The following is a 57,580-nucleotide window of genomic DNA, read 5'->3' on the forward strand; positions in this document are numbered from 1 at the left end:
TTGTGGAAAGGGAAAGCGGTATAGTACGCAACATACTATACCGCAAAACCTAAATCTTAAAAACATCCTTACCAAACCCTCACATTTGCGTGCTTTGCGGGTTTTTCGGTTGTATAAAACCACAAAAACAAATTTTTAAAGTGAAATTTGTATAAAGTGCTTGACAATGGGGGAAAATGCGTGTATAATATTTAATTGTGTGATGGTATGTTTTTGTAAGCATATTTATATCACGAAAATCTATGAAAGGAGATGTATCAATGCCTACCTTTAATCAGCTGGTTCGTAAGGGAAGAGACGTTATCGAAAAGAAGTCCACAGCACCTGCACTTCAGAAGGGTTATAACTCCAAGAAGAAGATCGCTATCGATCTGAGCTCACCTCAGAAGAGAGGCGTATGCACCGCTGTAAGAACTGCTACACCTAAGAAGCCTAACTCCGCTATGAGAAAGATCGCCAGAGTAAAGCTTACCAACGGTAATGAAGTAACAGCTTACATTCCCGGTATCGGACATAACCTTCAGGAGCACTCTGTCGTACTCATCAGAGGCGGAAGAGTTAAGGACCTCCCCGGTGTTCGTTACCACATCATCAGAGGTACACTCGATGCTCAGGGTGTTGCCAAGAGAAATCAGGCTCGTTCCAAGTACGGTGCGAAGAAGCCTAAGGCCGGTGCTAAGTAATTAAAAGCGCTGCCGATCAATTATGAGACTCAATGAAACCACACAGCGATTAAATTGTGGAGTTATTCATTTTAATATAGATGATACCTCTGCATTGGACGACGTGTCGTGGAAGAAACGAGTACCTATGATATCATTATTATGAAGGAGGGAAGTATTGTGCCAAGAAGAGGTAAAATAGCTAAGCGTGAGGTTCTCTGTGATCCTGTTTACAATTCCGAGATCGTTACACGTCTTATCAACAATATCATGCTCGACGGTAAGAAGGGCGTAGCTCAGAAGATCGTTTACGGCGCATTTGAGATCGTTGCTGAAAAGACAGGAAAGGATGCTCTTGAAGCATTCAACGAGGCTATGGAAAACATCATGCCTCTCCTGGAAGTAAAGGCTCGCCGTGTAGGCGGTGCTACCTACCAGGTTCCTATGGAGGTTAGACCCGAGAGAAAGCAGACTCTTGGACTCAGATGGCTTACAACTTACGCAAGAGCAAGAAGCGAGAGAACCATGAAGGAGAGACTCGCAGCTGAGATCATGGACGCTATGAATGGTCTGGGCGGAGCTTGCAAGAAGCGTGAGGATACTCACAAGATGGCTGAGGCTAACAAGGCATTTGCTCACTACAGATGGTGATCAGGCCGCAAAGCCGAAGCAAAACGTTATAAACGTGACGGCTGCGGTTATCACAGCCGCAGCAGATTTTTGGAGGAAAAGCTATGCCAAGAGATTGTTCACTTGAAAAAACAAGAAATATTGGTATCATGGCTCACATCGATGCAGGTAAAACAACTACCACCGAGCGTATCCTTTTCTATACCGGTGTAAACCATAAGATAGGTGAAACTCACGATGGTTCTGCAACAATGGACTGGATGGCTCAGGAGCAGGAGAGAGGTATCACAATTACCTCCGCTGCTACTACTTGCCACTGGGCAGGTCATAGAATCAATATCATCGACACCCCCGGCCACGTTGACTTTACAGTAGAGGTTGAGCGTTCGCTTCGAGTTCTTGACGGTTCTGTAACTGTTTTCTGCGCAAAGGGCGGCGTTGAGCCCCAGTCTGAGACCGTATGGCGTCAGGCTGATAAATATCAGGTACCCAGAATGGCTTATGTAAATAAGATGGATATTATGGGTGCCAACTTCTTCCGTGTTGTTGAAATGATGCACGAGCGTCTCAAGTGTAACGCAGTGCCCATTCAGCTTCCTATCGGTGCGGAAGATGACTTTAAGGGTATCATTGACCTGGTTGAAATGAAGGCAGACGTGTATTACGATGACCTTGGCAAGGATGTCAGAGTAGAGGATATTCCCGCTGACATGGTTGACATGGCTAACGAATACCGTGAGAAGCTTGTTGAAGCTGCTGCTGAAATGGACGACGAGCTCATGGAAAAATACCTTGAGGGTGAAGAGCTTACCACAGAAGAACTTAAGAAGTGCATCCGTGAAGGCTGCATCGCCAATAAGTTCGTTCCCGTAACCTGCGGTACCTCTTATAAGAACAAGGGCGTTCAGAAGCTTCTTGACGCTGTTGTTGATTATATGCCCTCTCCTCTCGATATTCCTCCTATCAAGGGTGTTGACCCCGATACAGGTGAGGAGACCGAGAGAATCACATCCGATACTGAACCTTTCGCTGCACTTGCATTCAAGATTGCAACTGACCCCTTCGTTGGTAAGCTCTGCTACTTCAGAGTTTATTCGGGTACTGTTGACGCAGGTGCTACTGTGCTCAATGCAACTAAGGATAACTCTGAAAGAATGGGTCGTATCCTTCAGATGCACTCCAACCACAGAAAGGATATCGAGACCTGCTACGCCGGCGATATCGCTGCTTGCGTAGGTCTTAAGAATACAACTACCGGTGATACACTCTGCGATCCTAAGCACCCTGTAATCCTCGAGTCCATGGAATTCCCCGAGCCTGTTATCCAGCTCGCTATCGAGCCTAAGACTAAGGCCGGTCAGGAAAAGATGGGCATCGGCCTTGCAAAGCTTGCTGAAGAGGATCCTACCTTCAGAACATGGACTGACGAAGAAACAGGTCAGACCATTATCGCAGGTATGGGTGAGCTTCACCTGGATATCATCGTTGACCGTCTCCTCAGAGAGTTCAAGGTTGAGGCTAACGTAGGTGCACCTCAGGTTGCTTACAAGGAAACAATCAAGAAGCTTGCTGATGTTGACCACAAGTATGCTCGTCAGTCCGGTGGTAAGGGTCAGTACGGTCACGTTAAGATCAAGGTTGAACCCAACGAGTCCGGTAAGGGTTACGAGTTTATTAATGCCGTTGTCGGCGGTGCTATTCCTAAGGAATACATCCCCGCTGTTGACAAGGGTATTCAGGGCGCTATGAAGGCAGGCGTTCTCGCCGGTTATCAGGTTGTTGACGTTAAGGTTACTCTTTACGACGGCTCCTACCACGAGGTCGACTCCTCCGAAATGGCATTCTCCATCGCCGGTTCTATGGCTTTCAAGGAAGCTATGAAGAAGGCTGATCCCTGCATTCTCGAGCCTATCATGAAGGTTTCCGTATTTGTTCCCGAGGACTTCATGGGTACCGTTATCGGTGACCTTAACTCCCGTCGTGGACAGATCCTCGGCCAGGAGATCAACAACGGCACAGCTCAGGTTGATGCACTTGTTCCTCTTTCCGAGATGTTTGGTTACTCCAACGACCTCCGTTCCAAGACTCAGGGCCGTGGTAACTACACAATGGAGCCCGACAGCTATACAGAGGTTCCTCGTTCCGTTGCAGAGAAGATCATGTCTGCAAGAAACAAGGCAAACGGCTGATAATTTTAGCTGAAAATTTACAAAAAACGCTTGCAATCCGCTTAATAATCTGTTAAAATGGTTGCATAGGCTTATAACTTTACTAATTAAAGGAGGAAATTTCCAATGGCAAAGGCACATTTCGAAAGAACCAAACCCCACGTAAACATTGGTACTATCGGTCACGTTGACCATGGTAAGACCACTCTTACCGCTGCTATCACCAAGTATCTTTCCCTTAAGGGTCAGGCTCAGTTTGAGGGCTATGCTGATATCGATAAGGCTCCCGAGGAGAGAGAAAGAGGTATTACAATCAATACCGCTCACGTTGAGTACGAGACTGACAAGCGTCACTATGCTCACGTTGACTGCCCGGGCCACGCTGACTATGTTAAGAACATGATCACCGGTGCTGCTCAGATGGACGGTGCTATCCTCGTAGTTGCTGCTACTGATGGACCTATGGCTCAGACCAAGGAGCACCTTCTTCTCGCTCGTCAGGTTGGCGTTCCTTACATCGTTGTATTCATGAACAAGGCTGACCAGGTTGACGATCCTGAGCTTCTCGAGCTTGTTGAGATGGATATCCGTGAGACCCTCGATAAGTACGATTTCCCCGGCGACGATACTCCTATCATCATCGGTTCTGCTTACCAGGCTCTTAACTCCACTTCTACCGACCCTAACGCTCCTGAGTACAAGTGCATTCAGGAACTCATGGACGCTGTTGACGAGTACATTCCTACTCCCGACAGAAAGGCAGACCAGCCCTTCCTTATGCCTGTTGAGGACGTATTCACCATTACCGGTCGTGGTACTGTTGCTACAGGTAGAGTTGAAAGAGGTCAGCTCAGAACTGGTGACGAAGTTGAGATCATCGGTCTTACTACCGAGAGAGCTAAGACTGTTGTTACCGGTATCGAAATGTTCAGAAAGATCCTTGACTACGCTGAGGCAGGCGATAACATCGGTGCTCTTCTCCGTGGTATCCAGAGAACTGACATCGAAAGAGGCCAGGTTCTTTGCAAGCCCGGTTCTATTCACCCCCACACCAAGTTCAGCGGTCAGGTTTACGTACTGAAGAAGGAAGAGGGCGGACGTCATACTCCTTTCTTCAACAACTACAGACCTCAGTTCTACTTCAGAACAACTGACGTTACCGGCGTTATCACACTTCCTGCTGATAAGGAAATGTGCATGCCCGGCGATAACGTTGAGATCGCAGTTGAGCTCATCACTCCTATCGCTATTGAAGAGGGACTTCGTTTCGCTATCCGTGAGGGTGGACGTACCGTTGGTTCCGGCGTTGTTACTAAGATCAACGAATAATCTCAATACGAACTTGAATTTCCGAAAAGACCTTTTCCTTGCGAAAAGGTCTTTTCTTTTATCAGCTTACTTAATAAATTGTTTACAAATAAATGCCATAAAGTTGTTCCAATTCAGACGTATATACATATGAAAACGGTCAGACGGGGTGAAAATAATGACTGAAAGCAATTTTACAAGCTGTATGACGATGCTTGCGGGCGGAGATATGCAGGGACTTAAACAGGTCTATGAGGAGTACGGGCGAATGATATATTCTTCCGTACTTAGCCTGTGCAGAAGTCCGCATCTTGCGGAGGATATTACCTCAGAATTTTTCCTGAGGCTCAGAAAGGCTGCTCATATTTACAGGGCAGGCACGGGGCACAGGAAATGGCTGCTTGTTTCAGCCAGAAATCTTGCGCTGGATATTATCCGCAGGCAAAGCAGAGAGGTTCCGTCCACATCATCAGCCGATGATGACGACAGCAGTACGCTTTCCGATGTGGCTGATACAGCCGATACTGAGGAAAACGTATCGTCAGACATGGCAGTGCAGCAGATGCTTGATGCCCTGAGTGCCGACCAGCGGGAGATCGTCCATCTGAAAATTTACTGCGAGCTTACGTTTGCGGAAATTTCGGACGTGCTGCAAATTCCCATCGGTACCGCTGCCTGGCGGTATCAGTCGGCAGTGAAAAAACTCAGAAAGCTTTACGGGGAGGTGTTATGATGAAAAAATTTGAACAGGACTACATAAAACATATTGATTCATCTGCACCCGATATGGATAAGCTTTGGGAGAAGATCGCAGGCGCTCCTGACGAGGAAAAGGATATCACCCCTTTCGTTTCAGCGTCAAGGCAGTGTGCGCATAAATCAGGCAAAACAGTCAGGATTTTCGTCTCCGCCGCAGCCGTTTTAGCGGCAGTTTTCTGCGCAGGCAGGCTCATTATAAGCGACAGTGAGATATCAAACGAAACATCTCAGGCGGATATGACTCCCGAAATAAGCGGCGAATATGCCGCAGATGATGCGGAAATACCGTCAGTTGCCGCAGAAATGGGCTGGGATTATTCCACGGAAACTCAGTCAGCCGACAATTATTATACCCTTGACCTTGCCGAGACCGACAGCGGCATCTACAATGCCCTTTCCCACAGCGAGGCGGAGCAGGAGTATTTTGTGGAGGCTCAGGTGCTTTCTAAGACGGACTTTTTCATCGACGGCAAGGTGCTGTATTCCGACAATGAGGGCGATATGACCGCATACACCCTTGAAGTGGTGCATCTTATCTCCGACAGCGAGGCTTCTCTCCCCGAAAAAGTCACCGTTTATTCCGACTCGCCTTATGCTCTCCGTGACAACCGTGAGTATCTGCTGCCGATCAGCGCCTGTGACGGAATGTACAGAGTTGTTTTCGACAATGCCCCTCAGATAGAGATAACCCTTGACAGGGAAGTGGTCTATCACAACGGCTGGCAGTCCCTTGCAGCGGACGGCAGCACCATTACCTACCCACAGGTCTATAAGGACGACTATTTTTACGACCGTATGAACATCACCGCCGAATGCTCGCTTGAAAAGCTTTTTGAAAGCTGGGAAAAACTGCGTGCATGACAATATCTGAAAGGAACGATTTTATGAACACAAAAATGAACTCAATGAGAAAGCTTGCTGCGGTTATGGCAGTCGTATCATCAGTAACATCACTGACCGCCTGCGGTGCCGCAAGTACAGACGAGGCAGACAGCTACACAAGGGGTCAGAACAATGTGCAGTACAATAGCACCGAAGCGGCTGCTGGTGAATGTGCACCTGCCGATTACGATGAAGCACCTGCCGATAATGCTGATTTTGAGCAAAATGACGAGGAATATAACTATATCAGCGAGAACGGATATACAGCAGTTTCCTCTGCACCTCTTTCCACCTTTTCGGCTGATGTGGATACTGCCTCATATACAAATGTCCGCCGAATGATAGATAACGGCAGTGACGTTCCTCCCGATGCCGTGCGTATCGAGGAATTTATCAACTACTTTGACTATGATTATACCGATCCTGCCGACGGCGAGCCGTTTGCAGTTCATACAGAGCTTTCCGACTGCCCGTGGAACGATGAAACTGAGCTTTTAATGGTCGGCATAAATACCAAGGGCTTTGATGCTGTGCTTGATGAGCGCCCTGCCATGAATCTGGTTTTCCTTATTGACGTGAGCGGCTCCATGTATGATGACAACAAGCTGCCGCTGGTACAGAAGTCTTTCTCAATGCTTACCGATAATCTAACTGCCGCTGACCGTGTTTCAATCGTCACCTATGCCGGCTCGGACGAGGTGGTGCTTGAAGGCGCTGACGGAAACGACAGGAAAAAGATACTCCGTGCCATCAACGACCTTGAAGCAGGCGGCTCAACAGCAGGTGCGGCAGGCATCAATACCGCTTACGATATTGCTCAGAAATATTTTATCGACGGCGGCAACAACAGAGTTATCCTCGCCACAGACGGCGACCTTAATGTGGGACTTTCCTCCGAGTCGGAGCTTACAAGGCTCATTGAGGAAAAGCGTGAAAGCGGCGTGTTCCTCTCCGTTCTGGGCTTCGGCACAGGCAATTATAAGGACAACCGTCTTGAAGCACTGGCTGACTACGGCAACGGAAACTACTCCTACATCGACAGCGAAAAGGAAGCGAAAAAGGTGCTGGTCGATGAAATGAGCGGAACACTTTTCACAGTTGCAAAGGACGTTAAGTTTCAGCTGGAGTTCAATCCCGCAAATGTTAAGGGATATCGCCTTATCGGCTATGAGAACAGGGTCATGGCTGCCGAGGACTTTAACGATGACACCAAGGACGCAGGCGAGATAGGCGCAGGCCACAGCGTTACCGTGCTTTATGAGATAGTTCTTGCTGACAGCAAAATGGAGCTGGGCGAAAGCAAGCTGAAATATGCTTCTGACAGCGAGGGCGTTATGGGCGACGAGCTTCTCACCGTGAATATCCGCTACAAGGAGCCTGAGGGCAGCGAAAGCAAGCTGCTAACATATCCCGTTAACAAGTCACTTTATTCCGACAAAATGTCCGCAGATATGAATTTTGCCTCCTGCGTGGCAGAGTTCGGCATGCTCCTGAGAAACAGCAGATACATCGGCGATGTTACCTACAAGGACGTTTCCGCACAGCTTTCCAAGTACGATTATTCCGATGATGATTATAAGGACGAGTTCATTTATCTTGTTAATACCATGAAGAGACGTGATACTAATTTCCAATAAAACTATAGATATATAGTTTTTGATTGGCGCTTAGTATCAAATTATCTAACATATCATGCCGAGGCGGTTTATTTAAAAAAGCCTCGGCAATATAACCAATTATCTTCTTGTCAAAATGTACAATGTAAACGTTGACAGAAATGCAGCTTTATGTTATAATTATAAAAAGTTTATCATGCACATTTTCTCTTGAAATGAAAGGGTGTACTATTATGAAGAATTTTAAAAGATATGCAGCAGGTCTTGCAGCTGTTATGATGGCTTCGAGCTTTGCAGCCTGCGGCAGTTCATCCGGTACAGCAGAGGATACTACCACCTCCGCAACCACCACAACAGGGGTAACTGTTGAGATCAATACCGAGACACTTGCTTCCGAGGAGCAGGTTACCATGGACGATGTTTCCAAGCTGCTTCCCGATGTTGAGCTTGAAAACAAGAACATCAAGTGGTTCTCTTTCTATGATCCTTTCCACGCTACCACATCAGGCAACACCAAGGCGCTTTCTCTCGAGCTTTTCGAGAAGAAGTACGGCGGAACCATTGAATATATCCCCACCACATGGAGCCAGCGCTTTACCGACCTTTCCACAAACATTCTGGGCGGTACAGGCATCGACTTCATCGCAGGCGGCGACCTTGACTCTTTTCCCAAGGGTATCCCCAACGGTCAGTTTGAGTCCTACGACAGCTATGTTGATTTCGATTCCGACCTTTGGAACCCAGTAAAGGAGCTTAACGACAAGTTCAGCCTCAAGGGCAAGCATTACCTTATGGCTACCCAGGCAACAGCAGGCGAGGTCGTTATCTACAACAAGAAGACCATCGAGTCCCAGGGCTTTGAGGATCCCGTTGAGCTGCTTGACAAGGGCGAATGGACATGGTCCACATTCAAGAATATGCTTCTTGAATATGTTGATCCCGAGGCTGACCAGTACGGTCTGGACGGCTGGTTCAATGAAAAGCCCCTTATGCTCACCTGCGGCGTTGCTCCCGTTGAACTGAGAGACGGTCAGCTGGTTTCCAACCTTTATGATGAGCGCCTTGAAAAGTCCATGAACTTTATGTATGAGCTGAGCCAGAACGGTCTTGTTCTCGATAAGTCCCTCTTTGACTGGAGCGAGCACCCCGAGTTCATCGGCGAAGGCAAGGAGCTGTTCTACATTTGCGGCGCATACACTCTTGAAGGCTCTCCCGATATCTGGAACCCCAAATTCGGTAACTCCGAGGACGTTATGTTCGTACCCGTTCCCAAGATGGACGACGCTGACGAGTATTATCTCCCCGCAGGTCTGGAAGCTTATATGCTCTGTAAGGGCGCACAGAACCCCGAGGGCGTTGCAAGATTTATGGAGTGCATACTTGCTGCAAACTCCGACACAGGCTCTCTCGAGATCGCAGACAGAAAGCGTAAGGACGATTACGGCTGGACTGACGATATGATCCAGATGAGATACAGGATCAACGAAATGACCGCTGAGCACCCCATGTATTCTATCCACACAGGCTGCCCCACAGATATGTACAACATTCTGGACAGCGGCGAGTATGGTATCAGAGCTGCATTCTACGGTCACGACTGGCCTTCTGTAAGAGATTCGCTGGCTGACGCTGTAAATGTTCTCATTGACGAGTTCAATGAGTCTCTTGATTCGGTTGAATAATTATAGGATAATATAATGATAAAATGGCTGTTGCACAAAGATGCAGCAGCCCTTTTTAGTTATGCGGACAAATGAAAAGATCCATACAAATAAGATCAAGGCGAAAAGTTTAGCCCACCTTTTCAAAGGTGGCAGGAGTCCAGAGGGCGGAGCCATCTGGTCGCTGTTGCCGCAGTGGTAAACTACGTTTACCTGCGAAATCTTTTTGTTGACGGTTAATGTAGTTAAAGTAACAGCCGACTATCTAAAAATCCCCAAAGCCGCCTGCACTGAAAATTAAAAATCACGCTAATACTAATCTTCAATCAACCTACAGACAAATCCTCGGCTGAAATAAGCCCATTCTTCGTCAAGCTCACTTGCCGGGCGGCAAGCCCGCCTGACGTTGTGGGTCCTTACATATGTATCAAGTGAATGTCTGTTAAAATTGCTTTATGTTAATATACTTATTTCGGTCAATATATTTCTCCTTGTATATTTTGGCTGTCAGACTGTCACAGGCTGATTTTCCGCAGCTGCGGCAGGGGAGTTCTGAGAAGTTTCAATGGTGGTTTCAATGCCGTTGATGGTAACACTGGAGTCGTCAAGGTCGATGATAAGGCATTTTCTGCCCTGGATAACGGTGGTGCGCACCTTGTCGGTGGCTTCCTTGCTGATGTTTACGGTTATTTCGGGAACGGAAAGAACGGTCTTGTTCTCCACAAGATTAGACGCCTTCAGAGCGGTGTCGCCCACAGTAGTCTTGTAAACTGCGTCAAGGGCTTCAAGCTTTTCATCGCTTACGCCCGCATCGGAAAGAATGGTCTTCATTCTGTTTGCGTCGATCACGGGAGGCTCGGTCTCGTTCTTGTTCTGGTCGATGACTTCCTTGATAATGTCGTTTACACGGGTGATAACTGTGTAATCCAGCTCGTCACGGCACACATCGGTGAGAACTGCACGGAAGCGTTCCTTTTCACCGTCGGGAGTGAAATCAAAGCGGCACTCCAATACGTCCTCCACAATGGAGAGATTGGGCTTCTTGGGTGAGCGGGTGTAGTACATAACACGGTTAACGTCAGGGGAACGGTCGCTGAAAATGGGGTAGAAGAAGCCGTCCTGAGGCGCTCTTGCAATTATCATCTCGGTGTTGGACTTCTTTGCGATAGTCTCCAGAGACTCATCGTAGAAAAGGCCGTCATCTCCTGTGTTTACGGGGCAGATGGCAGTTACGATGAAGTTGTACTCGGAGTCGCCCTCGCCGATGCACTCATCGTTCTTGTCCTTTACAAGAATGCTGTATGTACAGTGACCCGATATAATAGTATATGCGCTGGACATGGCGGTATTTTCAACAATGCGGTCGATGAACGCCTTGTTTGCCTCTTCGTCCTCCAGCTTGCCCTTTACTGCGGCGTAAAGGATATTCTGAGCGCCGCCCTCTTCATATGACTCGTTGGGGAAGCCGTACTCGTTGAGATTTTTGCCGAGAGTGCCGCTGAAAACCTTTTTAAGCGTCTCCATGACCACAGCGCCCTCGTCCTCGGGAATAGTTGCCCAGCTGCGAACATCACTGTACTTTATGTTCTTTTCGGCGTCCGCATAGGCGTAAAGCACACGGTTAAGGGTAAAAAATCCGCAGCCCTCGGCAAAGCTTCTTTTTATTTCAGCCACTTCTTTTTTGTTCATTTTGTTTCCACCTTTTCTTTGTTATTGGTAACTTTTATTTTACTCCAAAATGAGTGGGATTGTCAAGGGGGAAATAAAGAAGCTGTCAGTTCATCTCTGCAAGGGCTTTCCTGTTCTCCGCCTTATGGGCGGCACGGTCATAGCCCTTTGTGCCTCCGCAGCGGGTGACGGGGGAAAGCCCGCCCCAGTCTCTGCGCTGTTTGTTAAAATACTCACGTTTTGCTTTCTTGCTCATCTTTTCCACGGGTACGTAGCTTTTCATTTTATTCACCTGCCTTGAAGTTGTAAATGGGCTTGATAATTTCGTTTACCTCCGCAGTGTCGCCGATGTTGTCAAGGATATCGTTCATGCCCTTGTATGCCATGGGGCATTCATCCAGTGTGCCCTGACTCACAGATGTGGTGTAGATGCCCTCCATCTGCTTTTTGAACTCGCTTACGGTAAAGCTCTGCTTGGCTTCGCCTCGGCTCATGAGCCGCCCCGCACCGTGGGGAGCGGAGAAATTCCAGTCGGGATTGCCCTTGCCTGTGCAGATAAGGCTGCCGTCACGCATATTTATGGGGATAATCAGCTTTTCCCCCGCCTGTGCGGACACAGAGCCTTTGCGGAGTATCATATTTTCCGTGTCGATGTAGTTGTGGATAGTGGTGAACTGCTCAACGGGCGTGAGCTTCATTCCCCTGATTATCTCGGTCATCATGGCACGGCGGTTGAGCACGGCAAAGTGCTGGACTATTTTCATATCGTGAATGTAGTCCTCAAAAAGCTGTCCGCTTACGTAAGCAAGATTTTTGGGCACGGTGATGCGCTTGGTGCTTTCAAGCTTTTTAAGCTCACGGCTGATATCTTTCTCCCTGCCCTGAGCCTTGAGACTGTCGATAAGCTCATGGATCTTGCCGTCGCCCGAATGTTCAAGCTGCTTTACCGCCTGCTGCTGATAATACTTTGCCACCTCTGCACCCAGATGACGGGAGCCGCTGTGGATAACGATGTAGATGCCCTTTTCGCCCCTGTCCGCTTCGATAAAGTGGTTGCCGCCGCCAAGAGTGCCCACAGAGCGCTCCGCACGGCGCAGGTCTATTTTGTCGGCACATCTGAGGGCGCAGATGTACGCCTCTTCCGCCAGCTTGTGGGGAGTGCTTCTTATGGCAAAGCCCGAGGGGATAGTCCGCCTGATAAGCTTGTCGAGTTGCATAAGCTCCATGTGCTTTTCCTTGATAAGCACAGTCTCCATGCCGCAGCCGATGTCAACGCCCACAAGGTTGGGGACAATTTTGTCGGTGATGGTCATGGTGGTGCCGATAACGCAGCCAACGCCTGCATGGACATCGGGCATCATTCTTATTTTCTCGCCGATAGTGAATTCCTGGCTGCAAAGCTCGATTATCTGGGAGACCGAGGCGCTGTCGATATTATCGGTAAAAACCTTTGCTGTATTGTATTTTCCGTTTAATTCTATCATGTAAATTCTCCTTGAAAGTGGGTCACAAATGCGCAAAAAAAGGGCGCTCCGACCCGGAAGCGCCCTTATGTATGACTATATCTGCCCCTGATTTTATTGCAGAGGACCTCTGAAAGGTGCGGATATGCCAATGCGCTGCCGAATGTTATTATATGTACCTGTAAGTTTAAGTGATATTATAAGCATTGTCATTGTTTCCGCCTCCTTCTTAATATTTTGATAATAAGCTTATTGCTGGAAAGCATAGCACACTTTTTATGATTTGTCAAGAGCTTTTCAGAAAAATCAGAAAAATTTTAAAAAACAGTGGAAATCCTTAAAAAAGTGTGCTATAATAAATTTATGTGCAGACGCAAGAGCTTGAAAGGATTGATTATTATGGCAATTACCGAAAATACCGCCCTGCTCAAGGAATGGATAGATTCATCGGATAATATTGTCTTTTTCGGCGGAGCAGGTGTTTCCACGGAAAGCGGTATTCCGGATTTCAGAAGCGTGGACGGAATTTATAACATGAAATATAAATATCCCCCTGAGACTATTCTGAGCCGTACCTTTTTCTGCAACCATATAAGCGAGTTTTACGAGTTCTATAAGGATAAGATGCTCTATCTTGACGCTAAGCCCAACAAAGCTCACCTTGCTCTTGCGGAGCTTGAAAGAAGAGGCAAGCTCAAAGCAGTTATCACCCAGAACATCGACGGCCTTCATCAGGCTGCGGGCAGCAAGACCGTGTATGAGCTTCACGGCTCGGTACACCGCAATTACTGCGTCCGCTGCGGTGCTATGTTTGATGCTGAGTACATAAAAAATTCTCCCTTTATCCCTGAGTGCGCACAGTGCGGCGGTCTTATCAAGCCCGATGTGGTGCTTTATCAGGAGAGCCTTAACCAGCACACTGTTGACTGCGCTATCGAGGCTATCGAAAACTGCGATGTTCTTATCATCGGCGGCACATCGCTTTCCGTATATCCCGCCAGCGGTCTTATCGAATATTATAAGGGCAACAAGCTTGTTCTTATAAACAAGAGCACCACCCAGTACGATGACAGAGCTGACCTGCTCATATCCGAGAGCATCGGCGAAACTCTGGACTACTGCATCAACTGATAAATTATCCACGGAGGAAATAAAATGCTTTTACCCGAATTTTATGTTGACGATGTTATCAAGAGAGCATTGTCAGAAGATATAAATTACATTGACCTTGCCACCGACCTGCTTATCCCTGAGGACGAAATATCCACTGCGGAGTTTGTCTCCAAGGCTGAGGGCGTTCTGGCAGGAATCGACTGCGCACTGAGGACATTTACTTTCATCGACAGCGGCGTTAAGTGCGAGGTGTTCATTCACGACGGCGAAAAAGTGAAAAAGGGCGATATCATCGCCAGAGTTCAGGGAAAGACACGTTCTATCCTTAAAGCGGAGCGCACCTCTCTTAACATTCTCCAGCATATGTCGGGCGTTGCTACAGCTACAAACAAGCTGGTGGAAGCCTGTGCAGGCACAAAGGCTTCTATCGTTGATACAAGAAAGACTCTCCCGGGTCTGAGAGCTTTGGAAAAGTACGCTGTCACCGCAGGCGGCGGACGCAACCACCGCTACAATCTTTCCGATGCGGCTATGCTCAAGGACAATCACATTGACGCATACGGCGGCATCACAGGCGCAGTTACCGCCCTTAAAAAGAAGATAGGCCATATGGCTAAGATTGAGGTCGAGGTAAGAAACAAGGAAGAGCTTATCGAGGCTCTTGGCTGCAATGTTGATGTTATCATGCTTGACAACATGACCCCGGAGGAAATGACCGAGTGCGTAAAGATCGCAGACGGCAAGGCTGTTCTGGAGGCTTCGGGCAACATCAATATCGACACCGTTGCGGCTGCTGCGGCTACAGGCGTTGACATTATTTCTGTAGGCGCTATCACCCATTCGGTAAAGGCGTTCGATATTTCACTTAAAATCAGAAAGTAACATAGGAAGTGTTATTTTGAAAGGTCTTACCTTTGTTTATAATGTTCACGGCAATCTTTATATAAATCTGACAAACCGATGCCCCTGCAACTGCACGTTCTGCATACGCCACAACGGCGACAGCGCATACGGCAGCGACAGCCTGTGGCTTGAAAGAGAACCCACAAACGAGGAAGTTCTGGCAGAGTTTGACAAATACTCTCCCGATGAGTTTGATGAGATAGTTTTCTGCGGCTACGGCGAGCCTATGGAAAGGGCAGAGGACGTTGTTTTTATCGGCAAAGAGCTGAAAAAGCGATATCCCCATAAGATAATACGCCTGAACACCAACGGGCTTTCGGACAAAATTCACGGCAGACCCACCGCAGCAATGCTGGAGGGGGCTGTGGATATCGTTTCCATAAGCCTTAATTCGGGCAATGAAAAGGACTACAACGCTGTTACCCGTCCTAAGTGGGAGGACAGTTTCAGCGCTCTGCTCAGCTTTGCGCAGGACTGCAAAAAGTATGTTCCTCAGGTGATGTTCACCGTTGTAGATGTTATCTCCGAGCGTGAGATCGAGGAAAGCAAGGAGATATCCGAAAGGCTGGGCATACCTCTCAGAATAAGAAAATACGATACCTGATCGTTACATATAAGGAGAAATAGAATATGGAAACTTATGCAAGAAAAGCGATCCACAAGGGCACAGAGGTTTGTGAGCTTTCCGCAGGCGGATATTATGCCATAGTTGCTCACGGTCTGGGTTCCAACGTACTCCGTTTCAGAGACGAGAAAAGGGGAATGGAGATATTCCGCTACAACGGAAGCGTTTCTATCGGCGAGATAATGAACGCTCCCGAGATATGGGGTCTTCCCACCCTGTACCTGCCCAACCGCTTTGAAAAGGGCGTGCTGCACACATCTGATGCGACCTATCGCCTGCCCGTAAATGAGGAGCGCTTCGGCAACCATCTCCACGGCTTTATCCAGAAGAGAGCATACACCGTAAAGGAGCTTGGCACAAAGGGCAATACCGCTTTTGTGGAGAACGAGTATGTTTACGATGAAAAGGACTTTTTCTTCAACTGCTTCCCCGTAAAGTTCACCGTAAGAATAAGAATAGAGCTTTCCGACAAGGGACTTTCCCATAAGATAACCCTTATCAATCAGTCGGATAAGATGATGCCCATATCTATTGCAACACACACCACCATCAACGCTCCCTTTGTTGACGGCGCTGTTCAGGAGGATATCAGGCTGAAGGTTCCCGCTGTGGAGCATATTCTCTTCAACAAGTCCAAGTGGCTGCCCACAGGCAAGCGTGCAAAGCTCACCGATTATGACAAGAAGTACATAAACGGAACCTGCCCCGTTCTCAGAGATATCTGCAACGATATGTATTCAGGCGGAACTCTTGAGCTGGACGGCAAGCCTTTCCACGGTACGATCATGACCGATACTGCCAGCGGCAAGACCATCTGCAACGAGGTAGATGAAAAGTACAAGTTCTGGATAGTATGGAACCATGAGGGCTTTATGAACTATTTCTGCCCCGAGCCTATGACCGCTCAGGTAAATGCCCCCAATCTTGATATGCCCGCAGAACTCAGCGGATATGAGGAGCTTGCTCCCGGCAAGACCTACACAGCCACACAGAGATTTTTTACAATGGGATAACTCCGCCGAATTGATATATTAACAAATTATGCCGTATAATATACATTGCGATATTATGCGGCATTTTATTATACGGAGGTAAGATCAATATGGCAATATGCTCAAAATGCGGCGCACAGCTGTTTGAGACCAGCAAATTCTGCCCCGAGTGCGGCACTCCCGTGCTTGAGGTTTCTGCAGATACAAATAAAACAGGTAACATTTATTCCGCTTCCGAAAATGCGGATGACGAAAACAGCATGGCTGTTTTTCAGGGCATAGATCCCTCCGAGATATCTCCAGATGAAACTGCTGAGATTCTTGAAGCGGCTGCCGAAAAGGCACTTGAGGACATACCCGAGATAGTTAAGATTGAGGGCGTTGATATACATACCGAAAAGCCTGAGGAGATTTCTTCGGAGCTGCCCGAAGCATCAAAAGTATCCGAAGCGTCCAAGACACCCGAAGCTTCAAAGGCTGAAAAGCAGGAAGAGAAAAAGGAGCCTGAAAAGGAAGCCCCAGCAAAGGACGATTTTTCCGATATGGGCGCATATGTTGCCGATTCCTCCGAATTTAAGAAAATGGCTGAGAAAGTTTCTCAGAAGAAAAAGGGCGGCAAGACTGCAGCTATTATAATTGCGGCAGTGGTCATTGTTGCTGCGGTGGGAGCAGGCGTTTATTTTATGGGCGGACATAATTCGTCCCAGCCTGCTGTTGATACCACAGTTACCGTTACCGAGGCAGCTGATGAAGCTGTTACGGAAGTTTCTGTTGATAACGAAATCACCTCCGACAGCGAGATATCCGATACAGAAGTTACCACAGTTACCGAGACCGAAACCGAGGAAACTACAGAAAGCGAGACCACCGAAGCAGTGACCGAGGCTGTTTCCATGAAAACTGCGGAAGAGTTTGCGGCAGGCATCGAGATAACTCCCGAGCATAAGGCTGCTGCCGAGAATGAGGCTTCCTGCACTGTAAGCCTTGCTGCCGAGGGACTTTCTGCCGATATGCTCTCTGACGGCGGACTTCTGGTAGTAAGCTACACCGCCGAGACCGCTCAGACAGGCACTATCCCCGTGACCGTTTATATGACCGTAACCGTGGGCGGCACCGATATTGATGTTGTGGCTTCCTCTTCGGGTGACGGCGTTGCGGTGTTCGAGTTTGCTAATATGGCTTCTGCCGTCGCAGAAAACGGCTTCTCCGCTGCCGATATCGACTGCATAAGCTTCAAGGGAACGGGCGCAGGCGTTGATGTAACTTCAATAACCGTAATGAAGGGATAATTCCCTGTAAATTTATATGATAATGCAATAAAAGCCCCTTTAAGTTCTTCCAAAATATATGTAAAGTTCCGAAATATCACGGTAACACTTTACTTTACAAAAGAATTGTGTTATATTTATTCAGTGAGAGTTCTGCGTGGGCGGAACATATTGAAGATTTAAAGGAGAAGATACCATGAAAAAGATCAAGCTTATCTCTGCTGTAACAGCTTTTGCCGCTGCTGCATCTATGATGCTGGCAGGCTGCGGAACTACAGCTGATACCAATGATACCACTACAGCTGACAATGCTGACACCACAGCTGCCGCTTCCGAGGCTGCTTCCGAGGAGACATCCGAAGATACTGCCGCTGAGGACACTGCAGCCGATACTGCTGCTGAGGGTGATGACACCGCAGCTGACGGCGACCAGTCCCTCCAGAAAGTGCTTGACAGCGGAAAGTTCGTTCTCGGCCTTGACGCTACCTTCAAGCCCATGGGCTATACCGATGAAAACGATGAGATCGTAGGCTTTGATATTGATGTTGCAGAGGAAGTTTGCAGCAGAATGGGCGTTGAGCTTGTTAAGGAGCCTATCGACTGGGATACCAAGGAGCAGGACCTTGCAGTCGGCAGAATCGACTGCATCTGGAACGGCATGAGCATCAACGCTTCCAGACAGGAGCAGATGAACCTTTCCGACCCTTACATGAAGAACGAGATGGTATTCGTTGTTCCCGCTTCCTCCGACGCAGCTTCCATGACTGACCTTACAGGCATGAACATCGGCGTTCAGAACGGTTCTTCCGCACAGGAGATACTCGAAGCTTCCGAGCTTTACACCAACGATACTCCTATCACCGTTACCGCTATGGCAACAAACGTTGAGGCTCTCCAGCAGATGGAGCTTGGTCTTGTTGACGCAGTTTTCCTTGACAGCGTTGTTGCAAACTACGAGATCTCCTCTTCCGGCAAGGATTACAGAGTTCTTCCCGACGGCCTTGAGGAAGAAGAGTATGCTATCGGTTTCCGCAAGGAAAATCAGGCTCTTCGTGACGAGGTACAGAAGATCCTCGGCGAAATGAAGGCTGACGGCAAGCTCGGCGAGATCTCCACAAAGTGGTTCGGCAGCGATATCACCACTGTTGAGGCTGCTCAGTAAAATATAATCCTAAAATTACCAAAGACGCATTAGGCACTTGCTTGATGCGTCTTTTTTGTTAATAAAAAAGGGACATTATACTAATCTTCAATCAACCTACAGACAAATCCTCGGCTGAAATAAGCCCATTCTTCGTCAAGCTCCCTTGCCGGGCGGCAAGCCCGCCTGCGGTCGCTTTCCTTGACTGGTCTTATTTCATCTGTCGGCTTTGCCTATAGAGCGATTGAAGATTAGTATTAGTATTAAACTAAAGCAAGGGCAAAAAACGGCATTCCCCTTGATGGTTTCTCTGTGGCTTTGCAAAAGGCAAGCGAACATCTCTTCCTTGAACCCCATACACAACAAAAAAACTCCCGAACATTTCACATCGAAATGTTCGGGAGTTTTCGTTGCAAATGTTTTTTGCAATGATAATTTCTTATAATTCTGAATCACTTTTTTTTAAATTACAATTACTGCAAAGTGTTTGTAAATTGTCAATAGTTGTTTCTCCGCCTTTTGCCCATGGTTTAACATGGTCAATATGTAATTCCAGTCCTGGAGTGTTGGCTGGAGAACGTCCACATATGCAACATTTAAAATTGTCTCGTTTTAAAACTTGAAATCTTAGTTTCAAATTAGGTTCACGGGGAGTATTATGTTTGGAATAATTCACATTAGGACTGTTAGTATTTATAATATTATCGGTTGAATTATTCTTATCTATAAACACGTATGTTCCATCTATGTATTCAAGAAAAGCTTTTAAAGTATTTCGCCATCCTCCAAATCTTCGTATATATGTATTTAAACAGTATTTTGATAAACCGTTTTTTATGTCTGTAGTGGTTGGCTGGGCTCCTTTATTAGTCCACAATCTTTCAATTTCTTCAAAAAGGTTGATATCAGTTATCTCTTTATATACAGTTGGATTTAATTCTGCGTAGGTTAAAGCATTGCTCCATGAATTGAATCTTGATAAGATAGTTTGAACTTTATAATTCCCATACTTGGAATAGTCATTAGTAGAAATGGAGTCTTTATTTAAAAGAAATGCTATTCGTTTAATGTCCTCTATAAGAGCTTCATCAGAAATTTTTATGTAATCAGTTTTACTACGGTGTGTTTCTAATCCAGCAGCTGATAAAGCACCAATCCAAGAACCAAAACAGCGTATATAAGGCGAAGCGGAATATTTCCCTTTTGATATATAATCATTTTTGGATATATATGATTTATTTAAAATAACTGATACTTTTATCAAATCTTCAATCAAGTCTTCTTTAGATAAATTTTTGTGGTACTCATTGAGCTTATATTCCATATGATCACCTCTAATAACCGTATATCATAAAAATATGTGCTTATAAAAAAGGCGGGCGTTACAGAAATACACTGCAACACCCTTTTTTCGTTATAAAGATGTCAAGTCTTACAGCTCAGCAATTACCTCGATCTCAGCAAGAACGCCCTTGGGAAGCTTTGCAACTTCTACGCAGGAGCGTGCGGGCTTGTTGGTGAAATATTCGCCGTAAACTGCGTTGAATGCGGCAAAATCGTTCATATTGTCAAGGAAGCAGGTGGTCTTGATAACATTGTCAAGAGTGCAGCCTGCCTCTGCCAGAACTGCTTTAAGGTTCTCGCAGATCTGACGGGTCTGAGCCTCGATGCCCTGAGCGTCAACATTGCCTGTTGCGGGGTTGATAGCTATCTGACCCGAGGTAAAAAGCAGATTGCCGCTCTTTACTGCCTGAGAATAGGGGCCTATTGCATCGGGTGCGTTTTTGGTGTAGATCTTTTCTGACATAATAAATTCCTCCTGATCTGATTTAGTTTTTATCATAAAGCTTGAAACCTGCTTTTGTGAGTGCGTTCTTTATTTCCTCAATGTGTGCGTGATTTCTTGTTTCAAGGGTAATTCTCAGGTAGCAGCCGTTGATGTCGCTGCCCTCGTTTGCACGCTCATGATGAACGGAGATAACATTTCCGCCCAGAGCTGCGATGATATCGGAAACACCCTTCAGCTGACCCGGCTTGTCGATAAGCTCGATGTTCAGCAGGCAAGTCCTTCCCGACTTCTGGAGACCTCTTTCAATAACACGGCTGAGGATAGTAACGTCGATATTACCGCCTGATACTAAGCATACAACGTTCTTGCCTTCAAGGTCGGGTATCTTATCAAACATAACTGCTGCAACGGGAACTGCGCCTGCGCCCTCAGCGATGAGCTTGTGCTGCTCGATAAGGGTGAGGATAGCAGAGGATATCTCGTCATCTGTAACGGTGACAATGCCGTCAACATACTCCTTGCAGAGCTGGAATGTGTGCTCGCCCGGCTCCATTACCTTGATGCCGTCTGCAATGGTGGAAACGGAGTGGAGCTTTTCGACCTTGCCGTCAGCCAGAGACTGTACCATGCTGGGTGCGCCTGCTGCCTGAACGCCGTAAACCTTTATTTCGGGCCTAAGCTTTTTAAGAGTGAATGCAACGCCTGAGATAAGTCCGCCGCCGCCTACGGGAACAACGACAGCATCTACCTGAGGAAGCTGCTCCAGAAGCTCCAGACCGATAGTTCCCTGACCTGCGATAACGTACTCGTCATCAAAGGGGTGAATGAATGTGTAGCCCTTTTCGTCACGGAGGCTTATTGCCTTTGCGTAAGCGTCATCATAAACGCCGTCAACCAGGCAGATGTCCGCACCGTAGGAACGTGTTGCCTCTATCTTGGAGATAGGAGCGGAGTCGGGCAGGCAGATAAGGGACTTGATGCCGTTCTTTGCAGCTGCCAGAGCAACGCCCTGAGCGTGGTTTCCTGCGCTGCAGGCGATAACGCCCCTTGCCTTTTCCTCGTCGGAAAGCTGGGATATCTTGTAATATGCGCCACGAACCTTGAATGAACCTGTTACCTGGAGGTTCTCTGTTTTAAGGAACACGTTGCATTTGTCAGAAATTTTATTTGAGGGGATAAGGTCAGTTCTGCGGATAACCTCTTTGAGCTTGTAAGATGCGCTGTAAACCATATCAAGTGTCAGCATAAAATATTCTCCTTTAAAATGATATTTTTCGGAAAAAATAAAAAACCTCACCCCTTTTTCAAGAGGTGAGGACAAATGTACCCACGTTACCACTCTTGTTGCGAATGTACTTACACAGTAAATACACAACGCCGCTCGTTTTCCCGTCAATCAACGGAAACTCTCTGTAACGGGAGAATCCCGCTGCTGCTTACTTGGACAAGCTGTTGGGCAGCAAAGCTCAGGGGTGATAGGAGCATATCCGAAAAGCCGCCTGCTTTCACCGTATGCAGGCTCTCTGAGGGCTTCCCTGCGGACATTCCGTCCCCGTCAGCGCATTTGTAAACTATCCGATTACTTATTATTATAGTCCATTTATTTTATTTGTCAAGGGCTTTTGGAAAATTCGGCATATTTTCATAAGTGCATTATATCTCCGTACATTTCAGCTATATATTTCGAACAGATAGTTCATTGACATAATCCGACAAAAGTGATATCATCATATTTTAGTTGGATTGTTGGAGGTCTGATGAATGCGCGGAAAAGGTAAAAATGCTATAGATATGACAGGCGGCTCCCTCTGGAAAAATATCCTTGTGTTCAGCCTGCCACTTATGATGACCCAGATGCTGGAGGTGCTTTTTAACCTCAGTGATGTTGCCATTGCGGGAAAATATGCGGACTATATCGCTCTGGGAGCGGTAGGCTCCACGGCGCTGCTGGTGTCGCTTTTTACGGGCATACTTATCGGCATGGGCGCAGGAGTTAATGTAAGAACGGCTCATCAGCTGGGAGCGGAAAAGACTTCGGGCAGCAGCGAGACTGTGGCAAGGACAGTGTATTCGGGGCTTATCGTTTGCCTTATTATCGGAATTATCCTCTGCCTTGTGTGCAATATTTTTGCCCGCCCCATGCTTGAGACTCTGAAAACCAAGGACGAGCTTATCGAAAGCGCTGTGCTTTACCTTAAAATATACGCACTGGGAATGCCTGCCATGGCGGTATATAACTTCGGCAACGGCGTTCTCAGCGCCTGCGGAGAGACAAAAAAGCCGTTGGTATATCTTTCTATAGCGGGCGTGCTGAATGTTATCCTGAACATTTTCTTTGTGGTCGTGTGCAAAAAGGCGGCGGACGGCGTTGCTATCGCCAGTGTTATCGCCCAGTATCTTTCCGCTTCAATGATAATGTGCCACCTGCTGAGGCGAAAGGACAGCTGTAAGCTGCGGCTGTCAAACAAATATTTTGACACAAGCGCCTGCGGGGGAGTGCTTATGATAGGCATACCCACGGGAATGCAGAACGCCATATTTGCCGTGGCGAACCTTTTTGTGCAGACAGGAGTAAACCATTTTGACGCTGTTATGGTTTCGGGCAATTCTGCGGCGCAGAATGCAGATACACTTATCTTCAACGTTATGGCGGCGATCTACACCGCCTGCGCAAGCTTTATCAGCCGAAATCACGGCGAGGGAAAGAATAACCGCATACTCAAAAGCTATTTTATCAGCCTGTTCTATTCCTTTGCGGCAGGCGGTATCTTCGGCGGAGCGCTGCTTTTATTCGGCAGAGAGTTTTTGTCACTGTTCACCAACGAGTCTGCCGTTGCGGAGGCAGGTATGGAAAGACTGACGATAATGGGCTGGTCATATGCCATAAGCGCCTTTATGGACTGCACCATTGCCGCTTCAAGAGGACTGGGCAAAAGCGTTGTGCCCACGATCATCGTCATCATGGGTTCCTGCGTGTTCAGGGTAATATGGGTATATACTATTTTTGCGCACTTCCAGACCATAACCTCCCTTTACCTGCTGTACAGTTTTTCATGGTCAATAACCGCAGTGGCGGAGATAATATACTTTATGCGCATCTACAAAAAGTGCATGAAAGGGTGCCTGAACTGATACATCATACAAACCCGAAAAAAAACAGACACAAAATATACCATAATGCCGTGCTAAAGTGTGGTATAATATTATAATAAGAATAATGAGTATAACAAAGGAGTTTGTTTAAATATGAGGATATCAGAATTATTTGGCAAGGGCAAGTGCGTTTTTTCCTTTGAGGTGTTCCCTCCCAAGAAAAATATGCCCTGCGACACTATTTACAGCACCCTTGACAGCCTTAAAAAGCTTGACCCCGCTTTCATAAGCGTTACATACGGCGCAGGCGGTTCTGACGGAAACAATATCACAGGAAAGATAGCTGCGCATATCAAGAACGACCTTGGCATTGAGTCTGCGGCTCACCTTACCTGCGTCAGCAACACAAAGCAGGATATAGACATTATCCTTGAAGGACTTAAAGCTGACGGCATCGAGAATATCCTTGCCCTCAGAGGCGATATCAACCCCGAGCGCCCTCCCAAGAATGATTTCCGCTATGCAAGCGACCTTATCAGATATATTAAATCTAAGGGGGATTTCCACATTTCCGCTGCCTGCTACCCCGAGTGTCATGTGGAAGCGCCCGATATGATAACCGATATCAAATATCTCAAAGAAAAAGTTGATGCAGGCGCAGAGCACCTTATGTCCCAGCTTTTCTTTGATAACAGCCATTTCTACAACTTCCTTGAAAAGGCAAGGATAGCAGACATAAACGTGCCTATCGAGGCAGGTATTATGCCCGTTGTCAACAAGAAGCAGATAGAGCGCATGGTATCCATGTGCGGCGCAAGCCTTCCCGTGAAGTTCACAAGAATGATGGCAAGATACGAGAACAATCCCGAGGCTCTCAGAGATGCGGGCATCGCATACGCCATTGACCAGATAGTTGATCTTATTTCAAGCGGTGCGGACGGTATCCACCTTTACACCATGAACAATCCTTACGTGGCTGAAAAGATATCCTCTGCCGTTTCGGGACTGCTGTAATGGTTGAAATAACGGAGATAGACAGGGACGAGGCGCTCAGATACCTTTGCTGCCACGATGAAAACAACATCGGCGAGACGGCAGGAAAGTATCTGGACGAGTGTGAGAGCAGGCTTCTGGGTGTGATCTCGCCCAAGTTCCTTTACAGATATTTTCCCCTGAGCTTCAAGGACGGCGTGCCTGTGATAAGCGGCTGTACTCTGGCGCTTAACGGCAGCGACATTGCGGCTCATCTTGAAGGCTGCTCGGGGGTAATCGTTATGTGCGCCACCGTGGGCGGCGGTGCGGACAGGCTTATACGCCGGCTTCAGGTGGAGGACATGGCAAAGGCTGTCATTGCCGACGCATTTGCGGGGGCTGCCGTTGAGCAGGTCTGCGCTAAGGCGGAAGAGATAATTAAAAAAGAATTTGACGGGAAATATTTTACCTGGCGGTATTCGCCCGGGTACGGCGATTTCCCCATAAATATGCAGAAGCAGCTGCTTGATGTGCTTGATGCCCCCAGAAAGATAGGTCTGTGCGCATCGGGCAGCAGTATGCTTACGCCGGTAAAGTCCGTTACGGCGGTAATGGGCGTTTCCGATAAGCCTCTTCCCTCAAAGAAGAGGGGCTGCATCACCTGCAATATGCGTGACGTTTGCCGTTTCAGAAAGAGAGGTACACACTGTGGATTTTAAAAAGCTGTTGTCACAGAATGAATTTATATTCCTTGACGGAGCCATGGGAACCATGCTCCAGAAAAGCGGACTTGAAGCAGGGGAGATCCCCGAGCTGCTCAATCTTACTCACCCGGATATGATAAAAAATATCCACAGAATGTATATCGACGCTGGCTCTCAGATAGTGTATGCCAACACCTTCGGCGCAAACCGCTATAAGCTGGAGGACTGCGGTCATTCCGTTGATGAGGTAATAGGCACAGGCATCGCCATTGCAAAAAAGGCGTGTGCTGAAAGCGGCAAAGAAGCATATGCGGCTCTTGATATCGGGCCTATCGGTCAGCTGCTGGAGCCTACGGGAAGCCTTACCTTTGAGGAAGCATACGACATTTTCAAGGAGCAGATGCTGGCAGGAAAGGACGCTGACGTTATCGTCCTCGAGACCATGACCGACCTTTACGAGGTCAAGGCAGCTCTCCTTGCGGCAAAGGAAAATACCGACAAGCCAGTTATCTGCACCATGACCTTTGAGAGAAACGGACGAACCTTTACAGGCTGCTCATGCTCAGCCATGGCGCTTACCCTTGAAGGACTGGGAGCGGACGCTATCGGCGTAAACTGCTCTCTCGGCCCCAAGGACCTTATGCCCGTTGTAAGCGAGATCTGCAAGTGGACAACTCTGCCAGTGGCTGTAAAGCCCAACGCAGGTCTGCCCGACCCCAACACCAACCTTTATGACGTGCTTCCCGATGAATTTGCGGAGGCTGCTTCTGAATTTGCGGCTATGGGCGTAAAGATATTCGGCGGCTGCTGCGGAACAAACCCCGACTATATCTCGGCGCTGTCCGCACGTCTTTCAAAGGAGAAATATACCGAAAGAGAATCTGTGCGCACAAAGGGCGCAAGCATTCCTGCGGCAGTATGCTCATATTCCAACACGGCTGTTATCGACCAGCCCAGAATTATCGGCGAGCGTATCAACCCCACAGGCAAGAAGCGCTTTAAGGAAGCGCTGAAAAGCGGCGATATCGACTATATTCTCTGTCAGGCTATCGAGCAGGCAGGCGCAGGTGCGGATATCCTGGACGTAAACGTGGGGCTCCCCGATATTGACGAAAAGGCTATGATGGTAAGGACAGTCAAGGCTCTCCAAAGCGTTACCGACCTGCCTCTGCAGGTGGATTCCACTATCCCTGAGGTGTTGGAAGCGGCTCTTCGTGTGTATAACGGCAAGGCAATAGTAAACTCGGTAAACGGCGAGGAAAAGTCACTTGAACGCATACTTCCCATCGTAAAGAAGTACGGCGCCGCCGTTGTAGGACTTGCCCTTGACGAGAACGGTATCCCTCCCAAGGCGGAGCAGCGCTTTGCCATTGCGGAGAAGATAATGAACAGAGCGGTTGCAATGGGTATCCCCAAGCGTGATGTTTTCATCGACTGCCTTACCCTTACCGCATCGGCTCAGCAGGAGGGCGTTATGGAGACCGTAAAGGCTCTCCATAGGGTAAAGACCGAGCTGGGACTTAAAACAGTCCTGGGTGTATCGAATATCTCTTTCGGTCTGCCAAACCGTGAGCTTATCAACAGCAACTTTTTGCAGATATGCCTGGTAAGCGGTCTTGACCTGCCTATCATCAACCCCAATGTGGCGGCTATGACGGGCGCTGTAAGAGCATACAAGCTCCTTGCAAATATCGACAAGGACTCCATGGAGTTCATTGCCGCATATAATAACGCCGCCCCTGCTCCTGCCGCAAATGCAGGCACAGCAAGAAAGGAAAATGCCACTGCCGAGGGACTTCTCTTTGCAGTACAGAACGGACTTAAAAGCGAGGGAGCGGCTATTACCGAAAAGCTCCTTGAGACCACCGACCCGATGATAATAGTTGACGATATGCTTATCCCTGCCCTTGACAAGGCGGGAGCGGATTTCGAGAGCGGAAAGATATTCCTTCCCCAGCTCATATTGTCCGCAGGCGTTGCACAGGCAGCGTTTGAGGTGATAAAGTCAAAGATAAGCACAGGCGACAGCAGCGTATCAAAGGGTAAGGTCGTCCTTGCAACAGTAAAGGGCGATATCCACGATATCGGCAAGAACATCGTAAAGGTGCTGCTTGAAAACTACGGCTATGAGGTCATCGACCTTGGAAGAGACGTGGAGTATCAGGCAGTGGTCGATGCCGCAAAGATCGACGGCGTAAAGCTTGTGGGACTTTCGGCACTTATGACAACCACGCTCAAATCAATGGCGGATACCATTGAGCTTGTTAAAAAGGAAAGACCCGACTGCAAGATAGTCGTAGGCGGAGCAGTCCTTACTCCCGAATATGCCGAGAAGATCGGCGCAGATTATTATGCAAGGGACGCAAAGGCAACTGTTGACGCAGCAAAAGAAGTTTACGGAAACTGATATGATAATAACAACGCCCCCGTTTCGGCTGAAGCGGGGGCGTTGTTTCGTTCATCTGCTATTAAAAAAACGCCCCCACTTCATTGAAGTGAGGGCGCTTGTGTCAATGCTGTTATTCGGCTTCCTCCTCAGTCTCACGGGGAGGTATCTCTATCTGAAGCTGATCTTTAAGAAAATCTATCTCATACTGAAGATCATCTATCTGCTGCTGATATGCAGCTTCCTTTTCAGCTTCCTGCTTCTTAACCTTATTGGTATTTGCAAGGTCAATGGTGTAAAGTGCTGTAACGATAACCGCAAATGCCGTAAGTCCTGCGGTGAGAGGATTGAGCCAGCCCTTGTTTTCTTCCTTTTCGGTGATAAGCTCCGCAATTCCTGTATGAGCAAGCGCCTTGGAAAGTGCAAAGTAAAGAGGTACTGCGATAACGCACGCAAGAACTCCGTTTATTGTCGAGGTTATTGCATTCACGCCTGTGAGCTTGAGTGCAACGGAAACAGGCTCGCCGAGAAGTATCTGGCTGATGAATGTCTTGAGCAGGTAAAGCACGATATATACCAGCTGACCTGCAACTGCCGCCCAGATAACTGCGCTCTTTTCATTTTTTGAGTGCTTTCTGATATGGCCTGCGGTAAAACCCATTGCAAACTTTGAGAAGAATGTGTAGGGTGCGGAAACGATGTACACGGGGTCGAACAGGTCATAAAGCGCTGCGCCGATACCTGATGAAAGACCGCCTCTCAGTCGTCCGAAAAGCAGACCTGCCAGCAGGCACATGGAGTTGCCCAAATGTATTCTTGTTACCAGACCGCCGTTAGGTATTTTTATCTGGAGATAGTTGCCTACATAAACCAGCGCCGCCATAAGACCTACGGTAACGATGGAATAAAGACGTTTGTTTTTTACTGTTGTTGCCATTGGTAATTCCCCCTTGGATCATATCCATATACTCATATCATATATTCCTATATGTTATATATGATATAATACCCATTTTTGCGGCTTATGCAAGCTGTACACAAAAAATGCACATTATGGCGCTTTTGTGCATTGTGATATATCTTATTATCATATCATCTGCCTGAATTGGCAGATATATACATTGAATAAAGGGAAAAACCAGCCCATATTCCACTTTATAAAAATGATGCACATTTTACGGGTGGGAATATGAGCTGATATTGTATATTTGCTACAAACTGCGTATGTTACATTTATTTAACATTTGCTGAGCGTATCATATCAAGGAAATACTCATGCACTGTTGTATCCTCCGAAAGCTCGGGGTGGAATGCGCAGGCAAGCATATTTCTGTCCCTTGCGGCGGTTATCTTGCCGTCTGTGACGGAAAGCACCTTTGTTTCACCGTAAATCTCGGGGATATATGGGGCACGGATAAATACCATGGGTATCTCTCTGCCGGCAAAGTCGCCCTTTGCCGCAAAGCTGCCCAGCTGCCTGCCATAGGCGTTGCGCTTTGCTTCGATATCCATTACCGCCAGATGAGGCTCCTCGCCGTCTATCTTTTTGGCAAGGAGGATAAGACCTGCGCAGGTGCCGAAAACGGGCATACCCTTTGTTATCATAGCTTTAAGCTCGTCATATATATCAAGCTCACGGAGCAGCTTGCCCATAACGGTGCTTTCGCCGCCCGGGATTATGATGCCGTCCATGCTCTTTTGTATATCGCTTTTCTGACGTATCTCAAAAGACTGCACGCCAAGCTTTGACAGCATTTTTTCATGCTCTATGAATGCTCCCTGCAAAGCAAGAACGCCGATATTCATATTACTTTCCTCTTTCTGCCATGAGCAGCTCTATTTCCTGCTCGTTGATGCCTACCATTGCCTCGCCAAGGTCTTCGGAAAGCTCAGCGATAAGCTTTGCATCGGTGTAGTTGGTAACAGCCTTTACAATAGCAGCGGCACGCTTTTCGGGATTGCCCGACTTGAAGATACCGCTTCCCACAAACACGCCCTCTGCGCCCAGCTGCATCATAAGGGAAGCGTCTGCGGGAGTTGCAACGCCGCCTGCTGCGAAGTTTACTACGGGCAGCTTGCCGTTCTCGTGAACGTACAGCACCAGGTCATAGGGAACACGCAGCTCCTTTGCAGCGTCGAAAAGCTCGTCGGCGCTCATGGAGACCAGACGTCTTATCTCGCTCTGCATCATTCTCATGTGGCGTACAGCCTGAACAACGTCGCCTGTGCCGGGTTCGCCCTTAGTCCTTATCATGGAAGCGCCCTCGTTGATCCTGCGGAGAGCCTCGCCCAAGTCCTTTGCGCCGCATACGAAGGGAACGTCAAAGGCGGTCTTGTCGATGTGGTACTTGTCATCGGCGGGGGAGAGAACTTCGCTCTCGTCGATGTAGTCTATTTCAATGGCCTGGAGTATCTGAGCCTCAGCAAAATGACCGATACGGCATTTTGCCATTACGGGGATAGAAACAGCTTCCTGAATGCCCTTTATCATCTTGGGGTCGCTCATTCTGGAAACGCCGCCTGCTGCACGGATATCGGCAGGTATTCTTTCCAGCGCCATAACTGCGCAGGCACCTGCTGCCTCGGCGATCTTTGCCTGCTCGGGAGTGGTAACGTCCATTATAACGCCGCCCTTGAGCATCTGGGCAAGGTTCTTATTAAGCTCGTATCTTTCGTTTTTCATATCATTTCCTCCTTGGACCGTATCTGTTGTGGTGAGACCATAATAACGCCCGTGGGGAAAATAATCAAACACGATGAAAAAAATACATATTTACTATCTTTTGTGAATATATGCCAAATCACTCTGCTGTAATCATCGCCATATTGTGATATGTTCATATGATAGTATTTGCCTATGAAAAATATAAAAGAGTGCCACGTGAAAATGCTGCATAATTTCACGTGGCACTTTATATTGATATTTGTGCGATTTGCAGATAAGTTGAATTAACATTCGGTTCATATTATCACTGCCCGGAGGTTTCGTGTATTTCCGCATATCCGCCTGTAAATTCGGTGGTCTCCGCATTTGTGCCGGTCATGACCTCCGATACGGAGCGGATAGTTTCCGCCAGCCTTGCGGTGGGACGTTCGGTGAGGGAAGCGTCTATGGAGAAAACGTGATCTTCGGAAAATGCGGAGAGCTGTTCAGCCAGCCCGCTGTCAAAATCAGATGCGGAAAGGGGACGGGCAAGGAAAATATACTGTGGGTCAGCCTTGATAAGCTCCTCGGCGGTGGTGGTATAGTCCGTGTCGTTTTCCGCTATGTTCCTGCCGAAAACGGAGAAAAGGTCGCCTGCAAAGCTGTCGCCTGTGCCTGCGGTTATCTCGTCGCCGTCTATATTCATGATAAAAACAATGCTTTCGCAGGAGTTTTTGGCTTCATTTACCGCTGATTTCATATCCGCAAGGGTATTTTCCGCCAGAGAATTACCCTCAATGCTTCCCGCAAATATGTCCGCAAGGGCGGCGTAATTATCGTACAGCTCTTCAAGCGATGATGGTGCGGGCAGTGTCAGCAGAGATATCCCCGCTTCGCTTAGGCGCACTGTGTCCTTGTTTGCGATAGGGCTTTGGGTGATAAGCAGCTCGGGAGCATATGAGATTATCTTGTCTATATCTGGGTTTGCGGCGCTTCCCGTTTCGGGAAGGGACATGACCTCTTCGGGAGTATCGCAGTAGCTGCTGCGGCATATGAGCCTGTCGCCGTAGCCCAGCTCATATATCATTTCAGTCACGGCAGGGGAGAGGGAGCCTACCGTCACGGGGGAAGAATTGAAGATAAGGTTCCCCGCTTCCACAGGGTAGGGCTGCGGCTCTGCCACGGTGGCTGCGGCTGGCAGGGCATCTTCATTCTCGCTTATGGCTGTGCATGAGCACAGAAGCAGCATCAGGGCTGCCGTAAATGCTGATAATAGTTTTTTCAACTCGGTATCCTCTTAAATATCCTTGTAATCGTCACCTATGAGCTTGTCCATGAATATCTCAAAGCTGTCGGCAAGGCATTTTTCGCCTGCATACACCTTTCCCTGCTCATCAAGGGACATTATTTCCGAAAATGCGTTTCCCACGGGGAAGAGGTTTTTCTCGGAATATCTTCTCAGCAGCACAAATTCATCGTGAAGGTTATCCTGCTCGTTCAGCATATGCTCCAGGGAGAAGTGAAATCCGCCGTGAAAATCATATTCCTTCATGCTCTTGCGTATTGCCTGTGCTGCGTCAACTATAAGTCCGTTGTATTTTAATATCGTGTTGGCAGCACTTGAAAGGTCAAAGTCCCACACCTTGTATGCGCAGGAGACCTTTATTATAAGCTCTGCCATGGCTTCCTTTTCGTTGCGCAGTGAGTCAAAGCCGCAGGCGGTAAGTACCTCCCTTACGGCAGGCTTTTGTTCAAAAGAATTGTTGGGCATAATGTCACGTCCTTTGTAATTCAAAATTCCTTGATATCAATTATATCATATTTTAGCACGGCAATGTGAACAAAAAGTTAAATTCAGCGTTTGGAAAATTTTATTTCAATAACTGCTTGACGAAAAAAGAGGTTTGTAATATAATATACCTATATGCGAACTGTAAAGCGGTGCTATACCCATGTTCGCTTTAGGATAGTAATTTATTAAAATTTTGAAAGGTCGTGAAAAGGAATGATACGTGCTGCTCAGGCAATGGTTAAATGTCTTGAAATGGAGGGTATCAAGGTCGTCTTCGGCTACCCCGGAGCTGCCATCTGTCCTTTTTATGACGAGCTTTACCGCTCGGATATAAAGCACGTTCTGGTGCGCCATGAAGCCAACGCAGGCCATGCGGCAAGCGGATACGCAAGGATAACCAACAAGCCTGCTGTCTGCATCGCCACATCGGGACCGGGTGCTACGAACCTGCTTACTGCCATAGCTACCGCTTATGCCGACAGTATCCCCCTTATCTGCATCACAGGTCAGGTCTCCACAGACCAGATAGGCTGCGATGTTTTCCAGGAAGTGGATATCACAGGCGCTGCGGAGCCTTTTGTTAAGTACAGCTACCTCATAAAGGACGCTGCCGAGCTTCCAAGGATTTTCAAGGAAGCGTTCCACCTTGCAGGCACAGGCAGAAAGGGTCCCGTTCTTATAGATGTCCCTGTGGACGTTCAGAACACTCTTATTGATTTTACATATCCCGAGACCGTAAAGATGCGCACCTATAAGCCCACCGTAAAGGGCAATCCCATGCAGATAAAGAAGCTGTGCGAGGCTATTGAGGACGCTGAAAGACCCCTTATCTGTGCAGGCGGAGGAGTTTTCCTTGCAGGTGCGGAGCAGGAGCTTGCGGCCTTTGCCGAAAAGGCACAGATACCTGCGGTTTCAACAATGATGGGTCTCAGCCTCTTCCCCACAGATCACCCCCTTTATCTGGGAATGCTGGGTATGCACGGAGTAAAGTCCGCAAACCGTGCGGTCAACGAGTGCGATACCATGATACTCATAGGCGCAAGAGTGGGCGACAGAGCGGTAAAATCTCCCACATTCCTTGCCGAAAACAAGAAGATAATCCATATTGATATAGACCCTGCCGAGATAGGCAAGAATATCCCCGTTGATATCCCTCTGGTAGGCGACTGCAAGGCTATCCTTTCCGAGCTTACCGAGATGATAACACCATGCAGGCGTGACAGCTGGCTGGAAGAACTGGCGGAGATAAAGAATGCTGTTCCCGAAAATGAGGAGACAAACGGCTACATCAACCCCAAAATGTTCCTCAGAAAGCTTTCGGACAAGCTTCCCGCAAACACAGTCTGCGTTGCCGATGTTGGTCAGAACCAGATCTGGTGCTGCAACAACTTTGCAATCAAGGAGGGCGGACGTTTCCTTACCACAGGCGGCATGGGAACCATGGGCTACTCAGTTCCCTGCGGAGTGGGCGCAAAAATGGCAGCTCCCGATCGTGAAGTTGTGGTTGTCTGCGGCGACGGCTCGTTCCAGATGCAGATGATGGAGCTTGCTACCATCATGCAGGAGGGCATTGCAGTTAAGATGATCATTATGAGAAACAACCGCCTCGGAATGGTAAGAGAGCTTCAGACCAAGAACTATGAAGATCATCAGATAGCCGTTCATCTGGACGGAAGCCCTGATTTTGTGGCTCTTGCCCGTTCCTACGGCATTGAGGCTGACAGAGTTGTTACCATGGCAGAGGCTGAGGAGAAGATAGACAAGCTGGTTAATTCCGACAAGCCCTATCTCCTTGAATGCAATGTCTATAAGCTTGAATCCACACTTTAATTTTTGATAGATCAGAAAGGTGTCCGTGCATATGAAGCATACAATTTCCATTCTCGTTGAAAACCATGCAGGCGTGCTTTCACGCGTTTCGGGACTTTTCTCACGCAGAGGCTTCAATATCGACAGCCTTGCAGTGGGCGTTACCGATGATCCCGAGGTTTCCAGAATCACGATCGTTGCCGACGGCGACGAGCATACAGCTCAGCAGCTTGAAAAGCAGCTCAACAAGCTTGTTGATACCATCAAGGTACGCACTCTTGAGCCTGAGGAGCTTCTTGCAAGAGAGCTTCAGCTCATCAAGGTCTGCGCAACTCCCGCTCAGAGAGGCGAGATACTCACTATCTGCGAGATAATGGGCGCAAGAATAGTTGATATGACCGCAAATACCCTTACCATTGAGATCTCCGACTCTCCCGTTCATCTCAAGAGAATGCACGACCTTATCGCAGGCTACGGCATCAAGGAGATCGTCCGTACAGGTGTTATCGCTATCCAGAAGGGCAGCGTTACCATCAAGTAATCACGTTTTTGAAGCATTGCGCTTTGAAATATATACTTATATATCCATTATTTCTATAGGAGGAATTTTAAAATGGCTAATAAGATTTTCTATCAGTCTGACTGTGACCTGGGCAGACTCGACGGCAAGACCGTTGCTATCATTGGTTACGGCTCTCAGGGACATGCTCATGCCCTTAACCTCAAGGACAGCGGCGTAAACGTTGTTGTAGGTCTTTACGAAGGCTCCAAGAGCAAGGCTAAGGCTGAGGCTCAGGGACTTAAGGTACTTTCCGTAAGCGAGGCTGCTAAGGTTGCCGACATCGTTATGATCCTTATCCCCGATGAAAAGCAGGCTGATGTTTATAAGAGCGACATCGCTCCTTATATGACTGCAGGCAAGACACTTGCTTTTGCACACGGCTTCAACATTCACTTCGGCTGCATCGTTCCCCCCAAGGACGTTAACGTTATCATGATCGCTCCCAAGGGCCCCGGACACACTGTAAGAAGTGAGTACCAGGCAGGCAAGGGTGTTCCCTGCCTTATCGCTGTTGAGCAGGACGCTACAGGCGACGCTCAGGATATCGGTCTTGCATACGCTCTCGGTATCGGCGGCGCAAGAGCAGGCGTTCTCGAGACTACATTCAGAACTGAGACCGAGACTGACCTCTTCGGTGAGCAGGCTGTTCTCTGCGGCGGCGTTTGCGCTCTCATGCAGGCAGGCTTCGAGACCCTCGTTGAGGCCGGCTACGATCCCAGAAACGCTTACTTTGAGTGCATCCACGAGATGAAGCTCATCGTTGACCTTATCTATCAGTCCGGTTTTGCAGGCATGAGATACTCCATCTCCAACACTGCTGAGTACGGCGACTATGTAACTGGTCCCAAGCTCGTAACAGAAGAGACCAAGAAGACCATGAAGAAGATCCTTTCCGATATCCAGGACGGTACCTTTGCAAAGGAATTCCTCCTCGATATGTCTCCCGCAGGCAGACAGGTTCACTTCAAGGCTATGCGTAAGCTTCACGCTGAGCACCCCTCCGAGAAGATCGGTGAGGAGATCCGTAAGCTTTACAGCTGGAACGGTGAGGACAAGCTCATCAACAACTGATTTTATCAGTAATAACACAAATGCCGCAGAGCTTTCTGCGGCATTTTTTATAGGTGATGTTATCGGCAAGAATGATTAAGTCAATAGACAACCAATAATTTAGCCGATCCCACCGCAAGCCTTTCGGTAAAAATAACACCTTTGCCTTGATTTTATTTGTGCTGATTTTTTTATTTTGCTGTTTTGCCTCTTGGCTTATTGCTGTCTTATCAATAATTCAGCGACATTACCGAGTCCTTGAAAATTATCTTTCCCTTGATCTGTATCATTCCTATGGAAAATGAGGGCGAGTCTATCTTTTCAAGCAATGCCTCCACTGCGACATTCGCCATCTGTGCGGTATTTACTTCTATGGTGGTTATGTTCGGAACGCTTATGCTGCTGTAAACCGAGTTATCAAACCCCGTGACTGATATATCCTCGGGAACCCTGTATCCGCTTTCTTTCAGCTGTGTGATAAGGTGGCAGGCGGTCTCGTCACAGTTGCACACAAAGGCTGTGGGCATTATCAGCGGCAATGATATCGGCATCATCTTTCCTGTGGCTGTGTCACGGTCGCTTATAAGGAAATAGTCCCTCAGTGGAAGATCATGCTCTATAAGCGACTTTACATATCCCAGATATCTGTCCTGAATACTGCTGGTGGTGTGGATATTCCCCACAAATGCAATGTTCTTGTGACCGTTATGTATAAGGTGGTTGGTCATTTCATAGCTTGCGTAAAAGCTGTCGCAGACGATACAGCTGCCCGATGTAAGCTCGTCATAGAAATCAAGGAACACCACGGGTATCTTCGTATCCGTGACCGCACGGATATATGCTGCGGATATCTGACCCAGCACGATTATCCCGTCAACACGCTGATGAAAAAATATATCGGGGAGGATAACGTTCTCCTCATTTTTGGCCGTAAGAGTATGGAAAAGGGCGTAGTTTCCGTGCTGCTGGAGTGCTTTTGATATGCCGTGAATGAATTTGAAATAGAATGAATTGTCAGAAATAAATCTTTCCGCTACGATGATGCCGATGTTGCTGCTGCGGGAGGATTTCTTTTTTGTCTCTACGTCAAATTTGTAGCCCATTTCATCGGCAGTGCGCTTTACCTTGCTTCTAAGCTCTGCGCTGACGCCGCTTTTGCCCGTCAATGCTTTTGATACGGCGGCGACGCTTATTTCCAGCTTATCTGCAATGTCACGCATGGTTACGCTTTTGCTCATTTCAGTGACCACCTTCCTGGTATTTCATATTACTATAATATCATATTTTTAACCTGATTTCAACCCGTTTTGACGATAAAAAACCAAAGAAAATAAAGTTAACAAAACAAGCCTAAACGTTTTTATTAACACGATATACAGATTAACTTAACTTGACGTATTAAACTTATTATGAATAAATGATTATATAAATATCTCTGAAACGATTTAGCAAATGTGATGAAAAGGTGAAAACGATTTCTCAAAACGGTAAAATAGTGTGCAGTTTCCACAATATGGAACCGAAATGATGTGCATATTATACTGTAATCAGCTAAAAATAAGTCAAGGTTGTGGAATATGCAATATGTTAACAAAATCAGGTTGGTAAAAACGCCGCTTCTTGCCTTTTAGTCTTGACATATATGTTCATATTGCTATAATTAAGACATCGCAAACACCTACGGCACTGTTAATTTTATTAGGAGGTTTTACAATGAATATGAAATTCAAGAGAGCAGCAGCTGCTTGTGCAGCTGTAATGATGGCAGGCACATTCTTCACCGCCTGCGGCGACAACGCATCTACAGGTGACACAACCACTACCGCAGCTAATTCCGCTGAGACCACTGCTGCTGCAAACGGCGCTTCCGATGACACTCAGGCTGACACTCAGGCTGACACACAGGCAGCTGAGGGCAACTCCGAGATCTCCGGCACAATCAAGGTTCTTCACCACCGTACCGACCGTGACCAGGACGGCACAATGGCAAAGCTTACCGAGGGCTTCAACGCTCTTTATCCTAACGTAACAGTTGAGTATCAGTCCTTCACCAACTACGCTGACGACATTGCAACAATGATGCAGTCCGACAACTACGGCGACGTACTTATGACTCCTCAGGCACTCAAGCAGGCTGATCTTCCCAACTTCTTCGCTTCCTTCGGTTCCTACGATGACCTTTCCCAGAAGTACTACTGGCTGGAAAACTACAGCGTTGACGGAAGCGTATATGCGCTTCCTACAGGCGGTACAGCATCCGGCGTTCTTTACAACAAGAAGGTCTGGGCAGACGCAGGAATCACCGAACTTCCCAAGACAACAGAGGAATTCGTTCAGTGCCTCGGCAAGATCGCTGAAAACACCGACGCTATTCCTTACTATACAAACTACAATGCAAGCTGGTGCATTACCCAGTGGCAGTCACTGGTAGTAGGCGCTTCCGGAAATCCCTCCTACAACATCGACCTCCTTACAAACAAGGAAGAGCTTTTCTCCAAGGGCAGCCCCTATGATGCAGTTTACGGCACACTCTTTGACATCTACGCTGATCCCAAGCTCCACGAAGAAGATCCTATGACCACTGACTGGGAAGGCTGCAAGCCTGCATTCGCTCAGGGCAAGATCGGCACAATGGTTCTCGGTTCATGGGCTATCAGCCAGTTCCAGGAAGCTGCTGAGCAGGTAGGCGCTGATCCCGCAGATGTTGGATATATGCCTTTCCCCAACAGCGTTGACGGACAGATCTACTCCGTTTCCCAGAACGACTACATGATGAGCGTTAACAAGAACTCCTCCAACATAGACGCTGCTATGGCGTATGCTACATGGTTCTGCACCGATTCCGGATTTGCACAGAACGAGGGCGAGATCTCCGGTCTTAAGGGCGCTGCAATGCCTGAGACACTTGCTTCCTTCGATGAGCTTGGCGTACAGCTGTTCGTTGAGACCGCTGCTCCCGAGAACCTCATGGGCAAGTGGGACGAGATCGCAAAGGCTTCCGAGGTAGATCCTTGGGGCGACGCTTCCACCAACTACAAGTTCAGAATGGCTGAGGCAGCATTCAAGGGCGAGGGCAGAGATTCCTATGACAAGATCTGCGCTGACGTAAACGCTGCTTGGGACAAGACAAGAGACGAGATCCTCGGCTAATAGCTTTCCATTCATAGATCCCCGTGCGGCTCGCATATGCGATATGCGGGCTGCACACAAGGGAACTTAATATTGGCATTTTCTCCAATTTGATTTTTTTCATATGCCTCCGGGTAAAACCGGAATCTTTTCTCCCTACGCAGTAAACGGCGCATGGCGATACATTTGTATCAGGACCCACAAGCCATGCGCAGGTTTACCGCTCCGAGCAAAACTCTGTAAAGAATGAGGGCTGACCAATGGATCAGGTACGTGTTAAGAACGGCAGGCTCAGCAGATCTTACATCGAAAAAATGGTGACAGTTTGCCTTTTTCTGCTGATACCTACTGTTCTTTTGATTGTTTTCACATACATTCCCGCCGCAGAAATGATAAAGTTCAGCTTTGAACAGCGTGATGAATTCGGCGTAAATGTTCAGAACGTGGGACTTAAGAACTATAAAACGGTTTTCAGTACCCCTGAATATTTCGACGCATTCAAGAACAGCATCTACTATCTTGTAGGTTCGTTTATCCAGCTGAGTCTGGCGCTGTTCCTTGCAACTATCCTCTGCTCGAAGATACGTTTCTCCAACTTCTTCAAGGGAGTGCTTTTCTTCCCCTACATGATAAACACCGTTGCGGTCGCTCTTATTTTCCGCAGATTTTTCCAGAAGGGCGACGGCGTAACAAACACCGACGGAACACTCAACTCAATAATCACCCTCTTCGGCGGAGACCCCGTAAAATTTCTCTCCACTGAGGGACTTGTAAACATCTGCCTGGTATTCGTATCCATCTGGCGATACATCGGATTTGACCTTGTAATGTTCATAGGCGCTATCCAGTCCGTATCTCCCGACATATATGAAGCGGCAGAGCTTGACGGTGCAAACCGTTTCCAGGTATTCAGGTACATCATTGCGCCCAGCATCAGACCCATTATCCTGCTGCAAATGATACTGGCTGTAAAGGGTGCCATCAGCGTGTACGAAATACCTTTCATCATCACAGGCGGACGTTTTGGTTCAAGCACCTTCGTTATCCAGACAACAGAGACGGCATTCAAGTTCCACAAGGTCGGGCTTGCCTCGGCGATGGCTGTAGTGTTGTTCCTGATAATCGTGGTGGTAACAATAATCCAGAAGCTTGTTTTCAAGGAGGATAAGTAAATGAGTACAAACGCAGTATCCTCCAAGGAAACATATTCCAGCGGCAAATTTGTTGCAGGACTGTTCAAATTCCTTAAATACGCAGTTCTGGTATTTGCCTGCCTGATAGTCTTTATCCCTCTTATAGTAGTATTCTTAGGCTCGCTCAAAAGCAATACGGAGTTCCTTTCCTCCAATGTATTTGCCCTCCCCACAAAGGTCGAGTGGAATAACTACAAGACAGCTTTTATTGACGGAAAGGTCCTGCTTGGACTTAAAAACACAGCTATCATCATTATGATCTCCTGCACAGGTACTATCATCACAGGTACAATGACAGCATACGTGCTCCAGCGCTTCCATACACTTTTCGGAAAGGTGCTCAAAACCGCATTCCTGCTGGCGACTCTTTTCCCCGCTATCTCCATGCAGGTAACGGTTTACCGCATCATGAACTCCTTCCACCTTGTGGGAACAATGGCTGCACCCATTATCCTTTACATTGGTACAGACATCATCTCAATATACATTTTCATTCAGTTCCTTAACAACATCTCCTATTCGCTGGACGAAAGTGCTATCATTGACGGCGCCAACTACTTCACAGTTTTCTTCAAAATAATTCTTCCCCTTCTTAAACCCGCTATCGCAACAGTGCTCATCATCAAGGTCATCTCGATATACAATGACTTCTACACTCCCCAGCTTTATATGCCCTCCGAAAATCTTTCCGTTGTGTCCACGTCCCTGTACCGCTTCATGGGCCCCTACGGCGCAAAGTGGGAGATAATCTTCGCAGGCATCGTTATCTGCATAATCCCTGCACTTGTGATCTTCCTTGCATTGCAGAAGCAGATATATGCCGGACTTGTAAACGGATCAGTCAAGGAATGACATAATTGCGAAATCCCCTTTGCCGCAGGCAATTTTCCTGCGGCAAAGGGGATTTTTGGGTTATATTGCCACCGCATCATACTAAGCACCAATTAAAAACTATACAAAAAATTGAGCATAATCTTGCGTATATGGATTATGCGATGATTTTTTGTCTATAGTTTTATTGGTGATTAGTATCAGATATCAGGGACAGTGAAGCTTTAGTGAACAGCCTAAAAAAGCAGCCTTGTCAACGCCTTTAGGTGTGGCAGGTAAATGATACTATGCCCGTTAGAAAAGACAGCTGCGCCGACCTTATATTTTTGCCCGCAAATAGGCTCGCCGCTTCACTACGCTATTGACATGAGCCGTTCTAAAGGTTATAATATTTTAAGGTACTGCATTAAATAAGGACATTTTTTCGGCATGGCACAAAGGACGGTATTATATGGAGATATTGGTTTTATTCATACTTATATGGCTCATTTCGCCGCTGATACTGGGAGTGGTCTGCATCTGTCAGGCTTCCGAGCTTAAAAGGCTCAGAAAGCAGCTTTCCGACAGGCAGGAGGGCATTCACAGTGATGTTTCTCATAAGCAGGATATACATGGGCCTGAAAAGCCGGCAGTTCCTCAGGGCGAGGAATCTTCTTTGAATACTTCAAATCATTCAAAGTCGGAAAATGAAAATAAATCCGAAAATACATATGCAAATATGTATGCCGTCCCACAAGCGCCTGTGCATGAAGAAATGGCTCAGCCATATATACCTCACGAAAGCCATGCCGAGACTCCAAAGAACGGCACCAATGCTTCCGTTGTTATAATGGTTCTGGGTGCAATGTTCATCACGCTGGCAGGCTTTGTTTTTGCGGCTGCCGCATGGGGAAATCTGAATAATTTCTTTAAATCGGCGGTGCTTATAAGCTTTTCGGCTGTGTTTTTTGCCATGCACCTTATTGCGGCAAGAAAGCTGAAGCTTGAAGCGGCGGGAAAGGTGTTTTTCGTGCTGGGAAGCGTGCTTCTGCCTGCGGCTGCGGCGGCAGGGGGAATGCTGGGCGTTTTCGGCAGATGGTTCTCATTTTTCGGCGGAGGCTGCGCACTGGTCTTTATGACCATGTTCCTGCTGCTTTCGGGCTGCTTTTTCGTGGGCACACATATTTATAAAAGTACGTCCTTTTCAAGGATAGCATATGCTTCTCTCAGCGCAGCCTTTGTGTCGCTGATGATACAGTTCAGGGAATACGCAGACTTTGCAGCTGTAATTGCAGGCATAGTCCTGCTTGCCATGACCTTGTTTGAGCCGCAGATAAAATGTTCCATGGGCGCGGTGGGTGAGGAATTTCACTTTTTTACCACCGTTTGCACATGGTCTCTTGCGGCTGTTTCGCTTATAATATCTGACGGAAGCCTGTGGTTCTTGCTTCCTGCGGTGCTTATCTCCGCATCTTTCATGGCGGGAGCGGCAAGGTCACGGCAGCCCTCCGCAGGGGTGGTTGCCTTTGGCGTGTATCTGCTGGCAGGCGTGATAAGGGGAATTTCCCCCTCATCGGCGGACGGCTGGATAATATGCGCTTCTGCGGTAATAGCGGCAATTACCGTGCTCTGCATGATGAACTTTTTCAGTGCAGATGTGCGGGCAGTGCTGAGTGGCTTTTCAAGGGTAATATCAACAATCATCATCATCGGTGCGGTGCTTTGTGAGATAATAGGCGGCGGATTTAATGGCTTTGAGCTTACCATGCTCATATCTGCGGCGGTCATGTTTGCGCAGTCCGCCTTTGTGAACGTGAGAAACGGCGGATATGCAAAGGTACAGTCGGCAGTGACATTCGGCTGGCTGGCGTATGAAACAGCTTCATTTGTGCATACATTAACCCCTTACGGAGCGGCTTTCTGCGTTCTCGGCGCACTTATGCTGGCTTATTATGCGTTATCGGAGCTTTCGCCGCTCAAAAAGTATTTTTATGTCAATAACCTTGGTATAGCCGTGTTTGCGGCGGAGCTTATCTGTATGTTTGCCGTGAATATCAGCCGATACAGTGCGGCGGTGATATTTGTCATGTGGCTCATGACAGCGGCTGCGGCGGTCATTGGCGGCAGAAATGGCGGAAAGGCTTCCGTAATGCTTCCAATAGCTTTTCTGGCGCTGGCGTACCCCATATATGCCTATGACCCGTTCAAGGTGCTGGGCGAGTTCAGATATTATGACGCTTACGCTGTAACGGCTGTTATCTACTGCATTGCTGCCTGCGCAGCGGTGCTGATAAAGCCACTCAGGCGGTTTTCAAAGGCATTTTCTCTGGGGATACCCGTGATATGCCTGCTTTATCCCTTTGCGGCGCATAAACCGATAATTGCAGCGGCGGCAGCGGTGACGGTATATGCGGTCATCGGCTGGGCTTATGATGTGAAAAGAAAATATTCGGGCGCCTACGGCTTTTTTGCCCTGTTTATGATATGTGCGCTGGGCTATGAGCTTGGCAGAACAAACGGCGGTACTGCCGCTTATATTGCTGCGGCGGTGCTGATGATACTTATGTTCGGCGTGTATATTTTCCCCAAAAACGGTGAAAGCGCTTTCGGCGAAAGCACTTTCCTTTCTGCCGCTGACAGCTGTGGGGGAAGCTTCCTTGCGGCTGCCATGCCCCTTTATTCGGTGCTGCTGATGTATGAGGGCTGCGAGGGCGACCGCCTGCTTTATCCCTGCGGAGTGCTGTTGATGCTTTTCGGCTGCGGGGCGGCTGTTATGCGGAAAAATTCCGCTTTTGCGGCAATAGATATGCTGGCATGGTACTTCCTCACCTACTCGTATTTCAGCGATATGAACACAAGCTATAGCGAAATGCCGTGGATATATGTTCTCATAGGTGCGGTCATCGCTTCTGTTATCGGCAGGATCGTTTTCAGAAAAAAGCTGTGGAACGGTAAGTCCTTTGACTTCTTTTCCATGACCGCAGCGGTCGAGCTGATAGTTCTTCTGAGCGACGGCGGACAATACGCCGTATGGCTCGGCATAGGAATGGTGGGGCTTATACTGCTGAACCTTGTAAGGAAAGAAAACTCTGCTTCCGTCAATAAGCTTTTCCTTACGCTGGCGGCACTGGTCATAATGCCCTTCTGGTGGACGCAGCCTGTGCTCACTCTTCCCGAGATAATTGTGACAGAGTGGAACATTATTCCTGCGGCGGCGTTTGCAGTGCTTATCAGGCTTATTTACAAGGGCAGCGACGTGGCAGACCTGGTCTCCTTTGCAGATGCGGTGATATGCGTGATCGTGCTGTTCGTCGCTGCGATGAAGTCGGGTTATGCGGCTGACGCAGTGATACTCGGAGCGGCAATAGTGCTGATACTTTTTATCTCCTTTGCACTGCGGCAGAAAAGGTGGTTTGCGCTGGCTGCGGTCTCCGCTGTTGTGGAGGCACTTTTCCTTACGGCAAGGCTGTGGAACAGCAGGACATGGTGGATATATCTTCTGGCGGCAGGCGTTATCCTTACCGCTGCGGGAGTATCGGGCGAGGCGCTCAAGCGAAAGAGCGGCGGAGAAAAGTCAAAGCTTGCGAAAATGATGTCCGAATGGCGCTGGTGATATCATTGCTAAATTATTTGAAAGATGGTCGGTCATATGGATATTGGAATAGATCTTGGCACTGCCAACATTATGATAAGCATCAGGGGCAAGGGCGTGGTTTTCTACGAGCCTGCCGTGGTGGCGTACAATAAAAAGACAGAGGACATTATGGCGGTGGGAACGGAAGCCTATAAGATGATAGGCAAGGCTCCCGATTATATTGCCGTTATCCGCCCTTTGTGCGACGGCGTTATCTCCGACTATGACATGACCGAAACGCTTGTCCGTGAGTGTATCCGCCGTGTTACAGGCAGGCAGATGCTCATGCCACGCATAGTTATGTGTGTGCCCTCACTTATCACCGATGTTGAGAGCAGGGCGGTCATAGAAGCTGCCCGTCAGGCGGGAGCGCAGAAGGTATATCTTATCGAGGAGCCTGTGGCGGCACTTATGGGCGCAGGTGCGGATATCTCGGAAGCAAGGGGACGAATGGTGGTGGATATCGGCGGCGGAACTACCGATATCGCCGTGCTTTCCATGAACGGCATAGTTGCCAAGAACTCCGTAAAGCTTGCAGGCAACAAGATAGACGCTGCCATTATCAAATACGTGCAGAACAAGTACCGTATCCTTATCGGCGAGCGCACGGCGGAAAATGCAAAGATAACGCTGGCAAATGTGTTTTCCCCCGACGGCGGCAGGGAGATGGACGTTAAGGGCAGGAACCTTGTAACAGGGCTTCCCGCAAGGCTGAAGCTCAATGATTATGACATATACAAGGCGATAATCGACATAGCGGACGAGCTTGTGGATGCCATAAAAGGCGTTCTGGAGCAGACTCCTCCCGAGCTTGCGGGAGATATACATTCAGGCGGAATAATCCTTACAGGCGGAGGTGCCTTGATAGGCGGGCTGGACAAGCTCATCGAAAGCGAGACAAAGATACACACATATGCCGCCGATGACCCGCTGAGATGTGTGGCAAGGGGAACGAGTCTTGCCTTTGACCACCTTGACACTCTGCTGGACGGCTTTGAGAAGATATCCCTTTACGGCTACAGCGAGATATGATAATAGGACATCTAAGAACCCGTCTTCACAAGCATATGCGCACGTCTTTTCGGCAAATTTTGCCGCAGACTGCGTTAAAAATCCTTGCCGGGCGAAAGCCCGCCTGCGGATTTTTGCCTACTCTGCAACAAAATTATGCTCGAAAATCCGCACACATTTCTTATGAAGACAGGTTCTAAAAATCACGGGGTAAGAAACGGAGAATCATTATGAATACAGCAATGCTTTTAAAGCCCAAGAGTATGGTGGCTTATATATACGGCGACCTTTCCGCAAAGGAAGGCCTGAAAGAGTTTATCGCTCACGGCTTTACCGCCGTTCCCGTTATCGACAGGGAGGGAATGTACCTGGGAGTAGTCAGCGAACGTGATTTTCTCTACCGTCTGCTGGACGCAGGCAGTGTTGAAGCCGCTGACGCAAACGGTCACACGGTTGCTGACCTGGTAAGCGACACCCGCTTTGAGGCTGTGACCATTGATGCGGATATGGACATTCTCTTCAACAGGATAATCGAGCAGAACTTCGTGCCCGTTATCGACAGCCGAGGAATGTTTTCGGGCATCGTTACCCGAAAGGACGTGCTCATGCACATGAAGCACAGGCTGACAGACGGCATAAACGGCGCAAAATAACTCAGCCATTGTCCCTCAGCGAAAGGATATGATATTTTGAACTACATTTTTCTTGACATGGAGTGGAACCAGCCCAACGGCAAGGCAAATACCGTAATGAGCACCGTGCCTCTCCACGGCGAGATAATACGCATAGGAGCCGTAAAATCAGCTGACGGAACAACGCTTAGCGATAAGTTCTATTCCTGCGTTATACCACGGTATTACAAGAAGATGAACTACGCTGTTGGCAGGGTGACAGGGCTGGGAACAGCCGCTATGACCTACGGCGTAAAGTTCACGCTGGCATATGAGCAGTTTCTTGAATGGTGCGGTGAGGACTGCATAATCCTCACATGGGGCGGCGAGGACGAAAAAATTCTTGAAGCCAATCTTGCAGTCCACGGCATGGATATGAAAGCGCACCCTAAGTTCTGCGACCTCCAGATCATATTTGCCCGCAGGATACTCTGCGACGGCAGGCAGCACAGCTTACAGTCGGCGGTGGAGCATTACGGCATTGAAATGAACCTCAGGGCGCACGATGCCCTGAACGACGCATATTATGCCGCCTGCGTGGGGCTGAAAATGGGCTTTGCCGACTATCTTACCCAGTATGACGACATGATTGCCGAAGCGGAAAGAATAAGGAGCGAGAAGTATTTCCGCACCTATCAGAATATCCGCAGCGCCTCAGAAGCCATGTACGGCAGGCGCATAAGGACCTGCCGCTGCCCTGTTTGCAGGCGGCTGATGAAAACAGGCAAATGGATACGCACGGCGCAGAATATAGCCATAAACTGCGCAGAATGCAGCGAGCACGGCGAATATTCCGCAAGGATAAAGGTCACACCATGTCCCGACGGCAGCTTTTCCGCCACAAGGCGCTTTGTGCGGCTTACCGCAGAATTCAGGGAAAGCTATGAAAAAGCTCTGGCTGAAAATGTGTCTGATATCAGCTCTGAAAATTAAGGAAATTTAACTTGAAAAAATCGGGCATATATGTTATAATATGATGCAATTTGTTTTAGAAGTGTTTTTTATAATAATAACGCAATGATACAAGGCTGTTTTTAGCCGCATTCCTTTGCGGGAGAACGGCAAAACTGAACATGAAACGGGGTTAATTATGTTTAAAAAGCTGAAAAACACATTCAAGGAGAGCTTTATCAAGAGAATAATCGCCTTGATATTCGTTTTTAATGTTATATTCATAGTGCTGTTTGCCTGTATGACCTCTATCATCACTAGGAGCAATATCAACACCGATGTTACCCGTGAGATAATGAACTCGTCGGACGCAGCGGCAAACAAGTTCAACGATTTCATAACGGCTGCCAATATGCCGCTGGAGATAATGGCAAGGGACAATGAGATAGGCAGATACCTTGCTTCCCCCGATGAAAGCGGCGAAAAGTATGCGGTGGATTCCATAAACGGCATTTTTGCAGCGTCAAGCGGCTCAAAGGTAATATGGTGCGTTTCCGCAAATGACGGCTCTGCCGTTTCAAGCTCTGGAGTAAGGACAAAGATAAATACCGAGGATTACGGCTGGTTCTCAAATGCGGCAAGCGCTGTTTCACAGAATTCGTACTTATATACCATTTCCGATGAAAACGGAAGCTTCCTTTCAGAGGATTCCCAGATACTTATTGTAAAGCCCGTAAACTTCAACGGTGAGTTCGCAGGCTGCGTGGGAGCGGAGATATCTTCCGCTGACCTTGCAGCAGAGCTCAAAAACAGCCTTTTCTTTGACGGTGCATATGCTGTTGTGCTGGACAGCGATAACAATATCGTTTGTATGCCCCAGGATATCAACGGCTTCCTTTCCATTTCCCCCGACAGGAGCATTGATTTCAAGAGCCTTATAACCAACAACGAAAGCGGCTCGCTCATGGGCTTCAGAAGCGGCAACACCACAAGCTACGTTCTCAGCAGAACCGTCCTCATGGGCTGGCGCACGGTCATCGTCTTTGACGGTCATGTGGCTGACGGCAATTTCAGCAAGATGTATCTCCAGCAGATAATCATTCTTGCCTGCCTTTTCGTGATAGAGCTTATCGCAACGCTGAACGTTATCCGCCACGAGGCAAAGGATATCCCCGAGATATCCAGCTCCATTGCCGAGATATCCGCAGGAAACTACAATTTCAGGATAAATTCCAAGTCGGAAAATGAGATAGGTCTTATTGCAAAGTCTGTTGATAATCTGGCGCAGACATTGCAGGACAAGAACGCTGTTATCGACGATTACACAAACCTTGACCCCACCACAGGCCTCCAGAACAGATACAAGATGTACGAGTATATCGAGGATCTGGCAGTGAGCAGGGACGAGTCCCGAAAGCGCTTTGCACTTCTTTTCATTGATATCGACAACTTCAAGTGGATCACCGAGACCCTTGGCCACAGGCAGGGCGATGAGTTCCTGAAAATATTCGGTCAGAGGCTCAGGACTGTTGTGAACAGGGTGTTCAGATTCAGCGGCGACGAGTTTGTTATCCTTACTGAATTCAACGACGATTACGGCATTATCGACGAACTGGTGGCTAACCTGAGATATGCTTTCAGGGAGCCTATCGAGATACTCAACGACAAGATGTATGCGCAGTTCTCAGTAGGTATCTCCGTTTATCCCGATGATGATACCAACGCAGATATGCTCCTGCGTGACGCTGATATCGCTATGAGCCGTGCCAAGGAGAGAGGAAAGGGCAGAACTGCTTATTACAATGCTTCCCTCCACCAGAAGGTGCTCAGCAAAGCAACTATCGCACAGAAGCTCAACAGCGCTCTGGCAAATAACGAGATGTTCCTTAACTTCCAGCCCATCATTTCCGTTCAGAACGGCGATATCCACGGCTTTGAGGTGCTTATCCGCTGGGAATCCGAGGAGCTGGGCTTCGTTCCTCCCTTTACTTTTGTACAGGTGGCTGAGGAAACAGGCGCTATCGTTGAGATAGGCACATGGATATTCGAGACCGCCTGCCGATATCTCAAGAAAATGAACGAGTACAACAAGGACATTATCATGTCCATAAACGTGTCCGCAGTTCAGCTCAAAAAGAGCGACTTCCTGGACAAGGTGGCAAGAACCATTGATGTGTTCGGCATCAATCCCGCAAATATCCAGGTAGAGCTTACCGAGACCTGTCTGGTTGATTTCATGGACGGCAACGACAAGGTGATCCAGAAGATCGCAGATATGGGCATTGCCATTGCACTTGATGATTTTGGAACAGGCTATTCTTCCTTCGGATATCTTAAAGATATGCCAATCAAGTGCCTGAAGGTCGATAAGTCCTTTGTTGATGAGATATGCAGCAAGCACAAGGATTATCAGATAACAGGCTCTATCATCGACATGGTAAAGCACCTTGGAATTGCAACTGTTGTAGAGGGCGTTGAGACTATCGAGCAGTACAATATCCTCAGCGAGATGAAGTGCGACTACATTCAGGGCTTCCTTATGAGCAAGCCACTTAATGCGGAGGACGCACTGGAGTTTGTAAAGCAGTACGATGAGCTTCACAAGCCCAGCAGGCAGTCACTGGAAGAAAACTCCAACAAGCTTGCGGCAGAGCGCATGGAACGTGAAAAGGGAAATGCCGACAGCTCCGCAAATGTATAAATTATGGAAAGCGTTCTCTTGAAAAAGGGGGCGCTTTTCTGTTTACAAATTAACACCAAATTATTACAAAACGCCTCGGACAGTTGAAATTCACACGAATATATGGTATTATATAGGTACAGGATAAACACACTATGATTCGTGACGAAAGGATGGTTATTATGAAATATACTTATAAGATCACCGCTTCACTGCTTGCAGCTCTTATGATGGCAGGAACCGCCGTTGCTGTTCCCGCTGCTGATTTCGGCTTCGGCACTTCGGTAAGCGCTGCATATAATACCTACGCTTATGCCACAAACATCAGCTACAAGCTCTACAACAGCTGCGTAAAGGCTACATGGAAGGCTGTTACACCCTGCACATACTATCTCATTCAGGTGTGCGATGAAAATGCCAACATAATCTCTACCAGCTACGCAAACGCAAGCGAAACTTCTATCGTAATTCCCTACACTCAGCTTCCTCTTAATGCCGATGTAAACGGCAGACTGCTTGATACCCGATACACTCTCAGCGTTATCGGAATTTACGGCAACGACATCAACGAAGGCAACCTGGTTCCCTTTGTGGATTCCACAGCAATGTTCACCGTAAAGCCTGATATGAGCAGCTACGAAGCATACGGCAAGCCCGAAAATCTTACCGCTTCCTGCACTAATTCCTCTATCACCCTTACGTGGACAAATCCCGTGGCTTCCTCCAACAAGGCTTATGTGGATACCTTCCGTGTAAGACTTACCGACAGCAGAGGAAACGTTGTGGCTCTCTCCGATACCACAAAGAACACTATAACTATCAACAAGCTGCTTTACAACAACACCTACACAGCTACCGTTACCAACACTACCTACTCGGCAGCAGCTTCCATAACCGTTAATGTAAAGGCTGCCGCAAATGCTGCCAATAACAATGACTCCAACTACGAAACCATGAAGCCTGCAAACAAGCCCAACAAGCCAAGCTCAAAGCCATCTACCTCCACTTCCACCGACACCATTGCTTCTCAGGCAAAGCTTGCTGCGCCCAAGAACGTAAAGGCAAAGTCCGGAACCAACAAGATAATCCTTTCATGGAGCAAGGTCAAGGGTGCTGACGGCTACAGGATCTATATGTACGATGAAGTCAAGGGCAAGTATGTCCGTTACAAGACCGTTAAAGGCACAAAGTGCACCGTAACAGGCATCATCGGCGACAAGGACTACAAGTTCCGTGTTGCAGCAGTTGTCTATAACTCTTCCACAAGAAAGTATGACGCCGGCAAGGCAAGCTCTCCTGTTACCGCAAGATGCGCAAGCCAGGAAAAGGCGCCTACCATAAGATAACAAAATATCCGATAAATAATTCAGGGCTGTCGCAGAAATGCGGCAGCCCCGTTTTGTTAAGATATCATCAAAAAAATCTGTTTGCTTTGTTCTTTTCATGGTAGTAAAACATAAAGCGGAATTTATTATGGAGAGATCATGCCAAATGATAGAAACAAACGGAAAAAAGCTTTTCAGAGGTGAAGCTGCGCTGGCTCTTGCTGTGCTGATAAACAGCTTCGGCGTGGTGCTTATGCTGTATTCGGGAGCAGGCATACTGAGCCTTATGATAATGCGAAAGAAGTTCGTCACCTCGTATCTGTTCAGCTTTGCGGTGGGCTTTGTGTTCAGCGAGCTGCTGGACGTTCATGAGCTGTGGATAAACGTTCTGCCATCTTCTCTTGCGTGGAGAATAGTATATTTCATAATAAGCTACGTGCTTATCTGCATAGGAATAGCGCTGTCAAACCGCTGTCAGCTGCCCATTGTCCCTACGGACCTGTTCCCCCGAGAGCTGGCGGATATAACAAAAATAGCCTATCCCAAAATAAAGATAGGCTTTGATGTTACCCGCCTTGCCGTCACCGCAGGACTTACATTTTTCTGCCTCGGCCGCATTGACGGACTGGGAATAGGTACTATTCTTGGCATAGCAGGGGATATTATCAACAAGCAGTTTTATTTCAAAAGCTTTATGTCAAAAAAGCAGCAAGCTTAACGGCGGCTGTGATGAATGCGAGAGATGTAAGCTCGCATATCTGCAAAAACCAGCCTTCAAGGTCGCCTGTGATGCCGCCGAAGCGCTTGTATGAAAAGCTGCGGTAATATGCAAAAGACAGTATCCCACCCACAGCGGCGGATATTCCCACGGCAGGGGAGGCAAGCACCATCAAAACGGCGGACAACACAGCCGTGCATGAAAGCACGGTAACAGTTATCTTTTTATGGGCAGGCAGGGAGAAATCCTGGAGCGTGCCCGTTTTTTTTGCGCATTTAAGGTTCACTGCCGCAAGCCCGCTGAAAGAGCGTGAGAGCACGAAAACCGGCGCTGCGCACAGCATGGCAGAGGTGTTCCTAAGCTCCGCAAAAAGTGCCGTCTGGATAAGCAGATATATTGCCAGATCTATCACCGCAAAGGCTCCCACACGGGAGTCTTTCATTATTTCAAGAGCTTTTTCCTTTTCGGCGCAGGAAGCCTTTGCGTCGCTTACGTCGCAGAAGCCGTCCAGATGAATGCCGCCTGTGATGGCTATGGGTATGACCGTGCAGCCGGCTGCAAAAAGCATATCGCCTGCTCCAAGCACGTTACAAAGCCATTGCCAGCCCAGCATTACCGCCCCGATGACCGCACCTATCAGCGGAAAAAAGCACAAAGCATACCGCCTGTTTTCCTCTTTCCACTCAATGGGCGGCATGGGGATACGTGAGTACATGGCAAATGCCGATATAAGCGATCTCATTTTGCAGCTCCTTTCAGATACACAGGCACGCCGTAAACAGCCTCGATAACAACGTCTGCCGCCTGTGCTATTGCGGCATTCAGCAGACCCATTTGCCTGATGTATTCCATGGTCTCATCAGGGTACCCGATGCCGTCATCGCCCACCTGATTTGTAACGATTATAAAGCGGTCGGCACGACCTGAAAGCTTTGATATTCCTGTTATTATCTTCTGCGCAGGGGATCTCTCGCCCTTTGAGAACATCTCGTTTGCCATAAGATTGCAGGCACATTCAAGAAGCACGGCACAGCCGTCTGGCAGGTCTATATCCTGAATGTCCGTGTATTTTTCCACAGTCTCAAAGCCCTTGCCGCTCCGCATTATGCGGTGTCGGCTGATGGCAGTGTGAGCTTCCTCGCCGAAAGGCTCCATTGTGGCTATGTATATCTTTCTGCCGCAGAAGTCGGAAAGAATATCCTCGGCAATGGAGGATTTTCCGCATTTGCAGCCGCCTGTTATAAGTGTAAGCATTACAGCTCCTTGTACTGCTCTATTGAGAGCGCTTCAAAAAGATGAGATGAGTTATATACCGCCATGGCAGCGTCAATAAGGGGGAGCAGCAGAACACCGCCTGTGCCCTCACCCAGATGAAGCCCTGCACATATAGGTGCTTTAAGCCCGATATATTCCAGAAGCATTGCCGCTGCAGGCTCGGAGGAGGTGTGGGAGCAGAGCATATATTCCCGTGACAGCTTGTTGAATTTTATTGCCAGAGCTGCAGCAGCGGCGGATATCATTCCGTCCGCAACGATGGGAACATGATAATATGCGCCCCCAAGGAAAAGACCCGTCATTGCGCCAATGTCATAGCCCCCAATCTTTGAAAGGATATCAAGGGCATTGTCAGGGTCAGGACGGTTTATATCCAAAGCACGCTTTACGGTGGATATTTTCCGTTCAAGCCCCTTGCTGTCAAGACCTGCGCCCTTTCCCGTAACGACCTCGGGCAGGGCGTTTGTTATCACTGAGGTGACGGCGGCGGCGGGGGTGGTGTTTCCTATGCCCATTTCGCCCGTGACTATTATTTTGTAGCCCTTTTCTTTAAGGTCACGCACTGCGTCCATTCCCACGGAAAGAGCTGCCTGCGCCTGAGAATAAGTCATTGCGGCGCCCTTTGCAATGTTTTCCGAGCCGTATGATATCTTGCGGCGGATAAGCCCATTAGCTTCCACATCACGGTTCATGCCCACGTCATAGGCGAACACATCTGCATTGCATGAGCGGGCCATAAGATTTATGTTGGAGCTGCCCTCTGCAACGGACTTTGCAACTATGGCAGTAACGCTGCTGTCGCTCTGGGTCACGCCCTCCTCAACAACACCGTGGTCGGCGCACATCACCGCTACGCAGCGCTTGTCGAGAGAAAAGCTTTCGCTGCCTGTTATGCCCGCAATTTTTATGATGATATCCTCCAGCTGACCCAGACTGTGCAGGGGCTTTGCAACGCTGTTCCATTTATCCTGCGCACGCTTCATCGCTGCGCTGTCAGGCGGAGTTATGGCTTTTATCCTTTCCATAGGGAGATCCTTTCGAGGTTTGATATACAGGGGTGTACGGGAAGCATATGTGCTTATAAAAAATCCGCAGGTACGGACAAAGTATCAAAGTTTGTCTGCATAGAATTAAGGGCTGTCACAGTATGATACTGCAGCAGCCCGTTTTGATTATCAGAAAAGTCCGCTTATCTTTCCGTTGTTGTCGCAGTCGATCTTCATTGCGGCGGGTGCCTTGGGCAGACCGGGCATTATCATGATATCGCCTGTGAGAGCGACTACAAAGCCTGCGCCTGCGGAAAGCTTCACATCTCTTACGGTAATGGTGAAGTTCTCGGGCTTGCCAAGCTTTGTGGGGTCATCGGAAAGGCTGTACTGTGTCTTTGCCACGCAGATAGGAGTATCGGTGAAGCCCAGGCGCTCTATTTCGGCGATAGCCTTGTTTGCCTGAGTGGTGTAGTTTACGCCGTCGGCACGGTAAATTTCCTTTGCGATAATTTCTATCTTTTCCCTGATAGGAAGCTTTTCATCATAAAGGTACCTGAAATCAGCCTTGTTGTTTTCAATGGTGCGGCAAACCTTTTCGGCAAGGTCTGTTCCGCCCTCGCCGCCCTTTGCGAATATCTCTGCAAGGGAGACTTCAACGCCCAGCTCATGGCAGAACTTTTCAACTACCGCAATTTCAGCGTCGGTGTCGGTTCCGAAGCGGTTGATAGCAACGACAACGGGGATACCGAACTTCTTCATATTTTCAATGTGAGTGAGCAGGTTAACGATGCCCTTTTCAAGAGCTTCAACATTTTCCTCTGCAAGCTCTGCCTTAGGCACGCCGCCGTTGTACTTGAGGGCACGGATAGTTGCAACGATAACAGCGCAGTCGGGGGAGATACCGCCGAAACGGCACTTGATGTCGCAGAACTTTTCAGCGCCAAGGTCAGCGCCGAAGCCTGCCTCGGTGATGCAGTAATCGCCAAGCTTAAGAGCAAGCTTTGTTGCTCTTACGGAGTTGCAGCCGTGGGCAATGTTTGCGAAAGGACCGCCGTGCATAAGTACGGGGTTATTTTCAAGGGTCTGAACCATATTGGGCTTGAGAGCGTCCTTTAACAGAGCGGTCATAGAGCCCTCAGCGCCGATATCCCTTGCATAAACAGGCTCGCCGCTGTAGTTATAGGCAACGAGAATGCTGCCCAGTCTCTTTTTAAGGTCTGCAAGGTCGGTAGCAAGGCAGAGAATAGCCATTACTTCGCTGGCAACGGTAATTCTGAAGCTGTCCTGACGGGGAATGCCGTTTACCTTGCCGCCCAGACCTACGATGATGTTTCTGAGGGCACGGTCGTTCATATCCATGCAGCGGTCGATCATTATTCTGCGCTGGTCGATGCCCAGAGCGTTGCCCTGCTGCATATGGTTATCGAGCAGTGCGCAGAGAAGATTGTTTGCAGATGTGATGGCGTGCATATCGCCTGTGAAGTGCAGGTTGATGTCCTCCATAGGGACTACCTGGGCATATCCGCCGCCTGCTGCGCCGCCCTTGATGCCGAACACGGGACCGAGAGAGGGCTCACGGAGAGCGAGTACAGCCTTTTTGCCTATCTTTGCCATTGCCTCGGTAAGACCTACGGAAATGGTGGTCTTGCCCTCGCCTGCGGGGGTGGGGTTGATGGCGGTAACGAGTATCAGCTTGCCGTCGGGCTTATTTGCAGTCTCAGCAAAAAGCTTTTCGGAAAGCTTTGCCTTGTAATGACCGTAAGGCTCTATATCGTCCTCAGAAATACCGAGTGAAGCCGCTACCTCGGTAATTTTTTTCATATTCGCCTGCTGTGCTATCTCAATATCAGAAAGCATGGTGTATCCTCCCTATATCATTCTTGGGTTTTCCAAATATACCGATAACTCCAAATCGGTATGACTCATATAAAATAGTATATCATAATAATTCGCTTTTGGAAACCGTAATTGATAAATAATATTTGAATTTCCTGTTTTTCTATTGCTGTGACCATAATAAACGTTTGAGAATTTGGTGATTTTGTGCAGTATGCAGAAAATTTTTTGTTCAAAATACTGACCAAAATTGTCATTGTATTTTGCAAAACAAAGCATTATAATATAAAAATTGCCGAGAAGATATCGGCTCTATAATGAAAGGACGTGCTTATATGGCTTCTGTTACTCGTGACCTTACAGAGGGCAAACCTATGAAGCTTATCTTAAGCTTTGGAATACCTCTGCTGTTCGGTTTTCTCTTCCAGCAGTTTTACAATGTGGCTGACACCGCAATAGTCGGCAGATTTCTGGGTGGTGACGCTCTTGCCGCCGTGGGAAGCACCGGTTCGGTGAATTTCCTTGTCATAGGCTTTGTAATGGGCATATGCAACGGCTTCGGAATACCCGTTTCCCAGATGTTCGGCGCAGGGGACTACAAGCAGCTGAGAAAATATGTTTCAGGCTCGCTTTGGCTTTGCATAATCTTCGGTGCTGTCATTACCGCAGCAACTGTCATCTTCTGCACACAGATACTTGAAATGACCAGTACCCCCGAGGATATCTTTGAGCGTGCATACATTTATATCCTGACTATATTTGCAGGCATTCCCGCATATTTTCTTTACAATATGACCGCCGCAATTCTCCGTTCCCTGGGCGACAGCCGCACACCTGTTGTATGGCTGGTTATCGCCTCCATAATCAACATCATTCTCGATATCGTGTTCATCGTTGCATTTAAGTGGGACGTTTTCGGCGCTGCCATTGCAACAGTCATCGCACAGTTTGTGTCGGGCTTCGGCTGCCTTTTCAAGGTCTGCAGAGACTTCCCCGTGCTGAAAATGGATAAGGACGACTGGAAGCCCTCGGGCAAAAACATAGGAATGCTCCTTGCAATGGGACTTCCCATGGGTCTCCAGTATTCCATCACTGCCATCGGAAGCGTTGTGCTCCAGACAGCCGTAAATCAGCTGGGAACCATGTACGTTACCGCAGTTACCGCCGCAAACAAGCTCTCCATGTTCTTCTGCTGCCCCTTTGACGCAATGGGAAGCACCATGGCTACATATGCGGGTCAGAACGTGGGCGCAAGAAAGTGGGACAGGCTCAACAAGGGCATGGGCTCATGCGTTCTGCTGGGACTTATCTACTCAGTGGCAAGCTTCCTGTTCCTGCTGCTCACAGGCGATTATCTGGCAATGATATTCCTTGATGAAAAGAGCGCACACCTTATCCCGCTGGTAAAGCAGTTCCTGCTCATACTGGCATCGTTCTATTTCCCTCTTGCGCTGGTAAATATCGTCCGCTTCACCATTCAGGGAATGGGATTTTCTCCCACAGCCACCTTTGCAGGCGTGCTTGAAATGGTTGGAAGAGGAACCATTGCATATTTTGTTGGCATTTTCGGATTTGACGCAGCCTGCTTTGCATCTCCCGCAGCGTGGATACTGGCTGACAGCTTCCTTATCCCCGCATATTTTCTCTGCCGCAGGCGGCTCCTTAAAAAGTACGGAGCGGAAACGCCACAGGTTCAACAGGCATAACAACACCCCGTATCTGATTCGGATACGGGGTGTTTTATTTTCATGTCGCCCT

Annotated in this window: 48 protein-coding genes; 32 read left to right on the forward strand and 16 right to left on the reverse strand. The window is 48.1% G+C overall.

Translation table 11 applies throughout. The annotated features are described in order from the left end of the window. Window positions 1–260: 260 nt before the first annotated feature. From rpsL to OCV68_RS00040, 8 genes are all read left to right on the forward strand, one after another. Window positions 261–683, forward strand: coding sequence for a 30S ribosomal protein S12 (gene rpsL, locus OCV68_RS00005; protein WP_022475523.1), 423 nt, complete (start codon window positions 261–263; stop codon window positions 681–683). Between the two features lie 159 nt (window positions 684–842). After that, the gene (rpsG, locus tag OCV68_RS00010; RefSeq protein WP_022475524.1) at window positions 843–1,313 is read left to right on the forward strand and encodes a 30S ribosomal protein S7; all 471 of its coding nucleotides are present in this window, start codon (window positions 843–845) and stop codon (window positions 1,311–1,313) included. 83 nt (window positions 1,314–1,396) lie between these two features. Then, entirely contained in the window at window positions 1,397–3,481 is a 2,085-nt protein-coding gene (gene fusA, locus OCV68_RS00015; protein ID WP_147622469.1) for an elongation factor G, read from the forward strand. A gap of 105 nt (window positions 3,482–3,586) precedes the next feature. Beyond that, window positions 3,587–4,789, forward strand: a complete 1,203-nt coding sequence (gene tuf / locus OCV68_RS00020; RefSeq protein WP_022475526.1) for an elongation factor Tu — start codon at window positions 3,587–3,589, stop codon at window positions 4,787–4,789. Between the two features lie 157 nt (window positions 4,790–4,946). Continuing rightward, the gene (locus tag OCV68_RS00025; protein WP_262569992.1) at window positions 4,947–5,501 is read left to right on the forward strand and encodes an RNA polymerase sigma factor; all 555 of its coding nucleotides are present in this window, start codon (window positions 4,947–4,949) and stop codon (window positions 5,499–5,501) included. Next, window positions 5,501–6,388, forward strand: coding sequence for a hypothetical protein (locus OCV68_RS00030; RefSeq protein WP_262569993.1), 888 nt, complete (start codon window positions 5,501–5,503; stop codon window positions 6,386–6,388). Before OCV68_RS00025 ends, OCV68_RS00030 begins: the two co-directional genes overlap by 1 nt. A gap of 23 nt (window positions 6,389–6,411) precedes the next feature. Continuing rightward, the gene (locus OCV68_RS00035; RefSeq protein WP_262569994.1) at window positions 6,412–8,046 is read left to right on the forward strand and encodes a vWA domain-containing protein; all 1,635 of its coding nucleotides are present in this window, start codon (window positions 6,412–6,414) and stop codon (window positions 8,044–8,046) included. A 212-nt stretch (window positions 8,047–8,258) separates the two neighbouring features. Next, window positions 8,259–9,707: an ABC transporter substrate-binding protein gene (locus OCV68_RS00040; protein ID WP_022475530.1), complete on the forward strand. Its 1,449-nt coding sequence runs from the start codon at window positions 8,259–8,261 to the stop codon at window positions 9,705–9,707. 486 nt (window positions 9,708–10,193) lie between these two features. Here the strand turns inward: OCV68_RS00040 and OCV68_RS00045 are convergent, their stop codons facing one another. The 3 genes from OCV68_RS00045 to OCV68_RS00055 form a co-directional block, all read right to left on the reverse strand. Beyond that, the gene (locus tag OCV68_RS00045; protein ID WP_262569995.1) at window positions 10,194–11,375 is read right to left on the reverse strand and encodes a DUF4317 domain-containing protein; all 1,182 of its coding nucleotides are present in this window, start codon (window positions 11,373–11,375) and stop codon (window positions 10,194–10,196) included. A gap of 85 nt (window positions 11,376–11,460) precedes the next feature. Next, complete coding sequence (locus tag OCV68_RS00050; protein WP_262569996.1) at window positions 11,461–11,637, reverse strand: hypothetical protein; 177 nt, start codon at window positions 11,635–11,637, stop codon at window positions 11,461–11,463. 1 nt (window position 11,638) lies between these two features. After that, a complete protein-coding gene (locus OCV68_RS00055; protein ID WP_262569997.1) occupies window positions 11,639–12,838 on the reverse strand; it encodes an RtcB family protein in 1,200 nt (399 codons plus the stop codon). 378 nt (window positions 12,839–13,216) lie between these two features. Here OCV68_RS00055 and OCV68_RS00060 point away from each other — a divergent pair, with 378 nt between their 5' ends. From OCV68_RS00060 to OCV68_RS00085, 6 genes are all read left to right on the forward strand, one after another. Then, a complete protein-coding gene (locus OCV68_RS00060) occupies window positions 13,217–13,948 on the forward strand; it encodes an NAD-dependent protein deacylase (protein ID WP_022475536.1) in 732 nt (243 codons plus the stop codon). Between the two features lie 24 nt (window positions 13,949–13,972). Further along, window positions 13,973–14,812, forward strand: coding sequence for a carboxylating nicotinate-nucleotide diphosphorylase (nadC, locus tag OCV68_RS00065; protein WP_022475537.1), 840 nt, complete (start codon window positions 13,973–13,975; stop codon window positions 14,810–14,812). Between the two features lie 16 nt (window positions 14,813–14,828). Beyond that, window positions 14,829–15,437, forward strand: coding sequence for a TIGR04100 family radical SAM protein (locus OCV68_RS00070; RefSeq protein WP_022475538.1), 609 nt, complete (start codon window positions 14,829–14,831; stop codon window positions 15,435–15,437). Window positions 15,438–15,463: 26 nt separating this feature from the next. After that, complete coding sequence (locus tag OCV68_RS00075; protein WP_022475539.1) at window positions 15,464–16,471, forward strand: aldose 1-epimerase; 1,008 nt, start codon at window positions 15,464–15,466, stop codon at window positions 16,469–16,471. An 89-nt stretch (window positions 16,472–16,560) separates the two neighbouring features. Continuing rightward, complete coding sequence (locus OCV68_RS00080) at window positions 16,561–17,739, forward strand: zinc ribbon domain-containing protein (protein WP_262569998.1); 1,179 nt, start codon at window positions 16,561–16,563, stop codon at window positions 17,737–17,739. A 175-nt stretch (window positions 17,740–17,914) separates the two neighbouring features. Continuing rightward, window positions 17,915–18,880 (forward strand): amino acid ABC transporter substrate-binding protein, encoded by a 966-nt coding sequence (locus OCV68_RS00085; RefSeq protein ID WP_262569999.1) that lies wholly within the window; start codon window positions 17,915–17,917, stop codon window positions 18,878–18,880. A gap of 418 nt (window positions 18,881–19,298) precedes the next feature. Here the strand turns inward: OCV68_RS00085 and OCV68_RS00090 are convergent, their stop codons facing one another. The 3 genes from OCV68_RS00090 to ilvA form a co-directional block, all read right to left on the reverse strand. Beyond that, entirely contained in the window at window positions 19,299–20,183 is an 885-nt protein-coding gene (locus OCV68_RS00090) for an HNH endonuclease (RefSeq protein ID WP_262570000.1), read from the reverse strand. A 108-nt stretch (window positions 20,184–20,291) separates the two neighbouring features. Then, a complete protein-coding gene (locus OCV68_RS00095) occupies window positions 20,292–20,666 on the reverse strand; it encodes a RidA family protein (RefSeq protein ID WP_262570002.1) in 375 nt (124 codons plus the stop codon). Between the two features lie 22 nt (window positions 20,667–20,688). Next, the gene (gene ilvA, locus OCV68_RS00100; RefSeq protein ID WP_022475543.1) at window positions 20,689–21,894 is read right to left on the reverse strand and encodes a threonine ammonia-lyase; all 1,206 of its coding nucleotides are present in this window, start codon (window positions 21,892–21,894) and stop codon (window positions 20,689–20,691) included. Window positions 21,895–22,409: 515 nt separating this feature from the next. On the opposite strand from ilvA, the gene OCV68_RS00105 reads away from it, so the two are divergent. From OCV68_RS00105 to OCV68_RS00120, 4 genes are all read left to right on the forward strand, one after another. Beyond that, a complete protein-coding gene (locus OCV68_RS00105; protein ID WP_262570003.1) occupies window positions 22,410–23,780 on the forward strand; it encodes an MATE family efflux transporter in 1,371 nt (456 codons plus the stop codon). Between the two features lie 114 nt (window positions 23,781–23,894). Then, window positions 23,895–24,755 (forward strand): methylenetetrahydrofolate reductase [NAD(P)H], encoded by an 861-nt coding sequence (gene metF / locus OCV68_RS00110; protein ID WP_262570004.1) that lies wholly within the window; start codon window positions 23,895–23,897, stop codon window positions 24,753–24,755. Beyond that, window positions 24,755–25,432 carry a vitamin B12 dependent-methionine synthase activation domain-containing protein gene (locus tag OCV68_RS00115; RefSeq protein ID WP_022475546.1) on the forward strand — a complete coding sequence of 226 codons (678 nt, stop codon included), beginning with the start codon at window positions 24,755–24,757 and terminating at the stop codon, window positions 25,430–25,432. Before metF ends, OCV68_RS00115 begins: the two co-directional genes overlap by 1 nt. Further along, a complete protein-coding gene (locus tag OCV68_RS00120; RefSeq protein WP_262570005.1) occupies window positions 25,422–27,824 on the forward strand; it encodes a homocysteine S-methyltransferase family protein in 2,403 nt (800 codons plus the stop codon). The genes OCV68_RS00115 and OCV68_RS00120 overlap by 11 nt, the downstream gene beginning before the upstream one ends. Window positions 27,825–27,936: 112 nt before the next feature. Here OCV68_RS00120 and OCV68_RS00125 read toward each other — a convergent pair whose 3' ends face one another. From OCV68_RS00125 to OCV68_RS00145, 5 genes are all read right to left on the reverse strand, one after another. Next, window positions 27,937–28,740 carry an ECF transporter S component gene (locus OCV68_RS00125; protein ID WP_022475548.1) on the reverse strand — a complete coding sequence of 268 codons (804 nt, stop codon included), beginning with the start codon at window positions 28,738–28,740 and terminating at the stop codon, window positions 27,937–27,939. A 296-nt stretch (window positions 28,741–29,036) separates the two neighbouring features. Further along, a complete protein-coding gene (gene pdxT, locus OCV68_RS00130) occupies window positions 29,037–29,609 on the reverse strand; it encodes a pyridoxal 5'-phosphate synthase glutaminase subunit PdxT (protein WP_262570007.1) in 573 nt (190 codons plus the stop codon). 1 nt (window position 29,610) lies between these two features. Continuing rightward, window positions 29,611–30,486, reverse strand: a complete 876-nt coding sequence (gene pdxS, locus OCV68_RS00135) for a pyridoxal 5'-phosphate synthase lyase subunit PdxS (protein ID WP_147622457.1) — start codon at window positions 30,484–30,486, stop codon at window positions 29,611–29,613. Between the two features lie 286 nt (window positions 30,487–30,772). Then, window positions 30,773–31,732, reverse strand: coding sequence for an ABC transporter substrate-binding protein (locus tag OCV68_RS00140; RefSeq protein ID WP_262570008.1), 960 nt, complete (start codon window positions 31,730–31,732; stop codon window positions 30,773–30,775). A 12-nt stretch (window positions 31,733–31,744) separates the two neighbouring features. Further along, window positions 31,745–32,218 carry an SUKH-3 domain-containing protein gene (locus OCV68_RS00145; protein ID WP_262570010.1) on the reverse strand — a complete coding sequence of 158 codons (474 nt, stop codon included), beginning with the start codon at window positions 32,216–32,218 and terminating at the stop codon, window positions 31,745–31,747. A 234-nt stretch (window positions 32,219–32,452) separates the two neighbouring features. On the opposite strand from OCV68_RS00145, the gene ilvB reads away from it, so the two are divergent. The 3 genes from ilvB (at window position 32,453) to ilvC (ending at window position 35,681) form a co-directional block, all read left to right on the forward strand. Further along, window positions 32,453–34,069 carry a biosynthetic-type acetolactate synthase large subunit gene (ilvB, locus tag OCV68_RS00150; protein ID WP_262570012.1) on the forward strand — a complete coding sequence of 539 codons (1,617 nt, stop codon included), beginning with the start codon at window positions 32,453–32,455 and terminating at the stop codon, window positions 34,067–34,069. 31 nt (window positions 34,070–34,100) lie between these two features. Further along, the gene (gene ilvN / locus OCV68_RS00155) at window positions 34,101–34,589 is read left to right on the forward strand and encodes an acetolactate synthase small subunit (RefSeq protein WP_022475554.1); all 489 of its coding nucleotides are present in this window, start codon (window positions 34,101–34,103) and stop codon (window positions 34,587–34,589) included. Between the two features lie 72 nt (window positions 34,590–34,661). Beyond that, window positions 34,662–35,681 (forward strand): ketol-acid reductoisomerase, encoded by a 1,020-nt coding sequence (ilvC, locus tag OCV68_RS00160; RefSeq protein WP_022475555.1) that lies wholly within the window; start codon window positions 34,662–34,664, stop codon window positions 35,679–35,681. 209 nt (window positions 35,682–35,890) lie between these two features. On the opposite strand, the gene OCV68_RS00165 is transcribed toward ilvC, so the two are convergent. Then, the gene (locus tag OCV68_RS00165) at window positions 35,891–36,898 is read right to left on the reverse strand and encodes a LacI family DNA-binding transcriptional regulator (RefSeq protein ID WP_147622453.1); all 1,008 of its coding nucleotides are present in this window, start codon (window positions 36,896–36,898) and stop codon (window positions 35,891–35,893) included. 475 nt (window positions 36,899–37,373) lie between these two features. Here OCV68_RS00165 and OCV68_RS00170 point away from each other — a divergent pair, with 475 nt between their 5' ends. From OCV68_RS00170 to OCV68_RS00215, 10 genes are all read left to right on the forward strand, one after another. After that, entirely contained in the window at window positions 37,374–38,810 is a 1,437-nt protein-coding gene (locus OCV68_RS00170) for an ABC transporter substrate-binding protein (RefSeq protein WP_022475557.1), read from the forward strand. A 239-nt stretch (window positions 38,811–39,049) separates the two neighbouring features. Next, window positions 39,050–39,961 (forward strand): carbohydrate ABC transporter permease, encoded by a 912-nt coding sequence (locus OCV68_RS00175; protein ID WP_022475558.1) that lies wholly within the window; start codon window positions 39,050–39,052, stop codon window positions 39,959–39,961. Next, the gene (locus OCV68_RS00180; RefSeq protein ID WP_262570016.1) at window positions 39,962–40,834 is read left to right on the forward strand and encodes a carbohydrate ABC transporter permease; all 873 of its coding nucleotides are present in this window, start codon (window positions 39,962–39,964) and stop codon (window positions 40,832–40,834) included. A gap of 430 nt (window positions 40,835–41,264) precedes the next feature. Beyond that, entirely contained in the window at window positions 41,265–44,405 is a 3,141-nt protein-coding gene (locus OCV68_RS00185) for a hypothetical protein (protein ID WP_262570018.1), read from the forward strand. Between the two features lie 36 nt (window positions 44,406–44,441). After that, window positions 44,442–45,458, forward strand: a complete 1,017-nt coding sequence (gene mreB / locus OCV68_RS00190; protein ID WP_262570019.1) for a rod shape-determining protein — start codon at window positions 44,442–44,444, stop codon at window positions 45,456–45,458. Between the two features lie 209 nt (window positions 45,459–45,667). Next, window positions 45,668–46,090, forward strand: a complete 423-nt coding sequence (locus OCV68_RS00195; protein ID WP_022475563.1) for a CBS domain-containing protein — start codon at window positions 45,668–45,670, stop codon at window positions 46,088–46,090. Window positions 46,091–46,126: 36 nt separating this feature from the next. Beyond that, the gene (locus OCV68_RS00200) at window positions 46,127–47,041 is read left to right on the forward strand and encodes a 3'-5' exonuclease (RefSeq protein WP_262570020.1); all 915 of its coding nucleotides are present in this window, start codon (window positions 46,127–46,129) and stop codon (window positions 47,039–47,041) included. Between the two features lie 157 nt (window positions 47,042–47,198). Next, on the forward strand, window positions 47,199–49,700 hold the full coding sequence (locus OCV68_RS00205) for a bifunctional diguanylate cyclase/phosphodiesterase (protein ID WP_262570022.1): 2,502 nt from the start codon (window positions 47,199–47,201) through the stop codon (window positions 49,698–49,700). A gap of 161 nt (window positions 49,701–49,861) precedes the next feature. After that, a complete protein-coding gene (locus tag OCV68_RS00210; RefSeq protein WP_262570024.1) occupies window positions 49,862–51,025 on the forward strand; it encodes a fibronectin type III domain-containing protein in 1,164 nt (387 codons plus the stop codon). Window positions 51,026–51,170: 145 nt separating this feature from the next. Next, window positions 51,171–51,722 (forward strand): DUF6198 family protein, encoded by a 552-nt coding sequence (locus OCV68_RS00215; RefSeq protein WP_262570025.1) that lies wholly within the window; start codon window positions 51,171–51,173, stop codon window positions 51,720–51,722. On the opposite strand, the gene OCV68_RS00220 is transcribed toward OCV68_RS00215, so the two are convergent. The 4 genes from OCV68_RS00220 to OCV68_RS00235 all read right to left on the reverse strand — a co-directional run bounded on the left by OCV68_RS00220 (window position 51,697) and on the right by OCV68_RS00235 (window position 55,843). After that, entirely contained in the window at window positions 51,697–52,464 is a 768-nt protein-coding gene (locus OCV68_RS00220; protein ID WP_262570027.1) for an adenosylcobinamide-GDP ribazoletransferase, read from the reverse strand. The two genes, OCV68_RS00215 and OCV68_RS00220, sit on opposite strands and share 26 nt — an antisense overlap. Then, a complete protein-coding gene (locus tag OCV68_RS00225) occupies window positions 52,461–52,976 on the reverse strand; it encodes a bifunctional adenosylcobinamide kinase/adenosylcobinamide-phosphate guanylyltransferase (protein WP_262570030.1) in 516 nt (171 codons plus the stop codon). The genes OCV68_RS00220 and OCV68_RS00225 overlap by 4 nt, the downstream gene beginning before the upstream one ends. Beyond that, a complete protein-coding gene (cobT, locus tag OCV68_RS00230) occupies window positions 52,976–54,022 on the reverse strand; it encodes a nicotinate-nucleotide--dimethylbenzimidazole phosphoribosyltransferase (protein WP_022475570.1) in 1,047 nt (348 codons plus the stop codon). Before cobT ends, OCV68_RS00225 begins: the two co-directional genes overlap by 1 nt. A gap of 150 nt (window positions 54,023–54,172) precedes the next feature. Further along, the gene (locus OCV68_RS00235) at window positions 54,173–55,843 is read right to left on the reverse strand and encodes a formate--tetrahydrofolate ligase (protein WP_262570032.1); all 1,671 of its coding nucleotides are present in this window, start codon (window positions 55,841–55,843) and stop codon (window positions 54,173–54,175) included. Window positions 55,844–56,157: 314 nt separating this feature from the next. Here OCV68_RS00235 and OCV68_RS00240 point away from each other — a divergent pair, with 314 nt between their 5' ends. Further along, on the forward strand, window positions 56,158–57,528 hold the full coding sequence (locus tag OCV68_RS00240) for an MATE family efflux transporter (RefSeq protein WP_147622441.1): 1,371 nt from the start codon (window positions 56,158–56,160) through the stop codon (window positions 57,526–57,528). The last annotated feature ends 52 nt before the right edge of the window (window positions 57,529–57,580 follow it).

The organism is Huintestinicola butyrica, from assembly GCF_025567215.1.
GTDB classification, from domain to species: domain Bacteria; phylum Bacillota; class Clostridia; order Oscillospirales; family Ruminococcaceae; genus Huintestinicola; species Huintestinicola butyrica.

Bases quoted from the DNA above. Each gene is read 5' to 3' on its own strand.
- rpsL (WP_022475523.1), top strand. From the start codon at position 261: ATGCCTACCTTTAATCAGCTGGTTCGTAAGGGAAGAGACGTTATCGAA.
- fusA (WP_147622469.1), top strand. From the start codon at position 1,397: ATGCCAAGAGATTGTTCACTTGAAAAAACAAGAAATATTGGTATCATG.
- tuf (WP_022475526.1), top strand. From the start codon at position 3,587: ATGGCAAAGGCACATTTCGAAAGAACCAAACCCCACGTAAACATTGGT.
- OCV68_RS00025 (WP_262569992.1), top strand. From the start codon at position 4,947: ATGACTGAAAGCAATTTTACAAGCTGTATGACGATGCTTGCGGGCGGA.
- OCV68_RS00030 (WP_262569993.1), top strand. From the start codon at position 5,501: ATGAAAAAATTTGAACAGGACTACATAAAACATATTGATTCATCTGCA.
- OCV68_RS00035 (WP_262569994.1), top strand. From the start codon at position 6,412: ATGAACACAAAAATGAACTCAATGAGAAAGCTTGCTGCGGTTATGGCA.
- OCV68_RS00040 (WP_022475530.1), top strand. From the start codon at position 8,259: ATGAAGAATTTTAAAAGATATGCAGCAGGTCTTGCAGCTGTTATGATG.
- OCV68_RS00045 (WP_262569995.1), bottom strand. From the start codon at position 11,375: ATGAACAAAAAAGAAGTGGCTGAAATAAAAAGAAGCTTTGCCGAGGGC.
- OCV68_RS00050 (WP_262569996.1), bottom strand. From the start codon at position 11,637: ATGAAAAGCTACGTACCCGTGGAAAAGATGAGCAAGAAAGCAAAACGT.
- OCV68_RS00055 (WP_262569997.1), bottom strand. From the start codon at position 12,838: ATGATAGAATTAAACGGAAAATACAATACAGCAAAGGTTTTTACCGAT.
- OCV68_RS00060 (WP_022475536.1), top strand. From the start codon at position 13,217: ATGGCAATTACCGAAAATACCGCCCTGCTCAAGGAATGGATAGATTCA.
- nadC (WP_022475537.1), top strand. From the start codon at position 13,973: ATGCTTTTACCCGAATTTTATGTTGACGATGTTATCAAGAGAGCATTG.
- OCV68_RS00075 (WP_022475539.1), top strand. From the start codon at position 15,464: ATGGAAACTTATGCAAGAAAAGCGATCCACAAGGGCACAGAGGTTTGT.
- OCV68_RS00080 (WP_262569998.1), top strand. From the start codon at position 16,561: ATGGCAATATGCTCAAAATGCGGCGCACAGCTGTTTGAGACCAGCAAA.
- OCV68_RS00085 (WP_262569999.1), top strand. From the start codon at position 17,915: ATGAAAAAGATCAAGCTTATCTCTGCTGTAACAGCTTTTGCCGCTGCT.
- OCV68_RS00090 (WP_262570000.1), bottom strand. From the start codon at position 20,183: ATGGAATATAAGCTCAATGAGTACCACAAAAATTTATCTAAAGAAGAC.
- OCV68_RS00095 (WP_262570002.1), bottom strand. From the start codon at position 20,666: ATGTCAGAAAAGATCTACACCAAAAACGCACCCGATGCAATAGGCCCC.
- ilvA (WP_022475543.1), bottom strand. From the start codon at position 21,894: ATGCTGACACTTGATATGGTTTACAGCGCATCTTACAAGCTCAAAGAG.
- OCV68_RS00105 (WP_262570003.1), top strand. From the start codon at position 22,410: ATGCGCGGAAAAGGTAAAAATGCTATAGATATGACAGGCGGCTCCCTC.
- metF (WP_262570004.1), top strand. From the start codon at position 23,895: ATGAGGATATCAGAATTATTTGGCAAGGGCAAGTGCGTTTTTTCCTTT.
- OCV68_RS00115 (WP_022475546.1), top strand. From the start codon at position 24,755: ATGGTTGAAATAACGGAGATAGACAGGGACGAGGCGCTCAGATACCTT.
- OCV68_RS00125 (WP_022475548.1), bottom strand. From the start codon at position 28,740: ATGGCAACAACAGTAAAAAACAAACGTCTTTATTCCATCGTTACCGTA.
- pdxT (WP_262570007.1), bottom strand. From the start codon at position 29,609: ATGAATATCGGCGTTCTTGCTTTGCAGGGAGCATTCATAGAGCATGAA.
- pdxS (WP_147622457.1), bottom strand. From the start codon at position 30,486: ATGAAAAACGAAAGATACGAGCTTAATAAGAACCTTGCCCAGATGCTC.
- OCV68_RS00145 (WP_262570010.1), bottom strand. From the start codon at position 32,218: ATGCCCAACAATTCTTTTGAACAAAAGCCTGCCGTAAGGGAGGTACTT.
- ilvB (WP_262570012.1), top strand. From the start codon at position 32,453: ATGATACGTGCTGCTCAGGCAATGGTTAAATGTCTTGAAATGGAGGGT.
- ilvN (WP_022475554.1), top strand. From the start codon at position 34,101: ATGAAGCATACAATTTCCATTCTCGTTGAAAACCATGCAGGCGTGCTT.
- ilvC (WP_022475555.1), top strand. From the start codon at position 34,662: ATGGCTAATAAGATTTTCTATCAGTCTGACTGTGACCTGGGCAGACTC.
- OCV68_RS00165 (WP_147622453.1), bottom strand. From the start codon at position 36,898: ATGAGCAAAAGCGTAACCATGCGTGACATTGCAGATAAGCTGGAAATA.
- OCV68_RS00170 (WP_022475557.1), top strand. From the start codon at position 37,374: ATGAATATGAAATTCAAGAGAGCAGCAGCTGCTTGTGCAGCTGTAATG.
- OCV68_RS00175 (WP_022475558.1), top strand. From the start codon at position 39,050: ATGGATCAGGTACGTGTTAAGAACGGCAGGCTCAGCAGATCTTACATC.
- OCV68_RS00180 (WP_262570016.1), top strand. From the start codon at position 39,962: ATGAGTACAAACGCAGTATCCTCCAAGGAAACATATTCCAGCGGCAAA.
- OCV68_RS00185 (WP_262570018.1), top strand. From the start codon at position 41,265: ATGGAGATATTGGTTTTATTCATACTTATATGGCTCATTTCGCCGCTG.
- mreB (WP_262570019.1), top strand. From the start codon at position 44,442: ATGGATATTGGAATAGATCTTGGCACTGCCAACATTATGATAAGCATC.
- OCV68_RS00195 (WP_022475563.1), top strand. From the start codon at position 45,668: ATGAATACAGCAATGCTTTTAAAGCCCAAGAGTATGGTGGCTTATATA.
- OCV68_RS00205 (WP_262570022.1), top strand. From the start codon at position 47,199: ATGTTTAAAAAGCTGAAAAACACATTCAAGGAGAGCTTTATCAAGAGA.
- OCV68_RS00210 (WP_262570024.1), top strand. From the start codon at position 49,862: ATGAAATATACTTATAAGATCACCGCTTCACTGCTTGCAGCTCTTATG.
- OCV68_RS00215 (WP_262570025.1), top strand. From the start codon at position 51,171: ATGATAGAAACAAACGGAAAAAAGCTTTTCAGAGGTGAAGCTGCGCTG.
- OCV68_RS00220 (WP_262570027.1), bottom strand. From the start codon at position 52,464: ATGAGATCGCTTATATCGGCATTTGCCATGTACTCACGTATCCCCATG.
- OCV68_RS00225 (WP_262570030.1), bottom strand. From the start codon at position 52,976: ATGCTTACACTTATAACAGGCGGCTGCAAATGCGGAAAATCCTCCATT.
- cobT (WP_022475570.1), bottom strand. From the start codon at position 54,022: ATGGAAAGGATAAAAGCCATAACTCCGCCTGACAGCGCAGCGATGAAG.
- OCV68_RS00235 (WP_262570032.1), bottom strand. From the start codon at position 55,843: ATGCTTTCTGATATTGAGATAGCACAGCAGGCGAATATGAAAAAAATT.
- OCV68_RS00240 (WP_147622441.1), top strand. From the start codon at position 56,158: ATGGCTTCTGTTACTCGTGACCTTACAGAGGGCAAACCTATGAAGCTT.